The sequence below is a fragment of the Bradyrhizobium retamae genome (assembly GCF_001440415.1).
In the GTDB taxonomy this organism is placed as follows: domain Bacteria; phylum Pseudomonadota; class Alphaproteobacteria; order Rhizobiales; family Xanthobacteraceae; genus Bradyrhizobium; species Bradyrhizobium retamae.
The window spans coordinates 1-56,866 of the sequence record NZ_LLYA01000169.1 but is presented as its reverse complement, the minus strand read 5'-3'; the positions used below and the strand labels follow the sequence as shown (position 1 = coordinate 56,866).

51 protein-coding genes and 1 pseudogene (1 of these 52 cut by a window edge) are annotated in these 56,866 nt (G+C 63.2%); 26 read left to right on the top strand and 26 right to left on the bottom strand.

Features of this window, described 5'->3' with window-relative positions:
• From CQ13_RS25190 to CQ13_RS25165, 6 genes are all read right to left on the bottom strand, one after another.
• Positions 1-1,102, bottom strand: the 5' portion of a protein-coding gene (locus CQ13_RS25190; protein ID WP_057845530.1) for a bifunctional acetate--CoA ligase family protein/GNAT family N-acetyltransferase. Its footprint begins 1,592 nt before the window's first position; the window shows 1,102 of its 2,694 coding nt (coding positions 1-1,102); it begins with the start codon at positions 1,100-1,102; its stop codon lies off the left edge, out of view.
• Positions 1,103-1,200: 98 nt separating this feature from the next.
• A complete protein-coding gene (locus CQ13_RS25185; RefSeq protein ID WP_028346052.1) occupies positions 1,201-1,569 on the bottom strand; it encodes a hypothetical protein in 369 nt (122 codons plus the stop codon).
• A gap of 215 nt (positions 1,570-1,784) precedes the next feature.
• Positions 1,785-2,678, bottom strand: a complete 894-nt coding sequence (locus CQ13_RS25180; protein ID WP_057845529.1) for a CHAD domain-containing protein — start codon at positions 2,676-2,678, stop codon at positions 1,785-1,787.
• Positions 2,679-2,680: 2 nt separating this feature from the next.
• The gene (locus tag CQ13_RS25175; protein WP_082637631.1) at positions 2,681-4,246 is read right to left on the bottom strand and encodes a bifunctional aminoglycoside phosphotransferase/ATP-binding protein; all 1,566 of its coding nucleotides are present in this window, start codon (positions 4,244-4,246) and stop codon (positions 2,681-2,683) included.
• A 2-nt stretch (positions 4,247-4,248) separates the two neighbouring features.
• On the bottom strand, positions 4,249-5,232 hold the full coding sequence (locus tag CQ13_RS25170) for a zinc-dependent alcohol dehydrogenase family protein (RefSeq protein ID WP_057845527.1): 984 nt from the start codon (positions 5,230-5,232) through the stop codon (positions 4,249-4,251).
• A gap of 304 nt (positions 5,233-5,536) precedes the next feature.
• Entirely contained in the window at positions 5,537-6,799 is a 1,263-nt protein-coding gene (locus tag CQ13_RS25165) for an aminotransferase class III-fold pyridoxal phosphate-dependent enzyme (RefSeq protein ID WP_057845526.1), read from the bottom strand.
• Between the two features lie 247 nt (positions 6,800-7,046).
• Here CQ13_RS25165 and CQ13_RS25160 point away from each other — a divergent pair, with 247 nt between their 5' ends.
• Positions 7,047-7,682: a DsbA family protein gene (locus CQ13_RS25160; protein ID WP_057845525.1), complete on the top strand. Its 636-nt coding sequence runs from the start codon at positions 7,047-7,049 to the stop codon at positions 7,680-7,682.
• Positions 7,683-7,795: 113 nt separating this feature from the next.
• A complete protein-coding gene (locus tag CQ13_RS25155) occupies positions 7,796-8,725 on the top strand; it encodes a Bug family tripartite tricarboxylate transporter substrate binding protein (RefSeq protein ID WP_057845524.1) in 930 nt (309 codons plus the stop codon).
• A 5-nt stretch (positions 8,726-8,730) separates the two neighbouring features.
• Here CQ13_RS25155 and CQ13_RS25150 read toward each other — a convergent pair whose 3' ends face one another.
• Positions 8,731-9,021, bottom strand: a complete 291-nt coding sequence (locus CQ13_RS25150; RefSeq protein WP_057845523.1) for a PilZ domain-containing protein — start codon at positions 9,019-9,021, stop codon at positions 8,731-8,733.
• 254 nt (positions 9,022-9,275) lie between these two features.
• Between CQ13_RS25150 and CQ13_RS25145 the strand changes: the two genes are divergently transcribed.
• The 3 genes and pseudogenes from CQ13_RS25145 (at position 9,276) to CQ13_RS25140 (ending at position 10,875) form a co-directional block, all read left to right on the top strand.
• Positions 9,276-10,472, top strand: coding sequence for an acyl-CoA dehydrogenase family protein (locus CQ13_RS25145; RefSeq protein ID WP_057845522.1), 1,197 nt, complete (start codon positions 9,276-9,278; stop codon positions 10,470-10,472).
• Positions 10,473-10,484: 12 nt separating this feature from the next.
• Positions 10,485-10,541: pseudogene (locus CQ13_RS47235) on the top strand (hypothetical protein); the annotation flags it as partial.
• A gap of 10 nt (positions 10,542-10,551) precedes the next feature.
• Positions 10,552-10,875 (top strand): VOC family protein, encoded by a 324-nt coding sequence (locus CQ13_RS25140; protein ID WP_057845521.1) that lies wholly within the window; start codon positions 10,552-10,554, stop codon positions 10,873-10,875.
• A gap of 240 nt (positions 10,876-11,115) precedes the next feature.
• Here CQ13_RS25140 and CQ13_RS25135 read toward each other — a convergent pair whose 3' ends face one another.
• Entirely contained in the window at positions 11,116-11,901 is a 786-nt protein-coding gene (locus tag CQ13_RS25135; RefSeq protein WP_057845520.1) for a Spy/CpxP family protein refolding chaperone, read from the bottom strand.
• Positions 11,902-12,358: 457 nt separating this feature from the next.
• Between CQ13_RS25135 and CQ13_RS25130 the strand changes: the two genes are divergently transcribed.
• The 7 genes from CQ13_RS25130 to CQ13_RS25100 all read left to right on the top strand — a co-directional run bounded on the left by CQ13_RS25130 (position 12,359) and on the right by CQ13_RS25100 (position 19,815).
• Positions 12,359-13,699 carry an ABC transporter substrate-binding protein gene (locus tag CQ13_RS25130; protein WP_057845519.1) on the top strand — a complete coding sequence of 447 codons (1,341 nt, stop codon included), beginning with the start codon at positions 12,359-12,361 and terminating at the stop codon, positions 13,697-13,699.
• A 110-nt stretch (positions 13,700-13,809) separates the two neighbouring features.
• Entirely contained in the window at positions 13,810-14,745 is a 936-nt protein-coding gene (locus CQ13_RS25125) for a carbohydrate ABC transporter permease (RefSeq protein WP_057845518.1), read from the top strand.
• Positions 14,745-15,656, top strand: coding sequence for a carbohydrate ABC transporter permease (locus CQ13_RS25120; protein ID WP_057845517.1), 912 nt, complete (start codon positions 14,745-14,747; stop codon positions 15,654-15,656). Before CQ13_RS25125 ends, CQ13_RS25120 begins: the two co-directional genes overlap by 1 nt.
• Positions 15,657-15,660: 4 nt before the next feature.
• Complete coding sequence (locus tag CQ13_RS25115) at positions 15,661-16,761, top strand: ABC transporter ATP-binding protein (RefSeq protein WP_057845516.1); 1,101 nt, start codon at positions 15,661-15,663, stop codon at positions 16,759-16,761.
• 30 nt (positions 16,762-16,791) lie between these two features.
• Entirely contained in the window at positions 16,792-17,781 is a 990-nt protein-coding gene (locus CQ13_RS25110; protein WP_057845515.1) for a hydroxyacid dehydrogenase, read from the top strand.
• 67 nt (positions 17,782-17,848) lie between these two features.
• Complete coding sequence (locus CQ13_RS25105) at positions 17,849-19,273, top strand: amidase (protein ID WP_057845514.1); 1,425 nt, start codon at positions 17,849-17,851, stop codon at positions 19,271-19,273.
• A gap of 116 nt (positions 19,274-19,389) precedes the next feature.
• The gene (locus CQ13_RS25100) at positions 19,390-19,815 is read left to right on the top strand and encodes a hypothetical protein (protein ID WP_057845513.1); all 426 of its coding nucleotides are present in this window, start codon (positions 19,390-19,392) and stop codon (positions 19,813-19,815) included.
• A 19-nt stretch (positions 19,816-19,834) separates the two neighbouring features.
• Here CQ13_RS25100 and CQ13_RS25095 read toward each other — a convergent pair whose 3' ends face one another.
• A complete protein-coding gene (locus tag CQ13_RS25095; RefSeq protein ID WP_057845535.1) occupies positions 19,835-20,347 on the bottom strand; it encodes a DUF1993 domain-containing protein in 513 nt (170 codons plus the stop codon).
• Positions 20,348-20,641: 294 nt separating this feature from the next.
• On the opposite strand from CQ13_RS25095, the gene CQ13_RS25090 reads away from it, so the two are divergent.
• Both CQ13_RS25090 and CQ13_RS25085 read left to right on the top strand, forming a co-directional pair.
• A complete protein-coding gene (locus CQ13_RS25090; protein ID WP_057845512.1) occupies positions 20,642-21,496 on the top strand; it encodes a DUF2147 domain-containing protein in 855 nt (284 codons plus the stop codon).
• A gap of 145 nt (positions 21,497-21,641) precedes the next feature.
• The gene (locus CQ13_RS25085) at positions 21,642-21,995 is read left to right on the top strand and encodes a hypothetical protein (RefSeq protein WP_057845511.1); all 354 of its coding nucleotides are present in this window, start codon (positions 21,642-21,644) and stop codon (positions 21,993-21,995) included.
• Positions 21,996-22,007: 12 nt separating this feature from the next.
• Here the strand turns inward: CQ13_RS25085 and CQ13_RS25080 are convergent, their stop codons facing one another.
• Both CQ13_RS25080 and CQ13_RS25075 read right to left on the bottom strand, forming a co-directional pair.
• A complete protein-coding gene (locus tag CQ13_RS25080; protein WP_057845510.1) occupies positions 22,008-22,412 on the bottom strand; it encodes a (R)-mandelonitrile lyase in 405 nt (134 codons plus the stop codon).
• Positions 22,413-22,435: 23 nt separating this feature from the next.
• The gene (locus CQ13_RS25075) at positions 22,436-23,134 is read right to left on the bottom strand and encodes a ribonuclease activity regulator RraA (protein ID WP_028346033.1); all 699 of its coding nucleotides are present in this window, start codon (positions 23,132-23,134) and stop codon (positions 22,436-22,438) included.
• A gap of 289 nt (positions 23,135-23,423) precedes the next feature.
• Here CQ13_RS25075 and pxpB point away from each other — a divergent pair, with 289 nt between their 5' ends.
• Genes pxpB through CQ13_RS25060 form a run of 3 tightly spaced genes read left to right on the top strand, consistent with a single transcriptional unit; the run spans position 23,424 to position 26,012 of the window.
• Positions 23,424-24,155, top strand: coding sequence for a 5-oxoprolinase subunit PxpB (gene pxpB / locus CQ13_RS25070; protein WP_057845509.1), 732 nt, complete (start codon positions 23,424-23,426; stop codon positions 24,153-24,155).
• The gene (locus CQ13_RS25065) at positions 24,152-25,207 is read left to right on the top strand and encodes a 5-oxoprolinase subunit C family protein (RefSeq protein ID WP_057845508.1); all 1,056 of its coding nucleotides are present in this window, start codon (positions 24,152-24,154) and stop codon (positions 25,205-25,207) included. The genes pxpB and CQ13_RS25065 overlap by 4 nt, the downstream gene beginning before the upstream one ends.
• A 34-nt stretch (positions 25,208-25,241) precedes the next feature.
• Positions 25,242-26,012, top strand: coding sequence for a LamB/YcsF family protein (locus CQ13_RS25060; protein WP_057845507.1), 771 nt, complete (start codon positions 25,242-25,244; stop codon positions 26,010-26,012).
• A gap of 2 nt (positions 26,013-26,014) precedes the next feature.
• Here the strand turns inward: CQ13_RS25060 and CQ13_RS25055 are convergent, their stop codons facing one another.
• From CQ13_RS25055 to CQ13_RS25035, 5 genes are all read right to left on the bottom strand, one after another.
• A complete protein-coding gene (locus CQ13_RS25055) occupies positions 26,015-26,167 on the bottom strand; it encodes a hypothetical protein (RefSeq protein WP_197427428.1) in 153 nt (50 codons plus the stop codon).
• Between the two features lie 178 nt (positions 26,168-26,345).
• A complete protein-coding gene (locus CQ13_RS25050) occupies positions 26,346-27,947 on the bottom strand; it encodes a sulfite reductase subunit alpha (protein ID WP_057845505.1) in 1,602 nt (533 codons plus the stop codon).
• Positions 27,944-29,728 (bottom strand): NirA family protein, encoded by a 1,785-nt coding sequence (locus tag CQ13_RS25045; protein WP_057845504.1) that lies wholly within the window; start codon positions 29,726-29,728, stop codon positions 27,944-27,946. The genes CQ13_RS25050 and CQ13_RS25045 overlap by 4 nt, the downstream gene beginning before the upstream one ends.
• A 353-nt stretch (positions 29,729-30,081) precedes the next feature.
• Positions 30,082-31,248, bottom strand: a complete 1,167-nt coding sequence (locus CQ13_RS25040) for a CmpA/NrtA family ABC transporter substrate-binding protein (RefSeq protein ID WP_057845503.1) — start codon at positions 31,246-31,248, stop codon at positions 30,082-30,084.
• Positions 31,245-31,835 (bottom strand): ANTAR domain-containing response regulator, encoded by a 591-nt coding sequence (locus CQ13_RS25035; protein WP_028346026.1) that lies wholly within the window; start codon positions 31,833-31,835, stop codon positions 31,245-31,247. The genes CQ13_RS25040 and CQ13_RS25035 overlap by 4 nt, the downstream gene beginning before the upstream one ends.
• 113 nt (positions 31,836-31,948) lie before the next feature.
• Between CQ13_RS25035 and rimO the strand changes: the two genes are divergently transcribed.
• The 3 genes from rimO (at position 31,949) to CQ13_RS25020 (ending at position 35,165) form a co-directional block, all read left to right on the top strand.
• Entirely contained in the window at positions 31,949-33,274 is a 1,326-nt protein-coding gene (rimO, locus tag CQ13_RS25030) for a 30S ribosomal protein S12 methylthiotransferase RimO (protein ID WP_057845534.1), read from the top strand.
• Positions 33,275-33,404: 130 nt separating this feature from the next.
• Entirely contained in the window at positions 33,405-33,695 is a 291-nt protein-coding gene (locus CQ13_RS25025; RefSeq protein ID WP_057845533.1) for a hypothetical protein, read from the top strand.
• A gap of 273 nt (positions 33,696-33,968) precedes the next feature.
• A complete protein-coding gene (locus CQ13_RS25020; RefSeq protein ID WP_057845502.1) occupies positions 33,969-35,165 on the top strand; it encodes an acetylornithine transaminase in 1,197 nt (398 codons plus the stop codon).
• 100 nt (positions 35,166-35,265) lie between these two features.
• Here CQ13_RS25020 and CQ13_RS25015 read toward each other — a convergent pair whose 3' ends face one another.
• From CQ13_RS25015 to pcsA, 3 genes are all read right to left on the bottom strand, one after another.
• A complete protein-coding gene (locus CQ13_RS25015) occupies positions 35,266-36,240 on the bottom strand; it encodes a quinone oxidoreductase family protein (protein WP_057845501.1) in 975 nt (324 codons plus the stop codon).
• Positions 36,241-36,312: 72 nt separating this feature from the next.
• Complete coding sequence (locus CQ13_RS25010; RefSeq protein WP_057845500.1) at positions 36,313-37,053, bottom strand: TerC family protein; 741 nt, start codon at positions 37,051-37,053, stop codon at positions 36,313-36,315.
• Positions 37,050-37,784 (bottom strand): phosphatidylcholine synthase, encoded by a 735-nt coding sequence (gene pcsA / locus CQ13_RS25005; protein ID WP_082637628.1) that lies wholly within the window; start codon positions 37,782-37,784, stop codon positions 37,050-37,052. The genes CQ13_RS25010 and pcsA overlap by 4 nt, the downstream gene beginning before the upstream one ends.
• A gap of 135 nt (positions 37,785-37,919) precedes the next feature.
• Between pcsA and CQ13_RS25000 the strand changes: the two genes are divergently transcribed.
• Complete coding sequence (locus tag CQ13_RS25000) at positions 37,920-39,110, top strand: UbiH/UbiF family hydroxylase (protein WP_057845498.1); 1,191 nt, start codon at positions 37,920-37,922, stop codon at positions 39,108-39,110.
• An 87-nt stretch (positions 39,111-39,197) separates the two neighbouring features.
• On the opposite strand, the gene CQ13_RS24995 is transcribed toward CQ13_RS25000, so the two are convergent.
• Complete coding sequence (locus CQ13_RS24995) at positions 39,198-40,151, bottom strand: AEC family transporter (protein ID WP_057845497.1); 954 nt, start codon at positions 40,149-40,151, stop codon at positions 39,198-39,200.
• 124 nt (positions 40,152-40,275) lie between these two features.
• Between CQ13_RS24995 and hspQ the strand changes: the two genes are divergently transcribed.
• Entirely contained in the window at positions 40,276-40,608 is a 333-nt protein-coding gene (gene hspQ, locus CQ13_RS24990; protein WP_057845496.1) for a heat shock protein HspQ, read from the top strand.
• Between the two features lie 74 nt (positions 40,609-40,682).
• Here hspQ and CQ13_RS24985 read toward each other — a convergent pair whose 3' ends face one another.
• On the bottom strand, positions 40,683-41,495 hold the full coding sequence (locus CQ13_RS24985; RefSeq protein WP_057845495.1) for an invasion associated locus B family protein: 813 nt from the start codon (positions 41,493-41,495) through the stop codon (positions 40,683-40,685).
• A gap of 261 nt (positions 41,496-41,756) precedes the next feature.
• On the opposite strand from CQ13_RS24985, the gene CQ13_RS24980 reads away from it, so the two are divergent.
• The 3 genes from CQ13_RS24980 (at position 41,757) to CQ13_RS24970 (ending at position 46,469) form a co-directional block, all read left to right on the top strand.
• The gene (locus CQ13_RS24980) at positions 41,757-43,583 is read left to right on the top strand and encodes an extracellular solute-binding protein (RefSeq protein WP_057845532.1); all 1,827 of its coding nucleotides are present in this window, start codon (positions 41,757-41,759) and stop codon (positions 43,581-43,583) included.
• 45 nt (positions 43,584-43,628) lie between these two features.
• Positions 43,629-45,134 (top strand): AMP-binding protein, encoded by a 1,506-nt coding sequence (locus CQ13_RS24975; RefSeq protein WP_057845494.1) that lies wholly within the window; start codon positions 43,629-43,631, stop codon positions 45,132-45,134.
• 90 nt (positions 45,135-45,224) lie between these two features.
• Positions 45,225-46,469: a hypothetical protein gene (locus tag CQ13_RS24970; RefSeq protein ID WP_057845493.1), complete on the top strand. Its 1,245-nt coding sequence runs from the start codon at positions 45,225-45,227 to the stop codon at positions 46,467-46,469.
• A 162-nt stretch (positions 46,470-46,631) separates the two neighbouring features.
• On the opposite strand, the gene mfd is transcribed toward CQ13_RS24970, so the two are convergent.
• Together mfd and CQ13_RS24960 are read right to left on the bottom strand one after the other, a co-directional pair.
• On the bottom strand, positions 46,632-50,150 hold the full coding sequence (gene mfd / locus CQ13_RS24965; protein ID WP_057845492.1) for a transcription-repair coupling factor: 3,519 nt from the start codon (positions 50,148-50,150) through the stop codon (positions 46,632-46,634).
• Positions 50,147-50,440 carry a succinate dehydrogenase assembly factor 2 gene (locus tag CQ13_RS24960; protein ID WP_057845491.1) on the bottom strand — a complete coding sequence of 98 codons (294 nt, stop codon included), beginning with the start codon at positions 50,438-50,440 and terminating at the stop codon, positions 50,147-50,149. The genes mfd and CQ13_RS24960 overlap by 4 nt, the downstream gene beginning before the upstream one ends.
• A gap of 276 nt (positions 50,441-50,716) precedes the next feature.
• Between CQ13_RS24960 and recG the strand changes: the two genes are divergently transcribed.
• The gene (gene recG, locus CQ13_RS24955; RefSeq protein WP_057845490.1) at positions 50,717-52,825 is read left to right on the top strand and encodes an ATP-dependent DNA helicase RecG; all 2,109 of its coding nucleotides are present in this window, start codon (positions 50,717-50,719) and stop codon (positions 52,823-52,825) included.
• Here recG and CQ13_RS24950 read toward each other — a convergent pair.
• From CQ13_RS24950 to glmS, 3 genes are all read right to left on the bottom strand, one after another.
• Positions 52,777-53,757, bottom strand: coding sequence for a dihydrodipicolinate synthase family protein (locus CQ13_RS24950; protein WP_057845489.1), 981 nt, complete (start codon positions 53,755-53,757; stop codon positions 52,777-52,779). The genes recG and CQ13_RS24950 overlap by 49 nt on opposite strands.
• A 15-nt stretch (positions 53,758-53,772) precedes the next feature.
• Positions 53,773-54,558, bottom strand: a complete 786-nt coding sequence (locus CQ13_RS24945) for a DUF502 domain-containing protein (protein WP_057845488.1) — start codon at positions 54,556-54,558, stop codon at positions 53,773-53,775.
• 92 nt (positions 54,559-54,650) lie between these two features.
• Complete coding sequence (gene glmS / locus CQ13_RS24940; RefSeq protein ID WP_057845487.1) at positions 54,651-56,477, bottom strand: glutamine--fructose-6-phosphate transaminase (isomerizing); 1,827 nt, start codon at positions 56,475-56,477, stop codon at positions 54,651-54,653.
• Between the last annotated feature and the right edge of the window lie 389 nt (positions 56,478-56,866).

The window sequence follows — 56,866 nt, the reverse complement described above, 5'->3', positions numbered from 1 at the left end:
GCAACGCTTCGAGCGCTGCGGCATAGCGAGCGGGATCGGCATCGCCGACGATATCGACCGGGTTCGATTTCGACCATGTCGGCGGCAAAACAGCGTTTAGCTTCTCGCGGATCCCCGGCGAGAGAGCGGCAGGAATTCCACCGAGCTCGACCAGCCGGTCAACCGCCAGCACGCCGATGCCGCCGCCATTGGTCAGAATTGCAAGCCGCTTTCCGGGCGGCGATTTGATCCGCCCGAGCGTCTCGGCGCAGTCGAACAATTCGCGCAGATCCGATACGCGCAGGATACCGGCGCGTTGAAACGCTGCGTCGTAGACGGCATCAGCCCCGGCCAGCGCTCCGGTGTGGGTTGCAGCGGCCCGCGCGCCTTGCGCCATGCGGCCTGACTTGACGACCACAACCGGCTTTATTCTGGCGGCGGCGCGTGCGGCCGACATGAACTTCCGGGCATCCTTGATCGCCTCGATGTAAAGCAGGATGGCGTGGGTCTTTTCATCCAGCGCGAAGTAATCGAGCAGATCGGCGATATCGACATCGAGCTGGTCACCAATCGAAACAATGCCGGAGAATCCGACGGCCCGCTGTGCCGCCCAATCCACCATGCCGGCGGCAATAGCGCCGGACTGCGAGATGAGCGCCAAATGGCCCGCGGCCGGCATATGTGCGGAAAAGCTCGCATTGAGACTGACGCCCGGCATCATGATGCCAAGGCAATTCGGGCCGATCAGCCGCATGCCGTATTTTTGCGCGGCGCGCTCCGCTGCTTCCGCCAGCGAGCCCGGACCGTGGCCGAGCCCGGCACTGACAATGACGGCGCCGGCCGCGCCGCGCCGACCCGCCTCATCTATCAGGCCGGCGATGGTATGGGCAGGCGCCGTGAGGACAACGAGTTCCGGCGCAAAGGACAGTTTTGCGATGCTGTCTGCTGCCGCGATGCCGTCGATCTCGTGATAGCGCGGATTGACGAGGCCGAATTCGCCCATGAATTGGGCCTTGCGAATATTGTTGAGAATGGCACGGCCTACCGAGCCGTGGCGCGGGCTGGCCCCTACCAGCGCGACGGAGTGCGGCGAAAGCAAATTTTTCAGACGATAGGTGGACATCGTTCTCCAATACCGGCAGGTCGCGGCCTTTGCGAAGCGGCAAGACGGTAACTTACCGCCGTCGGCAGGGGCGATTTCAGGTGCAGGCCACTGGCCAATCAGCTCGAGGAGCGTCCGCTGATCAAGTTCGACGTCGCCGCGATCATCCGCTCGGCGTGCCTGAACAGCCGTTCGGAGTCGCGGCGGAAGAAGTCGAGCTGATGTTGGCCGCATTCCTGGCACATCGTCCTGACGTCCCGTACCGAATGCGCGCTAGCCATCTTCGCGACGAACTCAGTGTACAAGTGCATCTCAGTCTGCGTTCGCTCCAGCATCTCGTCGCTGAGAAACACCAGTTCCTCGAACATTATCTTCTGCGCACCAAGCATGAACTCCAGCACGCCCTGGTTTAGCTTGGTGGCTTCCGCTTCTGCGTTTGCGGCTGCTGGAAAGGAACCGGAAGCAGCCCGTTCAGACAGCTCTGACATGACAATCTCCGATTTCTGAACTTCCACCGAAAGCGATACTGACCGGCTTCGGACCGGACAGTTAGGTGCATCAAACTGGCGTTATTGCGACCGCAGTTACCGCGACTAGGAGGTGAGACAAGGAACTCACGGAGACGAAAGGTCGCATCCCCCCGCCCGCCATGGATCAGCGCAACCAACTGCGCGCGACAATGGGAGCGCTGCGAACGATGACGTCAGCAGGCTCGGGCGTGTTTCAGCTCACGATAAGACGCGATGGCGGCGCCGAGCAGCTCTTCCCTTCGATCGCGATAGCCCGGCGGGGGCACCTTACTCCGTTTGCCGTTCTTGGCCTGCGGCGATCGGCTGGGAAGGCCGGCGAAACGCTTGAGATCGCGGAGGTCGCCCAATGCGCGTTGCATTCGCTTTGCCGGCCGATGGAGGTGAAGCAATTCGCTGCGGCTCTGCAGCGCGACGGTTTCCGTGAGCGCTTCCAGCATGTAGCGGAAACGTTTGACCTTGATCCGCAGCCGGTGACGGCGCGATTCACCCAGCGCCTTCAGGTGGCGTCCCTTGCGGATCAACCGTTCGTGCCAACGGTTGAGTTCGCGAGCGCAATAGACTTGCAGAGCCTCGGTCTCATTCCGCTTGCACCGCGCCAGCCACCCTCCCTGTCTGATCCAGTCAGCGATTGCCGAGATCAGGCGCTGCGTCCGAACGGTGCGCAGACAACGAACCAGGCGGCGGTGATCCCGCGTCTGGCGCTGATCGGCCTGCTTGATGACGTGCTTCGCCCAACCGCGGTAACGCTTGCGGCGCGCATATTCGACGAGGACGTCGCTGTCGCGTGCGGCGCCGAGCGAACCATTCAGCCAAGCGATTTCCTTTTTCACGCGCAGCCATTCCGCATCGACCACGATCGGCGCGAAGAACGCCACAGCGGCGCGCAACCGTGTAATCGCGACGCGAATCTGATGCACCGCCTCGGCATCGCCGGCGCATGCGCTGCTGTGCTGGGCCTCGATAGAAGCGATGCAGTCGAGCGCGATCGTCTGGAATGCGGTTGCACAGTCGAGACTCACCGCAGAGGTGTTGTGCAGGCCGGGTGTACTGGTTGGGCGACCGCGCATCGTCAAGGCTCGTCCGGCACCAAAGGCAGGACCGCCCGGGCGTTGCGCAGCGACTGTTCCGGCGTCCCAGAGGCATCGATCATATGCCATTGTACCGCGCCGAGCGCAAAAGTCTCCTGCTTCAGGGCGACGCTTCGTGTAGCATCGGACGCATCATCCCTGCGCTGCTCGATCCGCGCCAGCCGCGTCGCGAGATCGGTCGTCAGAAAAAGGCCGACGAACCGCGCATTGTGCGTGGCCGCGAGATTCTCGATTTCCTTCCGTTCCGCCTCCTGCAGATAGGCGGCATCGAGCACCACCGAACAGCCCTGGGCCAGCACACGCAGCGCTGCGCTCGAAAGCGCGCCATATACTCGCTCCGTCGTTGCGGATCGATAGGCAGATTCCGGCAGAGCGGTGGTTTCGCTGGTACCGAACAGGCGCTTGCGGATGACATCCGAGCGCACGATGAGTGCGCCGGGTGGCGGCTCGATCAGGCCTGCGAGTCCACGTGCAAGCACCGATTTTCCCGTCCCCGACAACCCGCCGATTGCCACCAGCAACGGCGGCGCGGGCGCAATGAGGCGTCCGGCCAGGTCGAAGTAGCGTTTGGCCTCCTGCCACACTGCATCGCTCTCTCCGGCATGCTCGCTCTTCACGAACAGCACATGCGCGCGGATCGCTGCCCGCATCGACAAGAACAGCGGCAGCAGGCGTAGCCCATCGAAGTCTTCATCCGCGGCTGCGGTAACGTAGCGATTGAACACTGCGTTTGCCGCTGCCGCCTGATTGAAGTGGATCAGATCCATCAGCGTAAACGCGAGATCGTAGAGAATGTCCGTCGTGGCAATGACAGGATCGAATTCGATGGCATCGAACAGCAGCGGCCGGCCGTCGACCAACGTAATATTCGCAAGATGCAGGTCGCCATGGCAACGGCGCACGAATCCCTGCTCGGCGCGCTGTCTGAGCAGCGGCTGCAATGTCGTTGCAGAGGCGCGGCTGGCGGCATCGAGTTGACCGATCGCAACGGAATCAAGTCCGTGTACGTTCTCAAACTTTGCGGTATTGCGGTCGATGATGGGTAGAACGGAGGCAAGCCAGCTTTCGCCGTCGTGGCGCGCTGCCCTGTCGTGGGATCGCAGAACCGCATCGGCCACGGCCGTCGCAAGCGACGGATCGATCGTCTTCGATACAGCGATACGGTCGAGCGACTGCTTTTCATCGAACCGTGTCATTTCGACCGCCCATTCGACCGCGGTGCCCGAGCCGCCGATTTCGAGGGCGCCATCGGAATTGCGCGTGATGGGAACAACACGCCGGTAGAGCTCGGGAGCGTTGCCGGCGTTGACCTTCAGTTCCTCCTCGCAGGCATTCTTGCGCTTCTCCAATGTCGAATAATCGAGGAACGGCAAGCGCACGGCACGCTTGATCTTCAGTGCCCGGTCAGCTCCGAGAAAAACCATGGAGGCGTGGGTATCGATCCGCTTGCCGCCCCCGGCCGCACCGAAACTGGAGCTATCGAGGAAATCGAGCACGTACTGCTGATTGTCAGCGTCGGCTGCGGCAGCATCTGGGGGTAGTCGCATAGTCATGGCTGCAGCACCGCGGCGCCCGTGATCTGCCCGGCGCGCAGCTTCGAGAGGACTTCATTCGCTTCCTGCAACGGAAATACGCTGGTGTGCGTCTTGATGCCAGCTTGCGCCGCGACCTTGAAGAACTCGATCCCGTCGCCCCGCGTCAGGTTGGCAACCGAAAGCAGCCGCCGCTCCTCCCAGAGCATGCGGTAAGGGAACGAGGGAATGTCCGACATGTGAATGCCGGCGCAGACCACGCGCCCGCCTTTGCGCACTGCTTGCAATGCCAGCGGCACCAGGGAGCCGACCGGCGCGTAGATGATAGCTGCGTCGAGCGGCACCGGAGGCTGCTCCTCCGACCCGCCGGCCCAAGCTGCGCCGAGCGATAGTGCAAGGCGCTGCGCCACGACGTCGCCCGCACGAGTGAACGCGTAGACCGATCGCCCCTGCCTGCGAGCCACCTGCGCGATGATGTGGCCGGCCGCACCAAAGCCGAAAATGCCGAGATGTTCTCCATCGCCCGCCATCACCAGCGAGCGCCAGCCGATCAGGCCCGCGCACAGCAAAGGAGCGACAGCGACGTCGTCATCGGCCTCGCCGAGTGGAAAGCAATAGCGCGCGTCCGCGACGAGATGCGTGGCAAATCCGCCGTCGCACGTGTAACCGGTGAAGCGCGGGCGGTCGCAAAGGTTTTCGCGGCCGCTCCGGCAATAGAGACAGTCGCCGCAGGTATGACCGAGCCAGGGAACGCCGACCCTTTCGCCGATCTTTAGAGACGTCACGCCGGCGCCAAGCGCTTCCACCCGACCGACCACCTCGTGGCCGGGAACGATCGGGTAGGCAATATCAGGCAGTTCTCCATCGACGACGTGCAGGTCGGTCCGGCATACGCCGCAGGCGCCAACCTTGACACGCACTTCGCCGGGCCCGGGCACTGGGTCCTCGCGCGGTTCAAACCGCAGCGGCGCGCCGGGCGTTTGCAGGACCATGGCGTGCATTCGTCCGCTATCCTCACGCAAGCATGTGCGGTCTGCCCGCGATGAGCGGGTCATGCCTGATCCCGTCAATCGAACCCGCCCAAGCCTTCCCTAACATGGCTACGTCGGTAGCGCAGTGCCAGCCACGGCGTTCTGCCATTTCTTGTGCGCATGGAACACAATGGCGGGCTAGGCACGCCGGCACATCCCGCTGAAGGAACGACCTACTCGCGCGCGCTCTTGCCGTTTTTCCTAAGACTGCCCCGCTATCGCCGGTCGTAAAGGCCGCGTTGCGGGGCATTTTTATTGACGCCCGCCAATCGATCTATCGATTGGACCTCGCCTCCAATTCTCGCACGGCCTTGAAGCCGTGCGAGGCCGCCTGCAGCGCCTCGCCGATATCGGATGCGCGATGCGCCGAGGATAGGAACATGTTGTGCTGGGGATGAAAGAACGCGCCGTGGCGGAGCGCGACCGAACAGAACACCCTACCCTTGCGTACTTCCGGGTCAGCCTCGAACAGCATCAGCGGCATTTGCGGCGGGCCGCTTTGGCGGATCTCGATGCCGTGCTCGTTCGCCAACGATGCCAATCCCTCGCGCAGCCTCATGCCCATCGCACGAATATGCCCGGGCACATCCGTCTCGCGTGCGATCCGCAGCGTCGCTCGCGCCGCCGCCATCGCCACCGTGCCGCACCAGAACGACCCGGTAACGAATACCTTGGTGGCGGCTTCGCGGAAGCGGTCGTTGCCGGTAACGGCGGCCAGCGCGTAGCCGTTGGCGATCGCCTTGCTCCAGGCGCACAGGTCCGGACGCACGCCGAACGCTTCCCAGCTCCCCTTGGTATCGAGACGCAGGCCGGCCCGCACTTCGTCGATGATCAAAGCGGCGTCGGCCGCATCGCATGCCGCACGCGCGGCTGCCGCGAATTCCTTCGTCGGCAGTTCGAGATCGCGCCCCATGTCGTGGCGGAAAGCCGTCACCAGGACCGCAGCGAGATCCTTGCCCGCTTCCTCGACCGCTGCTCGCAGGCTCTGCACATCATTGTACTCGAAGTGCACCAGATGCGCGCGATCCTCGGCGGTCACGCCGGCAACGCTCGGCGAGCACCATGGCAGCGCGCCGTGATAGCTGCCACGCGCGACGAGCACCTTGCGGCGTCCGGTGCCGGCACGGGCGATCGTCACGCAGCATGTGGTCGCATCGCCGCCGTTCTTCTGAAACATCGCCCAATCGGCATGCGGCAGCATGGCGACGAGATCCTCGGCAAGCTCCACCATGACCTCGCCCGGGCCGTTCAAGCAGTCGCCTTTGGCGGCCTGCGCCTCAGCCGCCGCCTGGACTTCGGGATGCCGGTGGCCAAGCAGGATGGGCCCCCAACTGCACATGAAGTCGATGTATTCGCGCCCGTCGACGTCGCGCACGCGGCAGCCCTCCGCGGAGGCGAAGAACTGCGGATAGCCTTCCGGGAGCCGCGCGGCATTCAGGTGGCCCCAGATGCCGCCGGGAACGACCCGCTTGGCCCGCGCCCGCAACATGGCATCCGCTGTCTGGGTTTCGCTCGACAGCGCCGTGTGCTCGGTCATGACGTTCTCTTGTTGTAATTCGCTGAGCAGAATGAGGCCCGACCGCGAGGATCGACGGCGCGGGCGTCACGCTTGCATCAAACCATCGGTCATGACAGGCGACAACATCCCTTTGCACGGCGCGGCCGCAAATGGCGACGGTTCCCGGCGCGCAATCAATCTGTTCGGGTAGCTTTTGGCTCGCTAAATCAATAAAAGACGCACTCCCGTCGCACGATCGTTTGCCAAACTCGGGTTCGGAGCCACGTTGAACGACTATCGTCCCATCGCCGTTGTCGCGCTCGTTGCATTCGCGTCGCTCGCCTTCGCGGGCTCCGCGTTGGCGCAAAGCGCGATTGCCGCCAATGTCGCCAAACCGGGATCCCTCCCCGAAATCGCCATTGGGTCTGCGAAGGCGCCGGTGACCATCACTGAATATTCTTCGATGAGTTGCCCGCATTGCGCGGCGTTCAGCCAGAATGTGCTTCCGATGCTGCGTTCGAAGTATATCGACACCGGCAAGGTACGCTTCGTGTTCCGCGAATTTCCACTCGACATCAAGGCAGCCGCAGCCTCGATACTGGCGCGCTGCGCCGGCAAGGGCGATTCCGAAAAATACCTTAGCGCAGTCGAGACCCTGTTCAAATTGCAGGAACGCCTGATGGCGCAGACCAAGGATACGCTGATCTATGTCGGTAAACTGCATGGAATGAGCGAGCAGGAAGTCGAGACCTGCGAGAAAGATCAGGCGCAATTCGACAAGCTTACCGCCGACCAACAATACGCTTATAGCGAGTTGAAGGTTACCTCGACGCCGACTTTCTTCCTCAACGGCGTGCGGCTGCAGGGCTCGATGTCGTTCGAGGAGCTGGAAGAACGGCTCAAGCCGCTGCTGAAGAAGTAACGCTCGCCGGCCGTCGCAATAACCCCTTGTCCGGCGTCGCGGCCTCGCCGATGATGGCCCCAACAAACATATTGGGGAGAGCGCCATGGCCACGGCTTTGCGCAACCGCGTGGTTGCTGTCCGGCGTCCTGGCGTCCTCGGCGCAAAACTATCCAAGCAAGCCGGTGCGCGTCGTGGTCGGTTTCCCAGCGGGCGGACCGACCGATGCCATTGCCCGCATCGTGGCGCAGAAGCTCACTGACCATCTCGGCCAACAGTTCTTTGTCGAGAACATCGGCGGCGCCGGCGGCAACACCGCAGCCGGCCAGGTCGCGCGCGTGACGCCGGACGGCTACACCATCATGGTGGTCAGCACCGGATTCGTCGTCAACCCCAGCCTCTACGCCAAGGTGCCATACGATCCGGTCAAGGATTTCGCGCCGGTGACGCTGGTCGCAGTTTCGCCGAATGTCGTCGTGGTCAACCCGCAGGTGCCGGCCAAAACGTTGCCGGAGCTGGTGCAGCTCGTCAGGGACAATCCCGGCAAATACAGCTTTGCTGGCCCCGGCGTCGGATCGACGCCGCATCTGGGTGGCGAGCTGTTTCGATTAGCCTTTAAGCTTGACCTCGTCCACGTCCCGTTCACGGGCGCTGCCCCGGCCATTCAGGCGACCATCGGGGGGCACACGCCGATCGCTTTTACCGCGCTGCCGCCTGCCCTCTCGGCGGTGCAGAGCGGACAATTGCGCGCGCTTGGTGTGGCTTCGACCGAACGGGCCGCAGGCCTGCCTGACGTCCCGACCTTCGCCGAACAGGGCATTAAGGATCAGGAGGCCGACACACTCACCGGGATCGTCGCCCCCGCAGGGACGCCGAAAGAAATCGTCGACCTGCTTCACCGCGAGATCGCCAGGATTGTCGCACAGCCGGACGTGACGCAACGCCTCACGACGCTCGGCTTCAAGGCGATCGCGAATACGCCAGACCAGTTCGGTGCGCGCATCAAGCTGCAGATGGATAAGTGGGGCAAGGTGGTACGCGATGCAAAGCTGCGGATCGAGTAGTGCGCTCAGCGCGTCCCGTTCGACGTTGGCCGATCCATAACCGCGTCCACCATGCTGATGAAGGTCAAGCCGATACGATTCTTCTGGATCCATGCTACCCGGCACTCATGCACGATCGACGAATCCTTTGCCATCACCAGGCGAAAGCGCTGCGGGACGAAGGCCGGATTGTCGACATCGATCGCGGCGCCCTCGCGTGAGATGTTCCGCACTACACAGCGCATCACGGAACCACTCAACGAAACATAGGCAGGCTCCTCGATCTCCGTTCGCGGAAATTTTCGTCGCTCTTCCATCCCCGTTCGTCCCATCCTGATCGATTCCGGCCAAACCGAAAGGCTAGCGCAAAACCTTAAACAAGTCGGACGCGTTCGCCGTATGGATTATTGGGCCCATTGTGCAGAGCGGTACGAAATCCTCCTCGCCGATGCGCAGGCGTGCTCCGCGTCGCTATGGACTTGCCGATCGTGGCGATGGCGCGATAGCTTTATCTACTGATCACTATCTACTGGTCACTGGCACGCGAACGCGACGAACCGGCAGGCTGGCCTTGAATACACCGATCGCAAACTCTGCCGATCTTGCGGGCGACCAGGCGGTGATCGCCCGGGCCGAGGCCATACAGTCTGATGTCGCAGCAGCTTCCGACGACATCGAGGCCGCGCGGCGGCTGCCGCCCACAGTGCTCGACAAGCTGCACGACGCGCAATTATTCCGTCTGTTGCTGCCCCGCTCGACCAACGGGATCGAAACCGATCCCGTGACTTTCTTCCACGTCATCGAAACCATTGCCAAGGCCGATGCTTCCACCGCCTGGTGTCTCAGCCAAGCCGGCGGTTGCGCGATGTCGGCGGCCTATCTCGATCTGCCGGTGGCGCAGGCGATCTTCGGCGATCCGCGCGCCGTATTGGCGTGGGGCCCCGGGCCCAGGGTTCGCGCGGTCGAATGCGACGGCGGCTACCGGGTGACCGGCGTCTGGTCCTTTGCATCCGGCGGCCGGCATGCGACCTGGCTCGGCGCGCATTGCCCGATCTATGCGGCCGACGGTTCGCCCAGATACGACGCCAATGGAGCCCCGCTCGAGCGCACCATGCTGGTACGCGCCGAAGACGTCGAGTGGACCGACATCTGGAACACCGTGGGCCTGCGCGGCACCGCCAGCGACCAGTTCGCGCTCAACGACTTCTTCGTGCGCGCCGACCATTCGATTACGCGTGAGTTCGACCGGGAATGCCGCGAGCGCGGCCCGCTCTACCGCATGAGCAACCACACCTGCTATCAGGTCGGCTTTGCCGGTGTCGCCTGCGGCATCGCCCGCACTGCCCTCGACAACTTCGTCGGTACGATGCGCAACAAGGTACCGCGTGGCGCGAGGATCTCGTTGCGGGATAATGCTGTGGTCCAGTGCAACCTCGCCCAGGCGGAAGTCAATCTCCGCGCCGCGCGGGGCTACGTGCTGCAATCGATGGCCGATACCTGGAAGGATCTCACCGCGGGCGCCACCATCACGGTCGCGCAGCGCATGAACATTCGCATGGCCTCGACCCATGCCATCCACAAGGCGCGCGAGGCGGTCGACTTTGCCTACAACGCCGCTGGCGCGACCGCGATCTTCGAAAACCATCCGCTGGAGCGGCGGTTCCGCGACATCCATACGGTGACCCAGCAGTTGCAAGGCCAGCTCAGGCATTTTGAAACGGTTGGCGCCTGGATGATGGGCGTCGATACGGACCTCAGCTTTGTTTAGGGGAGAGCGACCATGGGCGGACTGCAGCATTACACCATCGAGCCCGCCGATCTCGAGCGGACCAAGGATTTCTATTGCGATGTGCTCGGGCTCGAAAACGGCGATCGCCCTCGATTTCCCCGGCTATTGGCTCTATTCCGGCGGCACGGCCACGGTGCATCTGATGGGCACGCGCAAGCCGCGTGAGGGCATCGTCGTCCGCGGTACCGAGAAGAAGTACGAAGATACCGGCCGGCTTGACCATATCGCCTTTGCCGCCACCGATGTTGAGGGCATGCGCAAACGCCTACAGTCGAAAGGCGTCAAATTCCGCGAGAGCGTCGTGCCGCGCACCGGCGACATCCAGTTCTTTCTCTACGATCCCGATGGCGTCGGCGTGGAGCTGAACTTTCCGAAAACCTGAAGGGCTCGCTTAGCGCCGCCTGCCCTACACGTGATGTCGGGCTGCAACACCACCGGTCAAAGAACCAAGTTCCCGACAACGCCGCAAGTCAGCCATCAGTAAGGCGCGAGTCCGTCAGGGTTTCATCATCATTGCAATGAGATTGGGTGGGGCCGCGCCGCTGCGGCAGAATAGCCGGGTGCCGTGCCTTTCAACCTACCCCAGGGCACACGTACCCGGCTGTTCGTCCGGCCGACCCACCTAGTCGAGCCCGCGCTCGTGGCTCAGGTTGACCATTTCCTGAATGAAGATCGCCTTTTGCTTATCGTTCAGGGTGGCAAATAGCGGCTCGGCGGCATCGGCCACGTTGCGCTGATCGACGGCGCGATCATTGAGAAATTGAGCCTCATTGCGCATCTGCTCGATGATGTCGTCGGGAGGATCGCGTTTGGCGCGCGCAACGCGCAGATTGAGCCGGTCGGCGCCGTTATGACCGAGATAGTGCATCGCACTGTTGAACGCGGCCCAATGCTTCTCCTGCTCCGGCGTGAGATTTAGCTCCTTCTTGATCCGCTCGATATTGGCGTCGCTGTTGGCGACGATCTGTTCGGCCGTCAGCTGCGGCGCGCCGGTCTGGGTGAGGACGGCCGGCTGCTGCGGTTGTTGCTGCTTTGCGGTCTTCGTCGCTTTGGACCCCTTCGAAGGCTTCGCGGTATCACCTTGCTTGGAAGCCTCGCCCTGCTTGGAAGCCTCGCCCTGTTTGGAATCCTTCGCCGCCGGTGCCTGTCCGCTCTTGTTGTTATTGTTGCCCCCGGTCAGGACGCCGGTGACACCGGTGACCACGCCGACGACGCCGCCGATCGCGCCGCCCAGCACGCCTCCGACCGGGCCGGCAGCCTTGTTGCCCTCGCGCGCCCCTTGTTGCACGCCCTGCACCAGCCCTTGCGCGTTCGCGGTCGCACATGTGCCGAGAGCCAGCACGACTACCGCGCCAAGTACGAAACACCAGCGCGACGGCGTCGGCGCAAGCTGCTGAGGACGTGTCATTGTCGGGTCTCCATGGTCCATCGAGAAACCTTGCCACGCGCAATCGCCAAGGCGCGCGAGAATCCTCTTTGCCTAAACTATCGTTTCCGCCCCAAACTCGTCCACCGCTGCGCCGCACGGTTCCCCGGCAGGAAACAGCTTCCGGGCAAAGGCGTTACATGCGCGTTCGATCGACTGCGGCGCAATTGCACACCTGCGCGAGCGCAAAGTGTGCGGCGCAATATCGTCTCGTCGATTATTGACGATGTCGAGGACACGACATCATTGCTCCCGCGGCCCGGAATTTCCACGCAACGTTAGTTCAATGACGGCGGCCGCTGTGTTTTCTCGACAGATGCAAACAATTCTGGTCTGATCCGAGCACAAAATCTCCGCTGGCGGCCGCCTCGATGCGGCTCCCCTCCAGACGGAGAAGAATAATAAGAAGCAAAATCTGGCTCAGCAAAGAGGAAACGCTATGTCACGCAGGAAGCTTTCTCGCCGACAATTCGTTGCTGCGACAGCGCTATCATCCGCAGCGCTCATTACCGCGCCTTATGTGCGCGGCGCCCACGCCGCCGGTAAGCTATCGATCGGTTTCTGGGACCACTGGGTTCCCGGCGCCAACAAGGCCTCGACAGATATCGTCAATGCCTGGGCGGAAAAGGAGAAGGTCGAGGTTCAGATCGACTACATCCCGAGCCAGGGAAACAAGAACCTGCTCACCATCGCAGCCGAAGCACAGGCGAAATCCGGCCACGACATTCTCGCCATGCCAACCTGGTGGCCGCATGCGCAGGCCGAGCTGCTGGAACCCATGAACGACGTCATGGAAGGCCTCATCAAGCAGAACGGCGAACCCAACGGTACCGTGAAATATCTTGGCCAGTCGAAAGGCAAATGGCTCGCGGTGCCCGCGAGCGTCGGCAGCCAGATCAAGGGGCCCTGCTCCCGCATCGACCTGATGAAGCAGCATGCCGGCATCGACGTGCAGGCATTGTATCCCGCAGGTGCCGCGCCGAAGGCCGATAGCTGGACCTTGGACACCTTCCTCAAGGCCGCAGAGGCCTGCCATAAAGGCGGCGTTCCGTTCGGCATCGGACTTGGCGAGACCAGCGACAATGTCGATACGGCCGGCGCGATCTTCCAGTCGTTCGGCGCAGCCCTTGTCGATGAGAAGGGTAACGTCACCGTCAAGACCGACGCGGTGCGCCAGGCACTGGAATTCTACAAGAAGCTGATCTCCTTCCTGCCACCTGACGCCGGCGCCTGGGACGACTCCTCCAACAACAAATGGCTGGTCTCCGGCAGAGGCGCCATGGTCATGAACCCGCCGAGCGCCTGGGCAGTCGCCAAGCGCGACGCACCTCAGGTGGCCGAGCAGTGCTGGACCCACGGCTTCCCGGCCGGTCCGAAGGGCCGCTACGCACCTTACCTCTCCTACTTCTGGGGCACCTGGTCGTTCTCCAAGAACAAGGAAGCGGCCAAGAGCGTGCTCAGGGCGCTTTCGCAAGCGGATGCGATTGAGAAAATGTGTGTGGCGAGCGGAGGCTACGATCTACCTTGCTACGAAAAACTAACCACGCTGAAGGTCTGGCAGGAGGAAGGGCCGCCAAAGGGCACGCTCTATCATTATCCGAACCCGCACAACCACCAGACCCTTTCGATTGCCGCGGCGCCCGCACCGCCGAAGATCGCGCAGCAGATCTATACGCAGGCGACCCTGACGAAGATGTGCCTGCGCTATCACAAGGGCGAAGCGATGGAAAAGGTGCTCGCCTGGGCTGAAGGCGAGTGCGAAGGCTTCATGCGGAGCTGACGGAAGGGATACCCTGGCGGCCTGCCTGATCGCAGGCCGCCATTCGCTATCCACCTTCAATCGTAGGCCAGGCGAAGCCGACAGAAACGTTGTAGGGATGAAAACGCACCATGGTTGACGTCGCATTGCAGCCCAACCGGTCTGCCGCGCAAGCCGCGCGCAAACGCTCCAGCCTGCACAGAATGCTCAAGCGCAAATCGACTGTGGCGTTCCTGATGACGCTGCCGCTGATCCTCCTGATCGCGACTCTCGTGATCTATCCGGCATTCTATGCGCTGCACCTGGCGACCTTGAACAAGTCGATGGAGCGCTTCGTCGGGCTCAGCAATTTCGAATTCCTGTTCAGACGCGAGACGTTCTGGCTCGTCGTCAAGCAATCCTGCATCTTCGCGATCACAGCCGTCATCTTCAAGGCGCTGCTGGGCTTTATCATTGCGCATTTCGTTCACAACATACCGGCCAAGGGCCAACGCAAATGGCGCGGCATGCTGCTGGTGCCGTGGGTGATCCCCCCGGCGATGAGCACACTGGCGTGGCTATGGCTATTTGATCCCTCCTACAGCGCGTTCAACTACACGCTCTCTTTCTTCGACATCGGGCCGATCCCGTGGACCGGCGATCCCATGTGGGCGCGCTTCTCAGTCATTCTCGTCAACATCTGGGTTGGCGCGCCGTTCTTCATGATAATGTATCTGGCGGCGCTGAAATCCGTGCCGGAACAGCTCTACGAGGCGGCCGCCATCGACGGCGCCAATTGGTGGCAGCGCATCTGGTACGTCACGCTGCCGATGATGCGAAACATCATCGCGATTACGACGCTGTTCTCGCTGATCGTGACGTTCGCCAATTTTGACATCGTGCGCATCCTGACCGCCGGCGGCCCGCTCGATCATACCCATATCTTCGCGACGTGGGCGTTCCGCATCGGAATCGAAGGCAGCGATATACCGCTGGGCGCCAGCGTATCCCTCTTCATGGTGCCGATCCTGGCGGTCGCGGCGATCTTCATTTTGCGCGACGTCAACAAACGCGGGAATGAATCCTGATGACAACAGTGACAGTCGACAAGGCGACGCCGACCCGCAAAGTCAAGTACGGCAGCATGAGCCGCGACCGAACCTGGGCGCTGCGCTGGTCCTATTTCTTCCTGGTGATCTTCGCCATTTTCTCGCTGACGCCTCCGATCTACATGCTCATCACGTCGTTGAAGAGCAGCGCGGAGATTTCGGCCGCGACCAATCCGTGGTGGGTGTTCCACCCAACGCTCGAGAACTATGTCGGTCTGCTGACCTCGAACCAGTTTCTGCGCTTCTTCTGGAATTCGGCAATCGTCTCGATCTTCGTCGTTACCATCACCATGCTGATCTCCGTGCCGGCTGCATTCGCGCTGGCACGGATGCGGTTCTGGGGTTCTGCGGTTCTCGCCACTGGTGTCTTCCTGACCTATCTCATTCCCGAGACACTGCTCTTCATTCCGCTCTTCAAGATGTTTGCCGTCATTGGCGATTGGACCGGCATCCAGCTCATCAACAGATGGTATGTGCTGCTGATCCTCTATCCGACCCTGACGGTGCCGTTCTGCACCTGGATCATGATCGGCTACTTCGCTTCGATCCCGAAAGAACTCGATGAGGCCGCCATCATCGATGGCGCGTCCTGGATCCAGACGCTGACGCGGATATTCATTCCGGTTGCCTTTCCCGGCATCATTGCGGCGACCATCTTCGCCTTCACAGTGTCGTGGGCGCAATTCCTCTATCCGCTGGTGTTCACGACGTCGACCGACCAGCTCGTCATGCCGGTCGGCATCATTACCTCGTTGATCAAGGGCGACGTGTTCAACTGGGGGCAGATCATGACCGGCGCCCTGCTCGGCGCAGCGCCGCCGCTCATCATCTACGCGTTCCTGATGGATTATTACATTGCCGGCCTGACCGCCGGTGCGACAAAGGGTTGATCTCATGGCTGACGTGACGCTGCGTAAGGTTGTGAAGCGCTATGACGAGGTCGAGGCGGTGCGCGGCATCGATCTCGACATTGCGGACCATGAGTTCGTGGTGCTCGTCGGACCATCGGGCTGCGGAAAGTCGACGACGCTGCGGATGATCGCCGGCCTGGAAGATATCTCCGACGGCGACATCATGATCGGCGGCGACATCGTCAACGACGTGCCGCCGAAGGATCGCGATATCGCGATGGTGTTTCAGAACTACGCGCTCTATCCGCACATGACGGTTGCGGAGAACATGTCGTTCGGATTGCGGCTGAAGCGCTACCCGAAGGCCGAGATCAAGAGCCGTATCGACGAGGCTGCGCGCATGCTCGACATCGTCGAACTGGTCGACCGCAAGCCGAAGCAATTGTCCGGCGGCCAGCGCCAGCGCGTCGCCATGGGCCGCGCCATCGTGCGTAACCCAAAGGTGTTTCTGTTCGACGAGCCGCTGTCCAACCTCGACGCCAAGCTGCGCGTGCAGATGCGGATCGAGATCAAGAAGGTGCACCAGAAGGTTCGCACCACGACGGTCTACGTGACCCACGACCAGGTGGAGGCAATGACGTTGGCCGACCGCGTGGTGGTGATGAACCATGGCCGGATCGAGCAGATCGGCACGCCGAACGAGCTCTATCACAAGCCGGCGACGAAATTCGTCGCCAGCTTCATCGGTTCGCCGGCGATGAATTTTATCCCGTGCCGGTTGGAGGATCTCGCCGGCAAGTTGCACATCCGGTTGACCGACCGCATCGCCTTCCCGCTGCCGCCGGCCCGCGCTGCCCGATATCAGGGCATTCCGCGCACCGACAAATTGCTGCTGGGGCTGCGGCCCGAGCATATCACCGAGGCTCGGCCGCATCTTGCATCCGGCATGGAGGCCTTCGACACCGTGCTCGACGTCACCGAGCCGATGGGAATGGAGACGCTAATCTATTTTACGCTGGAAGGCTCGCAGGTCTGCGGCCGGGTCAACCCCAATGCCGGCGCGCAGGATGGCGCTCCCCTCCGATTGGCTGTGGACCTCAACAATATGCACCTGCTAAACGAGGTGACCGGCGTCGTCCTTTGACGGCGCAATTGCGTGACCTAAGGGCAGGAAATGACTACCAACAAGAAGAAAATCTTCATTACGGAATCGATGTCGCAGCAGGGAAGAGCGCTGCTTCACGCGCGAGAAGACATCGAACTCGTCGAATTTCCCAACATGATTTCGCAGAAGGATTTCGAAGCCAAGCTGAAGGAGCATGCGCCGGTGCACGGTGTCGCCCTTGGCGCCACCCGCTTCGGCGAGCCCGAGTTGGAAGCCTCGAAAGACATGCTGGTCGTCACCCGGATCGGTGTTGGATTCGACGCCGTCGACGTCCCCGCGCTGAGCCGCCGCAAGGTGCCGCTGATGGTGGCGGGCACCGCCAATTCGCCATCGGTTGCCGAACACGCGCTGTTCATGATGCTCACGCTCGCCAAGCGCGCAACGGAAATGCATTCGCTGGTCAGGGACGACAAATGGGCTGACAGGCTCGGGATGCTGCCCTACGACCTCTTCGGCAAGACCGTCCTGATCGTCGGTTTCGGGCGCATCGGCACGCGCACGGCCAAGCGCTGCCTCGCGATGGAAATGAACGTCCTGGTTTTCGATCCCTATAAGTCCCCCGCCGACATCAAGGCCGCCGGTTGCGAACTGGTCGCCGACCTCAACGCGGCACTGCCGCGCGCCGACTTCGTCAGCATCCATTGCCCCAAGAACCCGGAGACGGTCGGCATGTTCAATGCCGACAGGCTGAAGCGGATGCAGCCGTCAGCCTATCTGATCAACACGGCGCGCGGCGGCATCGTCGACGAGGCCGCGTTGCACGACGCGCTGGTGTCCGGCAAGCTTGCCGGCGCGGGCCTCGACGTTTTCGAGCAGGAGCCGCCGCCGGCCGGTCAGGCGTTGCTCGCCCTGCCGAACGTCATCATGGCGCCGCATGTCGCCGGCGTCACGGTGGAAGCCGTGGACCGGATGAGCGAGCAGACGGCCCGCAACATTCTGAGCGTATTGGACGGCGATCCCTTGCGCCAGAACGTGATCAATCAGGACGTGCTCGGCTAAAATCGTCCGCAGTAAATGGCCCCAGGCATGGCCGGTCTATCGGCCAGCCGGCAAGCGAGGTGTGTGCATGGCCTTCAAGGAATACGGCGATTACGACGCGGTCGGCCTTGCCGAACTGGTTCGGAAGAAGGAGGTCTCGGCCAAGGAATTGCTCGACGAGGCCATCGCCCGTACGGCAAGGGTCGATCCGCAGATCAACGCGGTGGTCGTCAAGCATTACGAGTATGCCGAGCGTCAGATCGAACACGGCCTGCCGGACGGTCCCTTTACCGGCGTGCCATTTCTGCTGAAGGACCTCGACCTCCTGGAAGGCACGCGCACGACGTCAGGCGCCACGGTCCTGAAGGATTTCGTGGCTGACCACACCGGGACGCTGGCGCGGCGTTTCCTTGAGACCGGCGTATCCATCTTCGGCAAGAGCTCCAGTCCCGAATTCGGCCTGATGCCGACGACCGAGTCGCGCCTGTTCGGGCCGACCCGCAATCCCTGGAATCTTGAGCATTCTTCCGGCGGGTCGTCCGGCGGCGCCGCGGCGGCGGTTGCCGCCCGCATCCTGCCCGCCGCGCACGCCAGCGATGGCGGCGGCTCGATCCGCATCCCCGCCTCCGCTTCCGGCGTGTTCGGCCTGAAGCCGACCCGGGCGCGCAATCCGCTCGGTCCTGATCGCGGCGAAGGCTGGGGCGGATTCTCCTGTGGCCATGTCGTGAGCATCAGCGTGCGCGACAGCGCGGTGATGATGGACGCGATTCACGGCCCGGAGTCGTCGAGCCCCTATTTCGCGCCGCCGCCGGAGCGGCCGTTTTCGCAGGAAGTCGGCCGCGACCCGGGCAAGCTCCGTATATCGTTCACCGATAAATCGCCGTATGGCGATGCCATCGATCCGGAAATCGCGGCAGCCGTGCGTGAGATCGCGAGCCTTCTGGCGGGGCTCGGCCATCACGTCGAGGAACAGGCGCCGGCGCTCGCCGCCGATCCGGCCGCGGCCATGACCACTATCGTCGGCGGCAACACCGCACTGACGGTTCGTTTGATCGAGCAGCGGCTCGGGCGGGAGATGACGGATAAGGATCTCGAGATATTGACGCTGGCGCATTCGCGCAACGCGAAGAGGACCTCGGCGACCGACTATGTGGCCGCCCAGCTCGCCGCCTTCCAGATTTCCCGCTCACTGGCGACCTTCTTCGAGGGCTGCGACGTCTTCCTGTGCCCGACGTTATGCGCGCCGCCGCTGCGCATCGGTGAACTCAACACCATGTCAAACGATCTGTCGCACGTTGCCCCGATCCTGCGCCGCTACATGCCCGGCACCTCCATGTTCAACATGTCCGGGCAGCCGGCGATGTCGGTGCCGCTGGCCTGGAACAAGGCCGGATTGCCGCTTGGCATGATGTTTTCGTCCAGGTTCGGCGACGAGGCCACTCTGTTCCGGCTAGCCGGCCAGCTCGAACAGGTCCGGCCCTGGAAGAACAAATTACCGGCGGTGCGCGCTTAGCTACGCCCCAAAAAAGCCACGGATTGACAAAGCCTGGCTTTATTCGGAAGCAAGGAAAGGGCCGTGGGCGGCGACGGATACTGATTCCGCAAACGGCTCGATCCGGAGGCTGAATCGTGACCCAAAGCGACCCGACCGACAACGCCCTGGCGACCATCGCCAGCATTCTTGACCCGCCGGAAAGCCGTCGCGAACCCGAAAAGCCTGCGGTTGCCGCACAGAAGCCGGTGGGACCTCCGCCCATCCCCACGCCTCCTCCGCCCATCGAGGCTCACGGCTACTGCAAGTTCGGTCCCGGTCCGATGACCGCGATCCGTTTCAAATGGACGGTCCGCCTCGACAATGGCGGTTATTACGTCGACGAGACCATCGGAGAGAATTCCACGCCGATCGTCACCGGGCCGATGTCGAGGGAAGCCGCGATCCAGATGGTCGACGATCGCGAAAGCGACGCGCGCCGACGCTTCGAGCAATTGAAGAGCGAGATGGCCGGGCGTAACGCCGCGGCGAATCTGGCCCGCAAGGACAACGGCGAGGCGTAACTTCCGCTATTGTTGACGGCTATTTCGGCGGCCCCAGGAAATCCTTCTTGGCCAGATCGACACCGGCATGGCGCATGATGTCGTAGGCCGTCGTGACATGAAAGAAGAACTGCGGAACGCTGAACGTCAACAGCAACGATTTTCCGGTGAATTTCCGCTGCGTCCCGTTCTTGAACGTGAATGCGACTTCCTTGTCGGCGGCGGCTTCGATCTCGGCACGCGGCAGATCCTGCAGGAAATCGATCGCCTCCGATATCCGCGACTTGAGCTCCGTAATGTCGGGCTCGGCATCCGAAAATTCGTGAGGCGCATGGCCGGCCAGCATCGCGCAGGCAACGACCGCATGCCGATTGGCTTCTGCTACCTGCTGCTTCAGGCTGTACATGGTGGCTGAGAGCCGCATGTTCAGGAGGACAGCGGGATCGATGTTTCGGGCTTCAGGATGGGCGGCGGCCTTGTCGAGAAGACCGGACAGATTTCCGAGATAAGGCACGAACACGCCGACGGAAGCCTCGTAGAGCGAGATGGTCACGATTGCAATTTCTCCGACTGGCACCACGCCGATATCTGGTTTAGATCGGCGCCATCGATTCAGAATGTCATTTAGAATTTATTCCGCCTGGTTCGATCGATGCTCGGTTGGACAAGCCTATTTTCTGAGGAAATTGACCGTCCATTGGGCGCAATTTAGACTGCCGCAGTCGAATTGAACCAAAGCGGCTAGTACACGACTTATAGTTCGAAAGTGATCTGGATCACGTTGAGTGAAGCTATCGCTGCGTAGTAGCTGCGGGAATCCGGATTCCCTGTTCAGGAGGTCGTTATAATGAAGAAGTGCCTCGCTATCGCCGCGCTCTTGCTGGCTGGCACCGTCACCACTGCACAGGCGCAGTACACTTTCGAGTATGGCGGCCGCACCATTACGATCGATCCCGATCGCGGCACCGTTTCCATTCCGGGCGTCTACGACAATACCGGCAAGAAGACCAAACGCGCGCGCGGCGAGGAAGGCGATCTTGATCGTCCGACCAGGAAGGCTCCGCAGCAGGCAAAGACCGCCCCGCAGGCCGCCCCCGAGACTGCGCCAGCGCCGACCGCGCCGGCACCAGCGGAGCAAGCGGCTGCCCCTGCTACTGCGCCGGCACCTGCTGCCCCTGCTCCGGCCGCTCCCGCCGCGGCAACGGCAGCGCCGTCGAGCACGACGGCGGCCGTTGCGCCGACTGACGCCGCCGCGCCTGCGGCGGCAGCGCCCGCTGCTCCCCCAGTGCAACAGAACGCCGCGCCGGCAGTCCCGCCAGCACCAGCTCCCGTTGCCGCGCCGGCGCCACCACCGCAGCAACAAAAACAGGCCGCGGCTCCGGCAGATTCGGCGGCGCCGCCTGCTAACTCACCGCTCGGCGTTTGGCTGACGGAGGAGAAGGAAGGCAAGGTGCGGATCGAACCGTGCGGCCCCAATCTCTGCGGCTACTCCGTCGACAAGAAGTCGAACCAGAACGGCGAGCAGGTCCTGATCAACATGAAGCCCGGCAAGGACAAGTGGAGCGGCCGGATTTTCGATCCGAACACCGGCAGCACCTACGATTCCACGATCGCGCTCAAGGGCACCGACAGTCTGCGCGTTCAGGGCTGCGCCTTCGGCGGCATGTTCTGCGGCGGCCAGACCTGGACCCGCGTCAACTGACTCGTCGCGTCATTTTGGACGACTGTGACACTGTTGGGCAGAGCCTTCTTTGAGGTCTTGCCCCACGTCCGGCGCGTGATGACAGTCACGGTCGTCTTGGAACGGCTGTGGAACTATGGACGTGTCCAAACAACAGGGGCACGCCATGGGAAGTCTTCGCAAATCTGCCGTCGCCGTTTCGCTACTTGCCGTGTTGGCCACCACGACGCCATCCGCAGCCGCAACATTCGACGGCGACTGGAATGTGCAGATCGCCTCGTCGAACGCCGCCTGCAGCAGCGTCGCCTCGGTCTCGATCGGAATCAACAATGGTCAGATCGCCTCCCGCAACGCGGCTGTCACGGCCTCCGGCCGCGTAGCAGAAGCCGGCGCCATCCGCGTGACTCTTGCGAGCGGCATGAAGCGAGCCGTCGGCTCCGGCGTTCTCACGGGCACGTCAGGATCGGGCACATGGCGCGCAGCCCTGTGCTCCGGCACCTGGACCGCGCAGCGGATGTGAAGCGGCAGGAACTCAGCCGACCTTCTCGGAATATTCCGCGTCGGTCACGTGCTCCATCCAGGTCACGTAACTGCCGTCGAGCGCTTCCTGCATGGCGATGTGGGTCATGGCGTTGGTCGGCGAAGCACCATGCCAGTGCTTCTCGCCGGGCGGAATCCAGACGACATCGCCGGGCCGGATTTCCCTGATCGGACCGCCCTTGGCCTGCACCCGCCCGACCCCCGAGATGACGTAGAGCGTCTGACCCAGCGGATGCGTATGCCACGCCGTGCGCGCTCCGGGCTCAAAGGAGACGCGCGTCGAGGCCAGCCGTGCCGGCGCCTCGGTCTGGATGATCGGATCCTGCAGCACCGTGCCGGTGAAATATTCAGTCGGCGCCCGGCGCGTCGGCCGGGAGCCTGCGAGATGGATTTCCATGGAGTTGCCTCTGCCTGTTGAAGTTATTTCTTGGTCGCGGCGTAGCGCGCCTTGGTCTCGGCGTTCATCGGATAGAGGCCGGGCAATGCCGCGCCGTTGTTCACCTCGTTGACGATCCAGGCTTCCATCCGTTCCTGCTCCGGCCCTTCGGCCAGCACGTGGTCGAGCAGGGCCTGCGGGATCAGCACGGCGCCGTCCTGGTCGGCGACGACGATATCGTTCGGGAATACCGCGACCCCGCCGCAGCCGATCGGCTCGCCCCAGCCCACGAAGGTAAGCCCCGCCACGGAAGGCGGCGCGGCGAAGCCGTCGCACCAGACCGGGAGATTGGTGCCGAGCACGCCTTCGACATCGCGCACCACGCCATCGGTGATCAGCGCCGCAACGCCGCGCTTGACCATGCGGGCGCAGAGGATGTCGCCGAAGATGCCGGCATCGGAGACGCCCATGGCATCGACCACCGCGATGCAGCCTTTCGGCATCGCTTCAATCGCGGTGCGGGTCGAAATCGGCGACGACCATGACTCGGGCGTGGCGAGATCCTCGCGCGCGGGTACGAAGCGCAGCGTAAAGGCCGGTCCGACCAACCGCGGCTGCCCCGGCCGCAGCGGCTTGGTGCCGCGCATCCAGACGTTTCGCAGGCCCTTCTTGAGCAGCACGGTGGTGATGGTGGCGGTCGAGACGCCGGACAGGGTTGCGATGGCTTCGGGGGACAGGGACATCTGGAATGCAGGCTCCGGAGGATCGTTGAAAGGTAGCGCATCTTGCGAAGCGCAGACATCGCGTCAAGGGTCGGTGGAAAGAAGCGCGATCATAACATCTTATCGTCGGACTGCAGATTAATTTATTGAACTTACTGGCGGATTTCGCGCGTTGCGAATTCCACTCGCGAGCAAAACACGCTACAGGTTGAGCCCAGCACAAGAGCATGATCCGGAAAAGTGGGTACCGCTTTTTCCGAAGAGGTCATGCTCAAAACCAAAGCCAAAGCTGCGAGACAGTTTAGAGGCCATGGCCGCAACGCTACCCCCGCCCCGCCTGTTGCCGAGCGGCGACAGCGCCATCACGGTGGAATTCAGCCGCAAGATTGACGATGCCGCCAACCGGCGGGTGCTGGCGCTCGACCGTGCGCTGACTGCTGAGCCGATCACCGGCGTCATTGAGACGGTGCCGACCTATCGTTCGCTGCTGGTCCACTACGATCCGGTCCAGATCGGTTTCAAAGAGCTTGGTGAAAGGATTCTTGCGCTCGCGCAGCTCCCGGTACCGGCGATGACAAAAACCCGGCATTGGCGCATTCCGGTGGTCTATGGCGGCGAGCACGGCATCGACCTCGAGGACGTTGCCAAAACCCTCAACACGACGCCCGAGGAGATCGTGGCGCGGCACATCGCCGGCGACTACCGGGTCGCGATGATCGGCTTTACGCCCGGCTGGTCCTATCTCAGCGGGCTTGCGGATTCTCTCCATATGCCGCGGCGCCAGAATCCGCGCTTGCTGACGCCGGCCGGCACCATCTCGATCGGCGGGGTGCAAACCGGCGTGCAGTGTCTCGCCGGCCCGAGCGGCTGGCACCTTCTGGGACGAACGGCCGTTCGCACCTACCAGCTTCATCGCGACCCGATTTTTTTGCTGGAGCCGGGCGACAACGTCACCTTCACGCCCGTCGATGCCAAAACGTTTGCGGAGCAGGATCGCGCCGCCGAAGCCGGCGAATTCATTGCCGAGCAGATCGCCCCATGAACAAGCTCGTCGTTGCATCGATCGGCCCGGCGAGTTCGGTACAGGACGGCGGACGTCCCGGCGCCCAGCGCTACGGACTGGTGCCGAGTGGCGCAATGGATCGGCTGGCGCTGGCGGCCGCCAACACGCTGGTTGGCAATGAGCCATTCACGGCAGCCGTCGAAGTCGGCCCGTTCGGGGCGAAATTTACCGCGCGCGGCGGCGCGGTCCGAGTCGCGCTGACGGGAGCCCCGCGCAACGCCGATATCGCCGGCCGCGCCGTGGCACCGGATACATCCGCAACCATCGCCGATGGCGAGACGCTGACGCTCGGCTTCGCCCGCGGCGGCGCGTTCAGCTATCTCGCGATTGAAGGCGGCATTTCCGGTGAGCCGATGTTCGGCAGCCTGGCCGTCAATGCCCGCGCAGGCCTTGGCAGCCCCTATCCTCGCCCACTGCAGACCGGCGACGAGCTACCGGCGAAGGCCGCAAGCGGCGCGGCGGAACGGCGGATCGAATTGCCGGCGGCAACCGACGCGCCGATCCGCATAGTCTGGGGTCCACAGGACGACGAATTCACTGATGAGACCAAAAGGCTGTTTGTCGACAGCGAGTGGAAGATATCGGCGACCAGTGATCGGATGGGTTACCGGCTTGAAGGCCCTACCCTCAAGCACCTCCACGGCCATAACATCGTCTCCGACGGCACCGTCGACGGCAGCCTGCAGGTGCCCGGTAACGGCCAGCCGATCGTGCTGATGCCGGATCGCGGCACCAGCGGCGGCTATCCCAAGATCGCGACTGTGATTTCGGCCGACCTCGGGCGACTGGCACAGATTCCCGCCGGGCGCGCCTTTCGCTTTCGCGCCGTCAGCATGGCGGAAGCGCAGGCCGAAGCGCGTAAATTTGCGGAACTGTTGCGCACCTTGCCCGAGCGGCTGCGCGCTATCGAAAGCGTTGATCTCAACATCGACGCGCTGCACGATGCCAATGTCGCAGGGCACGCCGTCAGCGCAGTCGATGCCGGAACCTGGCACGCAGTATCTCTGGCCGACGTAGCCGGCCCGGACTGACCACCAATCCACTCATGAGAAGCGGACGGATAACATGACAACCATCGACCTCAATTGCGATCTCGGCGAAGGATTTGGCGCGTGGGAAATGGGCAATGACGCCGCGATGATCGAGCTTGCGACGTCGGTGAACGTCGCCTGCGGCTTTCATGCCGGCGATCCCGACATCATGCGCCGCACCGTCGAACTGGCGAAAGCGCGCGGCGTCTCGGTCGGCGCGCACCCTGGATATCGCGACCTGCACGGCTTCGGTCGGCGGCCGATCCCGGGCCTAAAGTCTTCGGAGATCGAGAACCTCATCGTCTACCAGATCGGCGCGCTGCAGGCGATTGCGACCGCGGCCGGTTACAAGGTTACCCACGTCAAAGCGCATGGCGCGCTCTCCAACGTCGCCTGCGAGGACGATATGACGGCGAAAGCCATCGCCAACGGCATCAAAGCGGTCGATCCGAATCTGATTTTCGTGGTGCTCGCCAATTCCAAGCTTGTGCAGGCCGGCGATGCCGCCAATTTGCCGATGGTGCACGAGGTGTTTGCCGATCGCGCCTATGAGGACAATGGCTCACTGGTGTCGCGCAAGAAGCCCGGCGCCGTGCTGCATGATGCGAAACAAATCGCCGATCGCGTGGTGCGGATGGTGCAGGACGGCGCGGTGGTGTCAGTCACCGGCAAGGTGATCAAGATGCGCACCGACACCGTGTGCATTCATGGCGACACGCCGGGTGCAGTCGACATCGCGCGCGGCGTTCGTCAGGCGTTGAAGGATGCGGGGATTACGGTCGCGCCGTTCAAGACGGCACGTTGATCTCAGAACGGATGGACCGACAGTGTACCGAACACGATGGCGGCAATGAGCGCGAACGCGCTGTAGAGCGCGGCGGTGTGAAAGCCGGTGCCGGCACGGCGTGACACCGAGCGTGCGTAAAGGTGCAGGCGGGCTTCCGCCGATAGTTCGCGCATGATCGATCTCCAACGCAGCATCGAGTGCATATGGAATATCGATCGCGTCCGGATGCAAGATATCCGCAGAAATAGCGATGGGGGCGCTTCGGCGCACTCCGTTTCGAGGGGAAATTTCCCTTCTTTCCGACCAGAGCGAGAATTTTATTCGGGCCGATTTGAGTGGGTTGGAACCGAATTAGTAAACGTCCTGCTGGAACCGACCCTTTTTCTTGAGTTCCCCGACGAAGCTGACGGCCTCGTCGGTGGTTCGGGCACTGAATTGGGCGACGATGTCGACCAGCGCGCGCTCGACGTCCTTGGCCATCCGCTTGGCATCCCCGCAGATGTAGACATGGGCGCCTTCGGCAAGCCAGGTCCATACCTCGCGGCCAACCTCGCGCATGCGGTCCTGTACGTAGAATTTCTTGTTGCCATCGCGCGACCACGCCAGTGACAACCGCGTCAAGAGGCCCGAGGTCTTCATCGCATTGAGTTCGTCGGCATAGAAGAAATCGCAATCGCTGCGCTGATGGCCGAAGAACAGCCAATTCTTGCCGGGTGCGCCGGTGGCGCGGCGATCGAGCAGGAAGGCGCGGAACGGCGCGATACCCGTCCCGGGGCCGACCATGATGATTGGGGTCTTCGGGTCTTGCGGCAGCGCGAAGCCATGGGCCTTCTGTACGTAGACCTTGACCTCGTCGCCGGGACTGATGCGCTCGGCAAGGAATGTCGAGGCCAGTCCCAAACGGCGACGCTTGTTGACCTCGTAACGCACGCAGTCGACCGTTAGCGACAGCTTTCCGGGCGTCGCATTGTGCGACGACGAGATCGAGTAAAGCCGCGGCTGCAACGGCTCCAGCGCTTCGACAAAGGCCTCGGAATGCGGACGGATGCGGGAGAACTTCTGCAAGACCGCCATCACGTCGAGCGTCGCCGCGTCGCCATCGGGATCTTCGCCCTGCGCCAGCGCGCGGGCTTTCTCGCGGAGCGCGCCGCCGGTCAGATACGAGATCAACTCGAACAGTGAATCCGGCGCCGGCGACAGTGAGACGTCGTCGCGCAATACTTCACGCAGCGTCCTTCCCCTCACCTTCGTCGTATGCGATGCGCCCAAGAGCGCGATGATCTGGTCGACGAGGCCGATGTCGTTGCGCGCAAAGATGCCGAACGAATCGCCCACGACATAGTCGAGGCCACACCCGGAGAGATCGAACTCGATATGCCAGGTCTCCTTCTCCGAGCCCTTGCCATTGAGCAGTCGTCGCGACAGGAATTTTGCGTTTGCGGGATTGTCGCGCGAGCGACCGGGTTCGCCTGGAGCCGTCGGCGCAACCGCAGCCGCCGCTGCCGCAGGCGCCGATGACGATGCCGGTGCCTTGTCGATTTCCTCATAAAGCGACTTCAGCATCCGCGCGGTTTCCTTGCCGCCGGGGACGCAGAGGTTGAGCCGCGCTTCGCTCTTGTTCGCGATCGCTTCGGAATAGTTATGGCAGTCATAGCCGCATTGGCCGCAATCCTGCTGCGCCATTGCCGCCATCATCCGCCGCCGCAACGGCCGGCCCTCGGCAAGCTTCATGCGATCGGCGATCGGCATGGTCTGGTCGTGCCACGGCGCTTCGCCGTCATCGCCATCGCCGGCCGCGCCCTGCATGACGGCCGCGCCTTGTTCAGCCGACAACGGCGTCGCATCGGACAGGAGCCCGGCAAAGAACCCGTTTAGCCAGGAGCGCTGCGCTTCCGAGAATGGCGCGTTCGAGGGAATGATCTCGACCTTGGCTGGAGGCGTGATCTGATTCATGAGGACACCTCGGCATCGGCCAGCCTGCGCAGCGTCTCGCCGTCATGGCGGCGCGCAAAGGCCAGGAACGTTTCATCGGGCGATGCGCGATGCGTGAGATAGGCCTTCAGCAGTTTTTCGACCGTCCTCGGCGCATCCTCGGCCTTGACGTCGCGATAGACCTCCTGCCCGATATCGGCGTCGGGTCCGAAGCCGCCGCCGGTGAAGAGATGATAGCCCTCGACGGGATCAACATCCTCGCCAACATCCACTTTCGCGGCGATCAGGCCGATATCGCTGATGTAATGCTGCGCGCAAGAATGATGGCAGCCGGTGACGTGGATGTTGATCGGCGTCTCGATGTTGACGCGTGGCTCGCACCAGTCGCCGATTTCGGCGGCATGGCGCTTGGTATTCGCCGCCGCAAATCGGCAGCCGGCATTGCCGGTGCAGGCGATCAGCCCGGCCCGAATTTGCGAAGCCTCGACCGCGAGACCGATCTTCTTGATCGCGGCGACTGCAAGCCCGACGTTCTCGTCGCGCACGCCAGGGATCAGCAGGTTCTGCCACACCGTCAGGCGGATATCGCCATCGCCGAGGTCCTGCGCGATTTTGGCTAGCCCTCGCATCTGCTCACATGTGATCTTGCCGAGCGGCAGCGACACGCCGATCCAGTTCAGCCCCACCTGTTTCTGCCTGTGCACGCCGATATGCGCCGTGCGGTCCGAGGCCGGCCGCGGCGCAAGCGCTTCGGGCGGCACGCGGGTGAAGGGCTTGCCGAGCCGCTCCTCGACCAGCGCGTGGAATTTTTCGTGCCCCATCCCATCGAGCACATACTTCAGTCGCGCCTTGTTGCGGTTGGTGCGGTCGCCCAGCTCAATGAAGATGCGCACGATGGCATCCGCTACCCTGGTGGCATCGGTGGGCTTCACGATGATGTCGCTATACTTGGCAAAATCCTTGTGACCGGTGATGCCACCGATCCCTAAGCGAAACCAGATGCCGGGCTCGGAGCCAAAGCCGTCGTTCACCTCCACCGCGGTGAATGCGATGTCGTTGGTGTCTTCCAGCACGGCGATCTTGCCGGCGCCGTCGAAGGCGACATTGAACTTGCGCGGCAAGCCATACAGTGAGCGATCGTTGAGGATGTGATAGTGCCACTCGCGGGCAAATTCGCGGGTGTCGATCAGTTCCTGCGGGTCGATCCCCGCCGTCGGCGTGCCCGTGACGTTGCGGATGTTGTCCGCGCCGGTGCCGCGCGAACAGAGACCCAGATCCTGAATGCCCTCGATCAAAGCCACCGCGTGCTTGGGCGGAATTTCGCGCACCTGCAGATTCGCCCGCGTGGTGACGTGGCAGAACGGCCCGCACAGCCGCTCGGCGAGATCGGCAAGTCCCGAAAACTGCCAGTGCTTCAGGATGCCGTTCGGAATCCTGAGGCGGCACATGTAGGAGTCCTGCGCCGGCGCGACGTAGAACAGGCCGTAATAGCGCCAGCGGAAATTATCTGCGGGGTTCGGCGGCGCGTTGTCGAGCGCCTGCTGCTTCAGCCGGGGATAGGCATCGAACGGATGCTCCTCGCGCTTGAACTTCTCCGGATCGGCAAGCTTCTTGCCGGCGGCGATCACCTTGTCCTGCGCCTTGATGTGCGCAGCATCCGGCCCGATCGGTTCGGCATTCGCCTTGGCCGCGCTGCCGCCAAGGCCGCGCCCGACCCGGCTGATCTGCAAGCCCGCCGTGAAGCCTTCCAGGTAGCGCTTCTGCTCGTCGGTAAAGTCGACTGTGATCGGTTCGATTTTCATGCGCGACGAAGCTCCTGCGGCCACGTTTGGTGGCGCCAACGAATGGGATGGACCGCCCAGCAGAATCGGCCAGGCGTGATGCCTGGCTGTGATTCTGGGTATGCGGTCCGACCAGCTTCGTTGCTGCGGAAATCCATCTTGGACGTAGGTCAGCAGGCATCTGCGACGAGCCGACCGCAACGCACCATACAAGTTGCGTGCCAGATGCAGTCGCGACGAAAATCTTGAAATATCAATCTGTTCCGATGATGAGCTCGAAACTATGAAGCCAGCTTCATAGATGCGTTCTGAGCATTCTGCTTAAGAAATAAGCACCGCGTATAGTTGCCTAATATCGCTTCAATCGACTGGGCTTACGGCTTCCAGTGCCCAATTGTGAAAGCCGCCAGATGCCCGGCGATGTCGGCGGGGTCGAACGCGGGGCCGGCAAAGGCGCCGATGGCACCAGGCGCGCCGGGAGCCGCCGCCGGACGTCCCATGGCGGCGTCGTAGAGTTCGGGCCTGAAGACCGTCATGGCGGTCTTCAGCGCATCCGGCCGCATCTCCGTCTGTCCCCAGCGTACCATTTGGGCGTAAAGCCAAGCGGCCTGCGCCGGGTCGGGCCGGCCCGCCCCTTCGCGCCCGACCAGCAGATAGCGGCCGCTCTCGCGCCGCTGGCCATCCGGTGAAATCTTCAGTCGGCCGTCGAGGGTGCGTTGGATCACCTCGGCGCCGACGCCGAGCCGGTCGGGCCGCGCCAGGACATCGGCGGTCTCGGCGCGGTTTCCGGGCTCCTCAATGTATTCGGCGGCGTGGGCAGCCGCTCGGATCAGCGCAGCCAGCGCGTTCGGATTCTTTTCCGACCAGCTTTGCCTGACGGCGAGAACCTTTTCGGCCGCGCGCACCAAAATATCGGAGACGAAATGCAGGATGTGGCCGACGCCGAGATCGACCGCAACCGAGTTCCAGGGCGCGCCGACGCAGAACGCATCGACATGGCCATTGGCGAGGCTGTCCACCATGTAGGGCGGCGGCAGCACCACGAGGCGAACATCCTCGTCGGGATCGACCCCGCCCGCCGCCATCCAGAACCGGAGCTGGTAGTTATGGGTGGAGAACGGAAACGTCATGCCGAACGTCAGCGGTTCCGCGCCGCTCTTGCGCCTGGCGGCAACGACGCGGGCGAGCGCAAGCGCCGTGGCCATGGGATCGAGCGGGTCGCCGTCGATCTCGCTCAGGATCGCGGCGTGCAGCGCCGGCGATACTGTGATCGCGTTGCCATTGAGGCCGAGATTGAATGGCGCAACGATCGGCACCTTGACGTGGCCCAGCCCCAAACTCGAGGCGATCGCTACCGGCGCCAGCAGATGCGCCGCGTCGAACATGCCGATATTGAGCTTGTCGCGGACGTTGGACCACGACACTTCACGCACCAGCGTGACGTCGAGCCCTTCAGCGGCCGTAAAGCCCTTGTCGACCGCGATGATCAGCGCGGCCGCGTCGACCAGGGGAATGAAGCCGATATGCAGCGGTGTCGTCATTTCAGCAGCTCCGACGCGGTCAGGATCGACTGCGCGATCTCGCCGATTTTCTTCTTCTCGCGCATCGCGGTGGAGCGCATCAGCACATAGGCCTCCTCTTCGGTGAGGCCCTTCACCTTCATCAGGATTCCCTTGGCGCGGTCGATCACCTTGCGCTCCTCGAGCGCCGATTTGGTGCGGTCGAGTTCGTCCTGCAGCTTGGAGAAGGCGTTGAAGCGAGAAATGCAGAGGTCGAGGATCGGCTTGATCCGTTCTTTCTTCAGGCCGTCCACGATGTAGGCGGAAACGCCGGCGTCGACGGAGGCCTGGATCGAGGCCGCATCGCTCTGGTCGACGAACATCGCGATCGGCCGCCGTACCGCGCGGCTGACCTGGAACATCTGTTCCAGAACGTCGCGGCTGGGGTTTTCCAGGTCGATCAGGATGACGTCGGGGTCGAGCGCATAGATCCGTGCCAGCAGGCTCTGCATTTCACTGATATGGACGACGCCGGTAAAGCCCGCCTCCCGCAACCCCTCTTCCAGGATCGCGGCCCGGATCGGACTTTCGTCGACAATGACGATTTTCGGCGACGACTCAGCGCTCATCGATCAACTCATACCCCGGCCGGGCATGCATAGCACGTCAGAAGCTGGCGCAAAGCCTTGTAATTATGGGCAATTAGGACTAGCTCGTGCCGATCAATCAGGCAGATGAAAATATGCAACAGGCCGCTGCGCCCAAAGTCAGCTTTGTTTCCCTTGGGTGCCCCAAAGCGCTGGTGGATTCCGAGCGCATTATCACCCGGCTGCGCGCCGAAGGCTACGAACTGGCCCGCAAGCATGACGGCGCCGACATCGTGATCGTCAACACCTGCGGCTTCCTCGACAGCGCCAAGCAGGAATCGCTCGGCGCCATCGGCGAGGCGATGGCTGAGAACGGCAAGGTCATCGTCACCGGCTGCATGGGTGCGGAACCCGAGCAGATCGAGGCGGCCTATCCGGGCGTGCTCTCGATCTCGGGCCCGCAGCAATATGAGAGCGTGCTGGAGGCCGTGCACCGGGCCCTGCCGCCGGTCCATAATCCGCACCTCGATCTGGTGCCGCCGCAGGGCGTCAAGCTGACGCCGCGCCACTACGCCTATTTGAAGATTTCCGAAGGCTGCAACAACCGCTGCAGTTTCTGCATCATCCCAAAACTGCGCGGCGACCTGGAGTCGCGCCCCGCCAACGACGTGCTGCGCGAGGCGGAAAGGCTCGTCGCAGCCGGCGTCAAGGAATTGCTAGTTATCTCGCAAGACACTTCGGCTTATGGCGTCGACGTGAAGTACGCGGAAAGTCCGTGGAAGGACCGCCAGGTCCGCGCCAAATTCTTCGACCTCGCCAAGGAACTCGGCGATCTCGGCGCCTGGGTGCGGCTGCAATATGTCTACCCCTACCCGCATGTCGACGAAGTCATCGGCCTGATGACCGAGGGCAAGATTCTGCCCTATCTCGATATTCCCTTCCAGCATGCGAGCCCGGACGTCCTGAAAGCCATGAAGCGTCCCGCCGCGCAGGAAAAGACGCTGGCGCGGATCAAGAAGTGGCGCGAGGAATGTCCCGAGCTCACGCTGCGCTCCACCTTCATCGTCGGCTTTCCCGGCGAAACCGATTCCGACTTCGCCTATCTGCTCGACTGGCTGGAAGAGGCCGAGATCGATCGTCTCGGCTGCTTCAAATACGAGCCGGTCGCGGGCGCCGCCTCGAATGGGATCGGAAATGCCGTGCCTGATGAGGTGAAGCAGGAGCGCTGGAACGCGCTGATGGCGCGGCAGCAGAAAATTTCCGCGCGCCGTCTGAAGCGCAAGGTCGGCACCAGGCAGCAGATCATCATCGACGAAGTCGGGCCGACAGTCGCTAGAGGCCGTTCAAAGGCTGACGCGCCGCAGATCGACGGCGCCGTCTATCTTTCCAGCCGCCGCCCACTGAAGGTCGGCGAGATCGTCACCGCGAAGATCGAGCGCGCAGATCAGTATGACCTGCACGGCAGCGTCGCGGGTTTTTGATAATCTGATTGCGCGGATGCGCAGGTGACCGAGTACTATCGATCCGTGGCGTGTCGCGTCCAAAACGATCACGCGCTAAATGCGGCAATGCTTAGCAGTAAGCTTCGCAGGTTGGGACGAAATCGACGAAATGAAAGACGCATGGATTCCAGTTATCGCGTCCGCAGCAGTGGCGGTCATTTCACTAGCGGGTGCAATTTACATCAAGACCAAGATTGAAAGGCCGATGATGTCGATGTGGTGGAATAGAATCGCCGCAATCCTAGTCGGTGCTGCAGTCGCCATTGCTGCTGACCATTTCTGGCACCTCGGATGGTATTTCGCGATTCCGTTGGGGGCCATAGCCTATGGCTGCGCTCGCTTCCCGGCATACCGCCGCTATGCCAAGGACACGAAACCTCGCGATCAGATTTCAAACTGAGACACTACCGTAACTTCAGAATAGAACCCGCAGCATTCACGCCGCTTGACACCGCCTGCCATCAGGCTGTATGGGCCAACGCCATGAAACTGAACCGGACCAACCGCCGCGCCTGCCTGCGTCGTCGCTCTGTCGACGATGATGGGTCGCGCCGTGTCCGACGACAACGCTGATTAGCTAGTTCAGCCAAGTTTTCGAGAAGGCCGCACCCTCAAAAGTGCGGCCTTCTTGCGTTTCGGCCTGCCCCTTCCCCAAACCCCTGAGGAGATCGACATGACCCATGCTGCCCATCCGTTCGACGCGCTGATGAACATCACCGCCCGCCCGCAGGCCGTGTTCGTTCGCGGCAAAGGCGCGTATCTGTGGGATGACGCCGGCAAGCGATACCTCGATTTCATGCAGGGTTGGGCCGTCAACTGCCTCGGCCATTCGCCGCCAGTCATCGCCGAAGCGCTTGCTGCACAGGCAAAACTGCTGCTGACGCCAAGCCCCGCCTTCTACAACGGCCCCGGCCTGAAGCTGGCGCAAGCACTTCGCGAGAAGAGCTGCTTCGATCAGGTCTTCTTCGCCAATTCGGGCGCGGAGGCCAATGAAGGCGCCATCAAGCTCGCGCGCAAATACGGCACGAAATACAAGAATGGCGCCTTCGAAATCATCACGTTCGAAGGCGGCTTTCACGGCCGCACGCTCGCGACCATGTCGGCATCGGGCAAGAAAGCGTTCGAGCCACTGTTCGAGCCGAAAGTGTCAGGCTTCCGCAAGGCCAGGCTCAACGATCTCGATTCAGTAAAGGCGCTGATATCGGACAATACGGTCGCGGTGATGCTGGAGCCGATCCAAGGCGAAGCCGGCGTCTGGCCGGCAACCGATGAGTTCATGAAGGCGTTGCGCGCGCTGACGAAAGAGCACGGCCTGCTGCTCATCGTCGACGAGATCCAGACCGGCATGGGCCGAACCGGAAAACTCTTCCACTATGAGCATGCCGGCGTCGAGCCCGACATCATGACGCTCGGCAAGGGTATCGGCGGCGGTGTGCCGCTGGCCGCCTTGCTCGCGACTGAACATGCCTCCTGCTTCGAGCACGGTGACCAGGGCGGTACGTTCAACGGCAATCCGTTGATGTGCGCTGCGGGGCTTGCGGTGCTTGAGGAGGTTTCGAAGCCGGAATTTCTGAAAGCGGCTGCGGATGCCGGCCTGTTTTTGGAAAGCGAGCTGCAGAAACTGTCCGCGCGTCACGGTCTCGGCGAGGTGCGCGGCCGGGGGCTGTTGCTGGCGCTCGATCTGAAACTGCCGATCGGCGCTGCGATCGTGGCCGAGGCGCTGGCGGATGGCGTGCTCATCAACTCGCCGCAGCCCGATGCACTGCGCTTCATGCCGGCGCTCAACGTCACGCGCGAGGAGATATCGCTGATGATCGATTGTCTTGATGCGATTTTGGTGAGGGCGGGAGCTGCGCGGAGGGTGGCGTAACCTCAATCGTCATTGCGAGCGAAGCGAAGCAATCCATCTCAGCGCAAGCGGAGGTATGGATTGCTTCGTCGCTTTGCTCCTCGCAATGACGGATGAGACTCTACGGCCGCAAAATCGCCGCCCCCGTCGTCGCCCGGCTCTCGAGCTCGGTATGTGCCTTCGCCGCGTCCTTCAGCGCATAGGCGTGGTTGATCGGCACGTGAAGCTTGCCGTTGATGACGGCAGCAAACAGCGTGTCGGCGCCTTCGAGCAGCTCCTTGCGGGTGCTGACATAGTCATTGAGCTTGGGCCGGGTGGCAAACAGCGAGCCGTGATTGTTGAGCTCGGCGAGCGGGAATGGCGGCACCGGGCCGGAGGCGTTGCCGAAGCTCACGAACAGGCCGCGGGGCCGCAAGCACGACAGCGAGCCCGGGAAGGTGGTCTTGCCGACGCCGTCATAGACGACGTCGCAGAGCTCGTTGCGGCTGATCTGCTTGACGCGCGCCACGAAGTCTTCCTCGTTGTAAAGGATGACGTGGTCGCAGCCATTGGAGAGCGCGAGATCGGCCTTCGCCTTGGAGCCCACGGTGCCGATCACATGTGCACCTAACGCCTTCGCCCATTGGCAGGCCAACAGACCAATGCCGCCCGCGGCGGCATGGATCAGCACGCGATGGCCAGGCTCGACCTTGAAGGTTTTGTGCAGGAGGTACCAGACGGTCAACCCCTTGAGCATCAGGACCGCGCCCTGCTCATAGGTGATGTGGTCGGGCAGCTTGACCAGCTTGTCCGCCGGGATCACTCGCTCGCCGGCATAGCCGCCGAGCGTAAAATAATAGGCGACGCGATCGCCGGGATGAAAATTGGTGACGCCGGGCCCAACGGCTATGACCTCGCCGGCGGCCTCGTTGCCTGCGATGAACGGCAGCCCCGGCGCCTTATAGAGGCCGGTGCGGAAATAGACGTCGATGAAATTGAGACCGACGGCGTGCTGACGGATGCGCACCTCGCCCGGTCCCGGCGCCGGCACGTCCACATCTTCATACACCAGGGCTTCCGGACCCCCTACCTTGTGCACGCGCACAGCCTTGGTCATGACAGTCTCTCCCTCGGTATTTCCTGGAACGCCAACCTGAAAGGCGAAACGAAAGCCATCGCCGGCTGGATGTCAACTCACCTGCCGGCTCCTGGCGGCCTTCTTGCGGTTACGCCTGGCGAGCACATTGAACATTTCGACCGCCGCCGCGAACAACATGGCAAAATAGATGTAGCCGCGCGGGATATGGAAGTGGAATCCGTCCGCCACCAGCGCCACGCCGATCAGCACCAGGAATGCCAATGCCAGCATCTTGGTGGTCGGGTGATTGGCCACGAACCGGGCCACCGGACCCGACGAGACGTACATGACGACGCATGCGATCACGATGGCGGCGATCATGATCTCCAGATCCTGCGCCATACCGATCGCGGTGATGATCGAGTCCAGCGAGAATACGATGTCGATGATGATGATCTGCACGATCACCCAGAAGAATGCGCTGGCCCTGGGTTCGGCATCGAGCTCGCCATCGCTCGCCTCGACCTCGCCATGAATTTCATGCGTCGCCTTCGCGATCAGGAAGGCGCCGCCGGCGATCAGGATGATGTCCCGCCAGGACAGTTCGACATTTCTTATCGTGATGACGGGCTCCGTCAGGCCGATCAGCCACACCAGCAGGGTGAGCAGCACGATGCGGAACACCAGCGCCAGCAGCAAGCCGATTTGACGCGCGCGTCTGGCCTGCGCCGGAGGAATGCGCGAGACGATCACGGAGATGAAAATGACGTTGTCGATGCCGAGCACGATTTCCAGCGCCGTCAATGTCAACAGCGCCGCCCAGGCTTCCGGGCTCGTCAATAATTCCATCATGCTCTGAACGACTTGATTTGCCGGATCACGGCGTCACTTCCTATTACGTAGGCCGCAATGGCGCAAAGCGCGACGACGATGGGAGCGCTCACGTTGAAATCGCAGATGAGCGTATAGATCGCCAGCACGGCTCCAATGGCCATCAGCCACAGGGTCAGCCAGCGTAGCCGCACCACCCGGATCGGATGCAGCACATGAAACGGGGCGAATGTGAGGGCGATCAGGATTGCGATTCCGAGAGTGGAGAGTATCGGCGGCAGGTGTAGCAAGAACAAATAAAACGCCGCCGCGTTCCACAGCGCCGGAAAGCCGCGAAAGTGATTGTCGGACGCCTTCATGCGCCGGTCCGCGAAATAGAGCGCACCGGAAACCATGATGCCGATGCCGAGCAGCGGCGCCGCCACCGGCAGCAGCAGCCCGCTTGCGGTGATGGCATAGGCCGGAACGAAGACGTAGGTCACGAAATCGACGACGAGATCGAGCACGTCGCCCGACCAGTTCGGTTGCAGCCGCACGACGTCCAGCTTTCGCGCCAGCGGCCCGTCGATGGCATCGATGATCAGGGCCGCGCCAAGCCAGCCGAACATGTTAGCCCAATGTTCGCGGACCGCCTCGAGCATCGCGAGCAGCGCAACGCCCGCGCCCAGTGCCGTGAAAATGTGTACGGCGAACGCGGCGATCCGCATTCGGCTGGTCGCGGGGGCGGAATCTGGCTCTGTGGTCTGGTCCATTGCTCCGGCAGTGCTATCAGGAATCGCCCCGATTTGCATATCGGCGCTTTGCGGCGTTCCGCCGCGCGTTTGAGCGGAAACATTTCGGCCGGTTGATGGCTTGAAAATGCCGGCCCGAGCGTCAATTGTCCCGATATGAATGACGCATCTCAAGTTTATGACGCCGCCGTGATCGGCGGCGGGCCAGCGGGCCTGACCGCAGCCGTCGCGCTGGCCGCTACCGGCGCGAGAACCGCCCTCCTCGCCCGCCGCGCCCCCTATGCCGACAACCGCACCACGGCGCTGTTGGGAGCCTCCACCGAGCTGCTCGAACGCCTTGAGGTCTGGCCGCGCTGCCAAGACAAGGCTGCCGCCTTGCGGACCATGCGCCTTGTCGACGACACCGACCGGCTGATCCGCGCGCCCGAAGTGCGGTTTTCCTCGGACGAGATCGGTCTCGAACAGTTCGGCTACAACATCGACAACCGATCGTTGATGGTTGCGCTCGAAGAGCGCGCCGCCGAGCTTTCCAGTTTGACTCGATTTGACGATGAGGCCGCCGCGATCGACCCGCAGGATGCGACCGTCGCCATCCGCAGCGGCAAGGGCGAGCAGCTTTTCGCGCGGCTCGTGGTCGGCGCAGACGGGCGGCAATCACCGTCCCGCGAGGCGGCCGGCATCAAGACCAGCCGCCGCGACCTTCATCAGTCGGCGCTTACCTTCAACATTTCCCATTCTCGACCGCACAACGGCATCTCCACCGAGTTTCACACCGCGCATGGTCCATGCGTATTCGTGCCCCTGCCCGGCAACCGCTGCAGCGTGGTGTGGGTTTCGGAAACCAGAGAAGCGGAGCGGCTGATCTCGCTTGGCGACGAGGAATTGTCGGAAGCCACGGAAAGACAGTCGCACTCCATTCTCGGCCGCGTCGAGGTGGAAGCCGGGCGCAACCTGTTTCCGCTGACGATCGAGCGTCCCGAGCAATTCGCCAGCCATCGCGTCGCGCTGGTCGGTGAATCCGCCCACGTGGTGCCGCCGATCGGCGCTCAAGGCCTCAACATGGGATTGCGCGATGCGGCCGACATCGCCGATATCGCCGGCAATGCGATCTCGCGCGGCGAGGATCCGGGGTCGCCGGCCGTGCTGGCGCGCTATCAATCCGCGCGTCGTGCCGACGTCGCAAGCCGCTTGATCGCGATCGATGTCGCCAACCGCTCCCTGCTCAGCGATTTCCTGCCCATGCAATCGCTGCGCGCGGCCGGCATGCACCTGCTCGGCTCGTTCGGACCGTTGCGGCGGCTTGCCATGCGCGAGGGGCTGGCGCCGACCTGGAAGCGCGTAAGCTAGCTCCGGACGCCCGCGTGAGGGCTGCGACCTCGCCCAACTCTACTTTGCATGGGGTTGTTTTCGCGATTTTGTATCTCCGCGCCACACTTACGGAAACACCAGCCGCCCGCTCTGGATGAACCACATCACGCTGGTCAGCGTGACCACGGATGCGAAGGTCCCGATCAGGACGGCGACGGACGCCGGCTCGATCCAGGTACTGTTCTGCCGGGCGATCACGAACACGTTCAGCGCCGGCGGCAGCGCGGCCATCAGGACGGCGGTCGCGGCCCAGGGCTGCGCAAACGGGCCGAACAGCAGCATCAGCCCGAACACGATGAGCGGATGGATCAGGAGCTTGATCACGATCACGCCGGGCACTTCCCAGGGCACGCGATCGAACGGGCGCAGCGCCACGGTAACGCCCAGCACGAACAGCGCCGTCGGTGCCGCCGCGTTCTGGAGAAATAGCAAGGTCCTGTCGACGGCGACCGGCACTTGAATGTGCAACGCCGCGACAAGCGCTCCCGCGGCGGCCGACATGATCAGCGGGTTGAGCACGATCTGCCGCGCGGCGATGCCAATGGCGTACAGGAGCGACGGATGCTTGCGATCGCTCAGCGCCATCAGCAGCGGCACGATCGTGAACAGGAAAATGCTGTCGCAGCAGAAGATCAACGCCGTCGGCGCCGCTGCCTTGGCTCCGAGCACCGCCAGCGCCAGCCCGGGGCCCATATAGCCGATATTGCCGTAAGCGCCGGCAAGGCCCGCCATCGTCGCCTTGCGCAGCGACAGCTCGCCGATGATGCGGCCTGCCACCATGGCAAGCACGAAGGCGCTCACGGTCGCCAGCGTGGTCGCGATCAGAAATGGCGGGTTGTTCAGTTCGGAAAATGGCGTCTCCGACATGATGCGGAATAGCAAGGCCGGCAGCGAGACGTAGAGCAGAAAGAAGTTCATCCAGGAGAGGCCCGACTCCGGCAGCCCCTTGGCCTTACCGCAGGCAAAGCCGATGAAGATCAGGCCAAAATAGGGAAGCGCGAGGTTGAGGATGTCGACCATCTCGTAAAGCGTCTTTTCGTCAGTGATTTTGGGGAGATGGCGCCGGATATGGCCACCACGCGTAAAGGTTAATTCGTCCTATTGCCCCTAGCATCGGCCACAATCATGGTCTATTCGACGGGGCATGATCAAAGCGCGCACCGCCAAATTTCAGATCGGGCAGATCGTCCGCCACCGGGTGTTTTCATTCCGTGGCGTGATTTTCGATATCGATCCGGAATTCAACAATACCGAGGAATGGTGGTTGTCGATCCCAGAGGAGGTTCGGCCTGCCAAGGATCAGCCGTTCTATCACCTGCTCGCGGAAAACTCGGAGTCCGAATACGTCGCCTACGTCTCCGAGCAAAATCTGCTGCCGGACGATTCCGGCGAGCCGATCCGGCACTCGCAGGTGGCCGAGATCTTCGTGAAGGACAAGTCCGGCGGCTACCGCCCGCGCAACCCGTCGCTGAACTAGTAGACTAGCAATCTCTGCCCAACGAAAAAGGCGCCCTGGTCGGGCGCCTTTTGTTTTGTCGAATGGCGCGGCTGTTACTTCGCTGCCGGATTTGCAGTGGCGCCGCCCGGCTGGGCGCCCTCCAGCTTCTTGCGTTGCTCCTCAGCACGCTTCTGCAGCTCTTCCTGCAGTTTCTTCTGGTTTTCCTCGAACTGCTTCGGATCGGTCGGCGGACCGTCAAAGGCCTTGGCGAATTCACCGGCGAGCGGCAGCGGCAGCGTCAGCGGCGCGCCGTTGGAATTGATCGCCTGAACAACCAGATTCTGGCCCTTCTTCAAGTTGGCGATCAGCTCGGGGGTTGCTTCGTAGTCCGACATGCAGCCGTTCTGGAAGCAGATTACATAGGGGCCCTGCTGCGGCGGATTGTTATCAATGATGATCCGGGTTCCGTGCACGAGCTGCATGCCGAGCGGTAAGGTCACGCGAAGGAGCTTCTTCGGCTCGCCTTCCGGCTCGATGATGACGGCGGCGATGACGGGTTGGCCCGACTCGATGCGGCCGTCCTTGCCGGTGAAGCAAACCTGCTTGGCGCCGGCTTCCTGACCCTTGAGGCAGAACTTGGTCCAGGGCGCGTAGATTAGCTGGACCTGCTGCTCCTGGGGCGGGGGGGCGGCGCCGGGAGCGCCAGCCGGAGGGGCTTGTGCCGCGGGAGCGCCGGCGGGACCCTTGGGAGCAGCCTTCGGAGGCGCTTTCGGAGCGGCAGGCGCCGGGGCAGCCTTCGGGGCCCCGGGCGCTGGCTGCTGAGCTTGCACGCCCGACGCAATCAACGTTGCCGACAATGCCGAGGCCGCCAACAGGGCGATCTGCCCACGCGGCCGAATCGACGCGGCGAAGATACGGAAATTCATTGCGGAAAACCCTTTCTGAACCGGAGCGCCCGAAACCGCTACAGGCACCGACACCAAGCCGCGCTGGGGCGGCTGTCTCGTTGGCAATTGAGGCGGTTACGTGACAGGCGTTCCCGCGGTCATCAACTGCCCGCCTTCAATACAGCGGCAGACGAAAAGATCAATGCCGACAAGCATCTTTGGCGTTCCCCGCAGGCCGAGGCCGAAGCCTATGGTAAAGCTTTCTTCGTGCGCATTTTCGAATCAGATACCTGCCCGTCCATGACCCGCTTCGGTCGTATCCGCCTGCGTGTGCTCGCGGGCATTGCCCTGGCGCTGGCTGTGACGCCGCTCGCGCCAGTCCACGAAACCAGAGCGGCCGAAAGCCCCGCGCTGGCGATGCACGGCGCGCCTGCTCTTCCCGCCGGTTTCACGCATATGCCCTACGTCAATCCCGAAGCGCCGAAGGGCGGACGGCTGGTCTGGGGCGCCCTGGGAACTTTCGACAGCGTCAACCCCCTGATCGTCCGCGGCCTCGCGGTTCAGCAGATCAGGGGCTTCGTGGTCGAGAGCCTGATGGCGCGCAGCAACGATGAGGCTTTCACGCTCTATGGCTTGCTGGCCAAAACCGTCGAGACCGACGACGCGCGCAGCTACGTCTCGTTCCACCTCGACCCGAGGGCGCGCTTCGCCGACGGCAAGCCGGTCACAGCAGAGGACGTCCTGTTTTCGTGGGCCTTGCTGCGCGACAAGGGGCGCCCCAATCACCGCCAGTATTATTCCAAAGTCGTAAAGGCCGAAGCGCCCGATCCGCTCACCGTGCGGTTCGATTTCGGCGGTGGCAACGACCGCGAATTGCCGCTGATCCTCGGTCTAATGCCTGTCTTGCCGAAGCATGCGGTCGATCCGGCAACGTTCGAGGAAACCACGATGACCGGACCGGTCGGTTCCGGCCCCTATCGCGTCGCCGCCGTTAAGCCCGGCGCCAGCGTCACCCTGACCCGCAATCCCGACTACTGGGGCCGTGATCTGCCGGTGAATCGGGGCTTGTGGAACTTCGACGAGATCAGGATCGACTTCTACCGCGAATCCAACGGCCAGTTCGAGGCATTCAAGCGCAGCCTCTATGACTTTCGCGCCGAGCACGAGCCGCTCCGCTGGCATGAAGGTTACGATTTTCCGGCCGCCCGCAACGGCGAAGTGATCCGCGATACCATCAAGACCGGAATGCCGCAGCCCTCGGAATTCCTGGTGTTCAACACGCGGCGTCCGGTGTTTTCAGACGTCCGCGTGCGGCAGGCCCTGACGCTGCTGTTCGATTTCGAGTGGATCAACCGCAATTACTTTTTCGGGCTCTATGCGCGCGCGGCAGGCTTCTTCGCAGGGTCCGAACTATCCGCCTACGCCCGCCCGGCCGACGAGCGCGAGCGCGAACTCTTGAAGCCGTTCGCGGCACGGATCCGGCCGGATATTCTCGATGGTACGTACCGCCTGCCCGTCACCGACGGATCTGGCCGCGATCGCACGACGTTGCGCAGCGCGCTCAAGTTGCTGTCGGAAGCCGGCTACGATCTCGATGGCGCCGTGCTGCGGCAGCGTTCGTCCCGGACGCCGCTCACCTTCGAAATCCTGGTGACGACGCGCGACCAGGAGCGGATTGCGCTTTCCTATCAGCGCGACCTCAAGCGCGCCGGCATCGAGGCCAGCGTCCGCGCGATCGACCCCGTGCAATTCGACCAGCGCCGGCTGGGGTACGAGTTCGATATGCTGCAGAACCGCTGGGACCAGTCGCTATCCCCCGGCAACGAGCAGTCCTTCTACTGGGGCAGCCAGGCCGCCGACATTCCCGGCACCCGGAATTACATGGGGGCCAAGGAGCCCGCGATCGACGCCATGATCGCTGCCCTGCTCGAGGCGCGCGAACGCCCGCCTTTCGTCTCCGCGGTGCGGGCCCTCGATCGCGTCCTGATGTCGGGCTTCTACGCAATTCCAGTGTTTAACGTGCAGGAGCAATGGATTGCGCGGTGGAATCGGATAGAACAACCTACAGCGAACGCGTTGACGGGCTATCTGCCGGAAACCTGGTGGCAGAAGCCGGAAATGAAGTGAACTCGCCAAGCGATCCAACCTCCGTGACAGAGCCGAAGTAACGCCGTGACCCAGCCCACCGCTTCGCCAACGCTCGATACGTTGTTCAAACGGAACCTGGCACGGCAGCCGGACGCGCTGGCGCTGGTCGATCCCCCCAACAAGCAGCGCATCACCGGCCAGCCGCCGAAGCGTCTTACCTTCGCGCAGGCCGACCGTATGATCTCGTCGCTGGCCGCGCACTTCATCGAATCCGGCTTGCCGTCCAATTCCGTGATCGCGGTTCAATTGCCGAACACCATCGAATTCGCGCTCACCGTGCTCGCCGCCTTCCGCGCCGGCCTGGTCGTCGCGGTGCTGCCGCTGCTCTGGCGGCAGTCGGAATTGACCATGGCGCTCAACCGCACCGCCGCGCGGGCGATCGTGACCTCGAGCAAGGTCGACGGCGTGATCTACTCGGATATCGCTATGAACGCTGCCGCCGAAGCGTTCTCGATCCGCCATGTCTGCGGCTTCGGCGGCGACCTGCCCGAAGGCATGGCCTCGCTCGACAACGCCATCTTCCGGGAATCCCCGACCACGCGCGCCGTGGTCCAGGACGGCCGCAAGGCGGCGCTGATTTCCTTCGATGTCACCTCGGACGGTTTCCGGCCGATCCCGCGCGCCCATCTCGGCCTGATTGCGGGCGGCCTTGCCATGTCGCTCGAAAGCGACGTGCCGCAGGGCGCAACGATCCTATCGGCGTTCTCGCCGATGTCATTTGCCGGCCTCGCCTCGTCGCTGGCGATCTGGCTGCTGTCGGGCGGAACACTGGTGTTGCACCATCCTTTCGACGACGAGGTGCTGGAACAGCAGATCATCGAGCAGGCCTGCGACACGCTGATCGCACCTGCCCAACTGGCGCTGCGGCTGGACGAACTGGACCTCGGCGCGCGGATGCCGAGCCTGCGCAACGTCATCGGCCTATGGCGGACCCCGGAGCAGGTCGGCTCCAGCGCGTGCTGGGTCGCGCAACAGGTGACGCTGACGGATGTCTATCTATTCGGCGAGGCCGGATTGTTCGGCGCGCGCCGGATCGCGGAGGACGGCTCGCCGGCCCTGATCAAGCCGGGTCCCCACGGTGCGCCGCGCGATCTGCCGGGATCGTCGATCGCGGGCGAGATATTGCTGACCCCGCGCGGCACGTTGGGACTGCGCGGACCGATGGTGCCGGTCGCGGCCTATGCGCCGCCTCCACCGCCGAGCGATTCCCTGATCGCGGCGCCGCCGCGCGATTACGTCGATACGGATTACGCGGCGCGGCTCGACCGCGTGACCGGCGCGGTCAATATCACCGCGCCGCCGTCCGGCGTGATGGCTGTCGGCGGCTACCGATTCCTGGCGCAGGAGCTCCAGGAGTGGGCGCGCCGGCTCGGTCAGGGCGCGCTGCTGACCGCGCTGCCGGACCGCCTCAGCGGCCATCGGCTCGCCGGCCGTGCGCTCGACAATGCCCGCGCCCGAGACGCGCTGACAGAACTTGGACTTAACCCGTTGATGGTTGAAGCATTTAGGGATCGGAGCAACGCCGCCTGAGAGGCCGCTGGCGGGCGCCCGTTGACGCCGCATTAAGCGCGGCAAACTAGGATCGCAGCTTCCTATTGCGCACCTGGTCCGAGTTCTCAGATGTCCCAGCAAGGTCCGATCCTCGTCGTATCGACCGCGAAACGGCCGTCCTTTGCCGCCATGCTCGATGTTGCGAGACTGTTTCCGGTGGTCGAGAGTGGCTGGGCGGATGCGGCGCGCGCGGTCGAGCAGGTGCAACCGGCCGCCGTGCTGGCCGAAACCTCCGGTACCAATGCAGCCGGACTGGCGGAGCTGGCCGTGCGGGTCGCGGCGCGACAGCCCTATCTGCCGCTGATCGCGATCGACCCGCAGAACCCTGTTCCGGACAACGTCATTCCCTTTTTTCAGAGCCAAGTCCCACACGCCCAACAAGGCGGCTCCGACCGGCTGGCTGCCCGCCTGCGTGCCGCGCTGCGCGTGCGGTCATTGCATGCGACTGTGATGCGCCGGCTGGTGCCGGCAGCGCCAATGGCGTTGTCGCATATCGATCCGGCGCGCGACGCTACCGTGCTGCTGATCGGCCGCGGCGGCGCCTATCCGGCGCTGTCGGTCGCGCTTGGCGAGCGCACCGGCGTGGTCGGCGCGCTTTCGATCGAGGCGGCAGCGAAGCATCTCAACGCCAGGGACATCGACGGTGTCGTGCTCGGCGAAGGATTCAGCCTGCGCGTGGTCGATGCCTTCCTCACCGTGCTGACCGAGGACGCCCGCTTCCGCAATCTTCCCGTCGTCGTGGCGGCGGGCGATCTGGTGCCGGCCTATGATTTGCCGAACCTCGAGATCGTCTCCGGCGACGCTGTCGAAGTGGCAGCGATTGGGCTCCCGCTGATCCGCCAGCACGCCTTCGAAGCGCATCTGAGCCGCACGCTGAAGGCCATCGACGCCGATGGCCTGATCGACGCGCGGACCGGTCTGCTTACCCAGGAAGCCTTCGAGCGCGACTTTGCCAGCGCCATCTACCAGACGCAGCAACGCGGCGGCGGATTGTCGGTGGCGCGCTTTGCGTTCGATCCCGAACACCCCCGCGCGCAATTCGATGGCGCGCGGATCATCAGCCGCCTGATGCGACAGATGGATTTCGGCGCCGCCCAGGACGACGGCTCGGTTGTCGTGGTCTTCGCCGAGGCCGACCTGAAGTCGGCTCACGCCATCGCGCGGCGGCTGTCGAGCGTGATGCGCCATACCAGCCACGGCCAGCGCGACGCACGGTCGGAGCCAACCGTGACGGTCGCAACGCTGCTGCCGAACGATTCCGCGAAATCGCTGCGGTCACGGCTGCAGGAAGACGCGCAACGGGCAGCGTCATAGGTGGGCAAAGGCGCGCTTCGCGCCGTGCCCACCATCTATCCACAATGCTGTTGTGAATGGTGGGCACGCGGAGCCTGTCATCGGGCGCGCATTCGCGCGACCCGTGGGCTTTGCCCGGCCTACGGTTCCTCGCAATTGACGGGAGAAGCCAGGCCGAATCTCCTACGCCGCCTTCTTGCTCTCCGCGAGATTGGCGAGCTGCCGCAAGATCTCGGTCGTACCCATCAACCGCTCCTCAGGCGTCTTCCATTGCTGCAGGAACACCACCTTCATATCCGGCCGCACCTTCGCGGCCTGGCCGTGCTGACGGATAAAGGCGACGAGGCGATCCGGCTGGGCAAAGCTGTTGTCGCGGAACGAGATCACGGCGCCCTTCGGACCCGCATCGACTTTCTCGACATTGGCGCGGCGGCAGTAGGCCTTGATGGCCGCGACCTTGAAGAGATAGCGGACCTCGTCCGGCAGCACGCCGAAACGATCGCGCATCTCGGCGGCAAAATTGTCGATCTCCTCGTCGGTATCGAGATCGGCGAGCCGACGATACAGCGACAGCCGCACCGAAAGATCGTTGACGTAATCCTCGGGGATTAGCACCGGCATGCCGATGGTGATCTGCGGCGACCAGCGGTCTGCGGCGGGCTCGGCCACGCCGGCCTTGAGGTTGAGGATCGCCTCCTCCAGCATCGATTGATAGAGCTCGAAGCCAACTTCCTTGATGTGACCGGATTGTTCTTCGCCGAGCAGATTGCCGGCGCCGCGGATGTCGAGGTCGTGAGATGCGAGCTGAAAGCCCGCGCCCAGCGTTTCCAGCGACTGCAGCACCTTCAACCGCCGCTCGGCCTGTGCGGTAATTTTCTGCTGCGCTGGCAACGTGAACAGCGCGTAGGCGCGGAGCTTCGAGCGCCCGACCCGCCCGCGCAACTGATAGAGTTGCGCCAGCCCGAACATATCCGCGCGGTGCACGATCAGCGTATTGGCGTTCGGAATGTCGAGGCCGGACTCGATGATGGTGGTCGAAAGCAGGATGTCGTATTTGCCGTCATAGAAGGCCGATATGATGTCCTCGATTACGGTCGGCGGCATCTGGCCGTGCGCAACCGCGACCTTCATTTCCGGCACGTTCTTGTCGAGGAAGTCCTTGACGCCGGCAAGGTCCTCGATCCGCGGCACGACGTAGAACGCCTGCCCGCCGCGGTAGCGTTCGCGCAGTAAGGCCTCGCGGATCATCAGGGGATCGTGCGGCGCCACGAAGGTGCGCACCGCGAGGCGATCGACCGGGGGCGAGGCGATAATCGAAAGGTCGCGCACGCCGGTCAGCGCAAGCTGCAGCGTCCGCGGGATTGGCGTCGCGCTCAGCGTCAAGACATGCACCTGCGCCCGCAACTGCTTCAGCTTTTCCTTGTGGCTGACGCCAAAGTGCTGCTCCTCGTCGACAATCAACAGGCCCAGATCGCGGAACTTGATCGACTTGCCGAGCAGCGCATGGGTGCCGACCACGATGTCGACATTGCCTTCGGCCAGCCCCTTCTTGACCTGCGTCAGCTCCTTGGCCGGGACTAGGCGGGAGGCCTGCGCGACATTGACTGGGAAACCTCTGAAGCGTTCGGCAAAATTCTTGCTGTGCTGGCGGGCAAGCAGCGTGGTCGGCACGACGACGGCGACCTGCTTGCCTTCGAGCGCGACCGCGAATGCCGCGCGCAACGCCACCTCCGTCTTGCCGAAGCCGACATCGCCGCAGATCAGCCGGTCCATGGGACGGCCGGTTTCAAGGTCTTTCAGCGTGGATGTGATGGCGCCAAGCTGATCCTCGGTCTCCTCATAGGGGAAACGCGCACAGAATTCGTCATAGACATGCGGCTGCACCGGCATTTTCGGCGCTTCGTGCAGTTGCCGCTCGGCTGCGATCTTGATGAGTTCGCCGGCGATCTCGCGGATCCGGTTCTTCAGCTTGGCCTTGCGCGCCTGCCAACCGCCGCCACCCAGCCGGTCCAATTCGACATTGGCGTGATCGGAGCCATAGCGCGACAGCAACTCGATATTCTCGACCGGCAGGAACAGCTTTGTTTCAGCGGCATAATGCAGTTCGAGACAGTCATGCGGCGCGCCGCCCACCTCGATCGTCTGCAAGCCGACAAAGCGCCCGATGCCGTGCTCGACATGCACCACGAGATCGCCGGTCGAAAGGCTCGTGACTTCCGAGATGAAATTGTCGAGCTTGCGGCTTGATTTGCGCTGCCGCACCAGGCGGTCGCCGAGGATGTCCTGCTCGCTGATGACGGCGAATTCGTCGGTCTCGAAACCGCTCTCCATGCCGACCACCGCCAGCATGGCCTCGTTGCGCGGCGTCGCCTGCACGGTACGCCAGGCGTTGACGGTGGTGATATTGGCGAGCTTGTGGTCCCGCAGCATGCTGCCCATGCGGTCGCGCGAGCCTTCGCTCCACAGCGCGATCACCACTTTCTTGCGCTGCGCCTGCAATGCAAGCACATGCGCCACGACGGCTTCGAAGACGTTGACGGAAGTGTCGGCCCGCTCGGGCGTGAAATTGCGGCCCTGCCTCGCGCCGGCGTCGAACACGTCCCCGGCCCCTTCCGGCACCGCAAACGGCGTCAGCCGCGCCACCGCAGCTTCGCTCAGCCGCGTCGTCCACTCCGTTTCCGTCAAGTAGAGCCGGTCCGGCGGCAACGGCTTGTAGATCGCGCCTGACCCCGGATGTTCCAACGCCTCGCGCCTGGCCTCGTAATAGTCCGCGATCTGCTTGAAGCGTTCGCGTGCGGCGTCCTCGCCTTGCGGTTCGATCGCGATCGGCGCATCGTCGAGGTAATCGAACAGCGTATCCATCCGCTCCTGGAACAGCGGCAGCCAGTGCTCCATGCCAGGATGGCGGCGGCCCTCACTGACGGCCTCATAGAGCGGATCGTCGCGCTCGGGCGCGCCGAAGGCTGCGACATAGCCCATGCGAAAGCGGCGGATGGTTTCAGTGACGAGCTGGAATTCAGAGATCGGCACCAGGTCGAGCCCGCGCATGTCGAGCAGCGTGCGCTGGGTTTCCGCATCGAAGGTGCGGATCGATTCGAGGGAGTCGCCGAAGAAGTCGAACCGCACCGGCTGGTCGAGCCCGGCCGGAAACAGATCGAGGATGCCGCCGCGCACGGCGTACTCGCCGGGCTCGCGCACGGTCGAGGAGCGGTTGTAGCCATTGTGCTCCAGCCAGGCGACGATCGAATCCATCGGTACGACATGACCGGGCGCGACCGACAGCGCCTGCGCCGCCACAACTTCGCGCGCGGGCACGCGCTGTACGATGGCGTTGACGGTCGTCAGCACGATCAGCGGTTTGTCGCTGCCCTGCAGGCGCGACAGCCGCGCCAGTGTCGTCAGCCGCTGCGCCAGGACACCGCCGTGCGGCGACACCCGGTCATAGGGCTGGCAGTCCCAGGCCGGAAACTGCATCACCGGCAAATCAGGGGCGAAGAATTCCAGCGCCCGCGCCAGTTGTTGCATGCGCGGACCGTCGCGGCAGACCACGGCAAGGCTGACCGCCGGCGGTTTCGGCTTGGCTGCGACCGCACGCGCGAGGTCGGAGACGACGAGCCCCTCCGCGCCCTCGGCGACATTGGCAAAGGTCAGCGCGCGGCCGGGAGCCAGCAGCGCGGCGGGCGATTTGACAGGTGCCTTCATGCGTCGTGGTCCACGGCGCGAAACGCCTTGATACGATCGAACAGCGCGGTCGTCGCATACTCCGGATCGAGCGGCTTGTCGCCGGTCAGCGCTGCATAGAGGTCGGGATCGGGGACCTCGATCAGGCGCTCCAGTTCGGTCAACTCGTCATCGCGCATGCCCGATATCTCGGCATCCGCAAAGCGCCCGAGGATGAGGTCCATCTCACGGGTGCCCCGATGCCAGCAGCGAAATAAAAGCCGCTTGCGGCGGTCATCGAGGCCACCGCTCGATCGTGTCGTACCCGTCATTTTCACTGGTCCCATCCGAACGCCAAAAGCCCGGACGTGCCGGGCCGGCTTGATATAGCGGTCGAGATGACGAATGTCAGCCCCAACAGTTCCGTGAATTACAACTACGGTGTCATTGCCGGGCTTGACCCGGCAATCCATCATCTCTTGAAGAGTGATGGATGCGCGGTCCCGTCTCCGCCAAGGCTTCGCCGGACCACGAGGGCGCCCGGCCGCCGAAGCCTTGGCGAAGGCGGTAAGCCCGCGCATGACGCGCTATGTGCGACGAGAGACCTGATGCGCCCCACCCTGCTCAATCCCTTGTTTGCGCCGGTCACGAGCCTGCCTGGCGTCGGGCCGAAACAGGACAAGCTGTTGCGCTATCTGCTCGACCGCGATGAGACCCCGCGGCTGGTCGATCTCTTGCTGCACCTGCCGGCCAGCGTGATCGACCGCCGCGCGCGGCCGAAAATCCGCGAGGCGGTACCGGGAACCGTGGTGACGCTGGAAGTCACCATCGACCGCCACCGGCCGCCCCCGCCCCGCAATGCCCGCGCGCCCTACCTCGTCTATGCTTCTGATGATACCGGCGACGTGGTGCTGACGTTTTTCCGCGCCAAGCCCGGCTACGTCGAAAAGCTGCTGCCGGTCGGCGAGAAGCGCTACGTGTCCGGCACGCTGCAGATGTATGACGGCATCCCGCAGATCGTGCATCCCGACCGCGTCGTCGACGAAGCCGGCTTTGCAAAACTCAGCGGTATCGACCCGGTCTATCCTCTCACTGAAGGTCTCGCACTGGGTTCGCTGCGCCGGGCCATCGCGCAGGCGCTGCAGAAGTTGCCGGAACTGCCCGAATGGATCAGCCCGGAAGTGATCCGCCGCTGCAACTTTCCGCCGATTCGCCAAGCGCTCACCCGCGTGCATGTGCCGGTCGAGCTCACGGACATTTTGCCTGACGGCCCGTTCTGGTCGCGGCTCGCCTTCGACGAGCTGCTCGCCGGCCAACTGGCACTGGCGCTGGTGCGCGCGCAATTGCGGCGTCCGGCCGGCGACCGCAATGCCGGCGATGGTCACCTGCGCCACAAGATCATCGATGCGCTGCCCTACGCGCTCACCGCCTCGCAGCGCGCGGCGGTCGCGGCCATCACCGAAGATTTGCTCCAGCCGGTGCGGATGTTGCGGCTGCTGCAGGGCGATGTCGGATCGGGCAAGACGGTGGTGGCGCTGCTCGCCGCGGCTGCGGTCACCGAGGTCGGCAAGCAGGCCGCGCTAATGGCGCCGACCGAAATCCTCGCGCGCCAGCATATCAAGACGATCGCGCCGCTGGCCGAGCGCGCAGGTCTTCGTGTGGCGATCCTGACCGGCCGCGAAAAAGGCAAGGAGCGGCGTGAAATTCTGGCGCGGCTCGAAGCCGGCGAGATCGACTTTCTGGTCGGCACCCATGCGCTGATCCAGGACGACGTGATCTTCAAGGCGCTGGCGCTGGCGGTGGTCGACGAACAGCATCGCTTCGGCGTACGCGAACGGCTCGCGCTCACCAACAAGGGCGAGGCCGTCGACGTGCTGGTCTTGAGCGCAACACCGATCCCCCGCACGCTGGTACTCACTTATTTCGGCGATATGGACGTCTCCGAGTTGCGGGAAAAACCGGCTGGCCGCCAGCCGATCGACACCCGCGCCGTTCCCGCCAGCCGCCTCGATGAAGTGGTCGATGCCGTCGGCCGCGCGCTGAAATCAGGCAAGCTGGTCTACTGGATCTGTCCGCTGGTCGAAGAATCCGAGGCCGAGGGCACTGAACATCTCACCAACGCCACCGAGCGTTTCGAGCGGCTGCGGAAACGTTTCGGCGACCGCGTCGGGCTGGTGCATGGGCAGATGAAGGGCCCGGATAAGGATCGCGTGATGGCGCAGTTTGCCGCCCACGAGATCGGGCTCCTGGTCGCCACCACCGTGGTCGAGGTCGGCGTCGACATTCCCGCGGCTACCATCATGGTGATCGAAAACGCCGAGCGTTTCGGGCTCGCGCAATTGCACCAGCTCCGCGGCCGGATCGGCCGCGGATCGGAGTCCTCGACCTGCCTGTTGCTCTACAAGGAGCCGCTCGGTGAGATGTCGGCGGCGCGGCTGAAGGTGATCCGGGAGACCACCGACGGCTTCAGGATTGCGGAGGAGGATCTCAAACTGCGCGGCGAAGGCGACGTGCTCGGCATCCGCCAGAGCGGCCTGCCCGGCTATCGCATTGCCCGCTCCGACGTGCACGGTCAACTCATCACGCAGGCGCGCGACGAAGCGCTGCGCATCATGAAGGACAATCCGAAGCTCAAGGGCGAGCGCGGTGAAGCGCTGCGCTGTCTGCTCTATCTGTATGAGCGCGATGAAGCGGTGCCGCTGATCGGCGCTGGATAATTCGCAACCGTGGCAACGCGAAGCCGGTAGTGCTCGGCGCCGTCGACGATCTTGTCGAGCAGCGCATCCAGAGCCCAGAATTTCTCGCGGATATCGAAGGTGACGGCGCGGCTGTCGGTGCAGGAGAACGTGCCGAGGCGCTGGTGATAGAGCTTGGCAAGCTTCGGGTAGCCCATCGGTTCGGCCATGGCCGACAGCGCGAGGTAGACGGAAAGTTCGTCCGCTAGCGCCGGATGATAGGCATGCTCGGTCATCAGCCACCTGTAGAGATCGGGATGAAAGTTCGTGAATACGCCGGTGAAGCCGCGTGAGCCGGCTTTCATTGCCTCAAAGGCAATCGCCGCATTGGCATTGACGATGGAAAGCGGCGTGCCCCGGGTCAGCGTCACGCGGCGCTTCACCGTTTCGAGGTCGCAGGACACATCCTTGAGGATGACGAAGCGGCCGGTGTTGGCGCAGAACTTTAGTTCATCATCGGTGAGCAGGCGGCGATAGGGCGCCGGGCATTCGTAAAGACCTAGCGGAATTTGCTTCGGCAGCCGATCGAGCAGCCAAGTCAGATCGTCGATGAACTTGCTGCCGCCTTCCTGCTTGGCGTCGAGCCGGTTGGTGACGAGCACCATGCCGTCGACACCGGTCGCGGCAATCGCGGTCAGCTCGGCAAGTTGGTCGTCCAGGCTCTCGCTGATGTGACCGGACGCGATCACCGGGACTTGGCCGGCTGCGGCTTTCTTGACGAAAGCGGCGAGCGCAACCCGTTCGTCGAGAGTGAGAAACTGCATCTCGCTGGACTGGCAGACCGCAAACAGCGCGTCCGAACCATTGTCGATGTACCATTCCACCAGCCGGCCGAGGCCGGGATAGTCGATCTGGCCGCTTTCGGTAAACGGCGTGATCATCACCGGAATGATGCCTTCGATCTTCTTCGTCATGATGTCGGCGCCGCCCTACTCCACCTTCGCCTTCGCGGGAGCCGGCTTCAGACCCGCGGCCGAATTGGCCACGCGCGCCGCGTTCGCCATGCCGGCCAGCGCGCCGTTGCGCTTCTGTTGATCGGAGCCGGGCTGCACCACGCCGGCCGACATGATCAGCGTCGCGGCGTCCTCGGTCGTCATGTCGACTTCGATGATCTTGCTCTTCGGCACGTAGAAAAAGAAACCCGTGGTCGGGTTCGGCGCGCAGGGCAGGAACACCGAGATGTGCTCTTCCTGGTCGGGAAGCTGGCTGGCGATGTTCACGCTCGGCGGCTGCGAGATCAAGACGATCGACCACATGCCCGGCGAGGGAAATTCAACCAGGCCGACCTTGCGAAAGCTCGACCCCTTGCCCGAGAACAGCGTCTCGAACACCTGCTTCAGGCCGCGATAGATCGCGCGCACCACGGGCATGCGCCCGAGCAGCCGCTCGCCGAGGTCGACCAGCGTCCGCCCGATCAAATTGGCGGTAAGGAAGCCCAACAGTGTCAGCGCAACCACCGCGACGATCAGCCCCGAGCCGGGCAGCCCGAATGGCAGATAGGTTTCCGGCCGGTAGGCCGTGGGCACGAACGGCCGGACGATACTGTCGACCCAGTTCACGAACCACCAGGTCAGGTAGAGCGTGATCGCGACCGGCCCTGCGACAATCAGTCCGGTCAGAAAATAGTTCCGGAAACGGGCCATTAGCCCGGGAGGGTGAGCCTCTGGGAGAGGTTCATCCAGGGGCGCGGTCGGGGGCAGCTCTTCGCGGTTCATTCGGGTTCCAGGTCGGGGCGCAGCGGGCCTTATGCCAGCTAAGCCATCCTAGCAGGTTTTTGAAGGGCCAGCGTGACAGCCGATAGTCTTGACTATTCGACGGTTACCGATTTGGCGAGATTTCGCGGCTGATCCACGTCGGTGCCCATCACCACGGCTGTATGATAAGCCAGAAGCTGCACCGGGATGGCATAGACCATCGGGGTGAATGCCGACGCCATGTCGGGCAGCACGATGGTAACAAGGGAATCGACGGTGGCCTCCGCTGCGCCCTTGGCATCGGTCATCAGGATGATGTTGCCGCCGCGGGCTGCGACTTCCTGCATATTGGAGACCGTCTTCTCGAACACCCGGTCGAACGGCGCGATCACCACCACCGGCATGTTCTCGTCGATCAGCGCGATCGGCCCGTGCTTGAGTTCGCCGGCGGCATAGCCCTCGGCATGGATGTAGGAAATTTCCTTCAGCTTCAGCGCGCCTTCCAGCGCCATCGGGTAGCTGGTGCCGCGGCCGAGATAGAGCACGTCCTTCGATTTCGAGATGTCGCGCGCCAGCTTTTCGATCTGCGGTTCCAACGTCAGCGCCGCCGCCATCAGCCGCGGAATCTCGACGAGGCCGTGGACGAGCTTGGTCTCGTCTTCGTCAGACAATTCGCCGCGCGCCTTGCCGGCGGCGACTGCGAGCGAGGCCAGCACCATCAACTGGCAGGTGAAGGCCTTGGTCGACGCGACACCGATCTCGGGACCGGCGAGCGTCTGCAGCACGGTTTCGCTTTCGCGCGCAATCGTCGACGTCGGGACGTTCACCACCGACAGGGTGTGAACGCCCTCAGCCTTGGCGTAGCGCAGCGCGGCCAGCGTGTCAGCGGTCTCGCCGGATTGCGAAATGAAAATCGCGAGATCGCCCTTGCGCAAGGGCGCCTCGCGGTAGCGGAATTCGGAGGCGATATCGATTTCGACCGGAATGCGCGCCAGCCGCTCGAACCAGTATTTGGCGACATAGCCGGCATAGTTCGCAGTGCCGCAGGCCGTGATCGAAATGCGCTGGATGTCCTTGAAGTCGAACGGCAGCTTGACCGGCAACATGACGCGCTCGCTCGCCATGTCGATGTAGCGCGCCAGCGTGTGGCCGACCACTTCCGGCTGCTCGTGAATTTCCTTGGCCATGAAGTGGCGGTAGTTCGCCTTGTCGACCAGCGAGGTCGAGGCGCTGTGCTTGACCGCATCCCGATGAACGATTGCGTTGGTCTTGTCGTAGATGACAGCGCCCTTGCGCGTCAGCACCACCCAATCGCCGTCTTCGAGGTAGCTGATCGTATCGGTGAACGGCCCGAGCGCGATCGCATCCGACCCCAGATACATTTCGCCGTCGCCGTGACCGATCGCCAGCGGCGGGCCGTTGCGGGCGCCGATCATCAGATCGTCGTCGCCCGCGAAGATGAATCCGAGCGCAAACGCACCGCGCAGTTCCGACAGCGCCGCCCTCACCGCTTCGACCGGCTTGATGCCCCTCTGCAGCAGGCTATCGACCAGATGCAGAACGATCTCGGTGTCGGTTTCGGTCTTGAAGACCGCGCCCTTCTTCTCCAGCGCTTCGCGCAGCTCGCGAAAGTTCTCGATGATGCCGTTGTGAACGACGGCGACGCGATCCGTGGCGTGCGGGTGCGCATTGTTCTCGGTCGGCTTGCCGTGCGTTGCCCAGCGGGTGTGCCCGATCCCGGTGTGCCCCTTGAGCGGTTCCGCATCTAGCCGCTTCTCGAGGTTCTTCAGCTTGCCCTCGGCGCGGCGGCGCTCAAGGTGATCGCCTTCCAGCGTGGCGACGCCCGCGGAATCATAGCCGCGATATTCAAGCCGTTTGAGTGAGTCCACCAGAAGCTCCGCGACCGGAGCTTTCCCAAGAATGCCGACAATGCCGCACATGCGGTTCAATTTCCCCAAATCGACGAATGCGTCGCAACCCGCGAGTGTCTTAATGGCAATGGCAGGCCGACAGATACTCAATAATTGTTGCGCATTGCGACAGTCTTAAGCGTAAAGCTTAACGGCCGCCACCCGCGATTACCCTGTCACATCCGCCTGGCCGAAGGAATATGAGTCCGCGATCTCGCGGCATGATCTGCCCGAGGCTTGGCCTTGGTTCCCCCCGAGGAGGGAGCAGGGAATGCCGGGCGCTTGCTGCACCCGCGGTCTCGTGTGCAATAAGCGCTAAGAGATGCGCACACGAGCAGACAGGTACAGCCGAGGCACTCCGGCATTCCCTGCGCAATGGCTTTACGGCTTACTTCGTGCTCTTGTGTCCGCAAGATCTG

What these genes read in the sequence shown, in the direction of transcription:
- CQ13_RS25170 (WP_057845527.1), bottom strand. Translation starts at nt 5,232, where the DNA reads ATGCACGCCATGGTCCTGCAAACGCCCGGCGCGCCGCTGCGGTTTGAA.
- CQ13_RS25080 (WP_057845510.1), bottom strand. Translation starts at nt 22,412, where the DNA reads ATGGAAATCCATCTCGCAGGCTCCCGGCCGACGCGCCGGGCGCCGACT.
- CQ13_RS25125 (WP_057845518.1), top strand. Translation starts at nt 13,810, where the DNA reads ATGGTTGACGTCGCATTGCAGCCCAACCGGTCTGCCGCGCAAGCCGCG.
- CQ13_RS24980 (WP_057845532.1), top strand. Translation starts at nt 41,757, where the DNA reads ATGACCCGCTTCGGTCGTATCCGCCTGCGTGTGCTCGCGGGCATTGCC.
- CQ13_RS24950 (WP_057845489.1), bottom strand. Translation starts at nt 53,757, where the DNA reads ATGACGAAGAAGATCGAAGGCATCATTCCGGTGATGATCACGCCGTTT.
- CQ13_RS24970 (WP_057845493.1), top strand. Translation starts at nt 45,225, where the DNA reads ATGTCCCAGCAAGGTCCGATCCTCGTCGTATCGACCGCGAAACGGCCG.
- CQ13_RS25055 (WP_197427428.1), bottom strand. Translation starts at nt 26,167, where the DNA reads ATGCGCGAACTATCGGCGGAAGCCCGCCTGCACCTTTACGCACGCTCG.
- CQ13_RS25065 (WP_057845508.1), top strand. Translation starts at nt 24,152, where the DNA reads ATGAACAAGCTCGTCGTTGCATCGATCGGCCCGGCGAGTTCGGTACAG.
- CQ13_RS25045 (WP_057845504.1), bottom strand. Translation starts at nt 29,728, where the DNA reads ATGAAAATCGAACCGATCACAGTCGACTTTACCGACGAGCAGAAGCGC.
- glmS (WP_057845487.1), bottom strand. Translation starts at nt 56,477, where the DNA reads ATGTGCGGCATTGTCGGCATTCTTGGGAAAGCTCCGGTCGCGGAGCTT.
- CQ13_RS25180 (WP_057845529.1), bottom strand. Translation starts at nt 2,678, where the DNA reads ATGCGCGGTCGCCCAACCAGTACACCCGGCCTGCACAACACCTCTGCG.
- CQ13_RS24995 (WP_057845497.1), bottom strand. Translation starts at nt 40,151, where the DNA reads ATGGTCGACATCCTCAACCTCGCGCTTCCCTATTTTGGCCTGATCTTC.
- CQ13_RS25015 (WP_057845501.1), bottom strand. Translation starts at nt 36,240, where the DNA reads ATGACCAAGGCTGTGCGCGTGCACAAGGTAGGGGGTCCGGAAGCCCTG.
- CQ13_RS25175 (WP_082637631.1), bottom strand. Translation starts at nt 4,246, where the DNA reads ATGCGACTACCCCCAGATGCTGCCGCAGCCGACGCTGACAATCAGCAG.
- CQ13_RS25050 (WP_057845505.1), bottom strand. Translation starts at nt 27,947, where the DNA reads ATGAATCAGATCACGCCTCCAGCCAAGGTCGAGATCATTCCCTCGAAC.
- CQ13_RS25130 (WP_057845519.1), top strand. Translation starts at nt 12,359, where the DNA reads ATGTCACGCAGGAAGCTTTCTCGCCGACAATTCGTTGCTGCGACAGCG.
- CQ13_RS25085 (WP_057845511.1), top strand. Translation starts at nt 21,642, where the DNA reads ATGGGAAGTCTTCGCAAATCTGCCGTCGCCGTTTCGCTACTTGCCGTG.
- CQ13_RS25010 (WP_057845500.1), bottom strand. Translation starts at nt 37,053, where the DNA reads ATGATGGAATTATTGACGAGCCCGGAAGCCTGGGCGGCGCTGTTGACA.
- CQ13_RS24960 (WP_057845491.1), bottom strand. Translation starts at nt 50,440, where the DNA reads ATGACGGGTACGACACGATCGAGCGGTGGCCTCGATGACCGCCGCAAG.
- recG (WP_057845490.1), top strand. Translation starts at nt 50,717, where the DNA reads ATGCGCCCCACCCTGCTCAATCCCTTGTTTGCGCCGGTCACGAGCCTG.
- CQ13_RS25110 (WP_057845515.1), top strand. Translation starts at nt 16,792, where the DNA reads ATGACTACCAACAAGAAGAAAATCTTCATTACGGAATCGATGTCGCAG.
- CQ13_RS24985 (WP_057845495.1), bottom strand. Translation starts at nt 41,495, where the DNA reads ATGAATTTCCGTATCTTCGCCGCGTCGATTCGGCCGCGTGGGCAGATC.
- CQ13_RS25025 (WP_057845533.1), top strand. Translation starts at nt 33,405, where the DNA reads ATGAAAGACGCATGGATTCCAGTTATCGCGTCCGCAGCAGTGGCGGTC.
- CQ13_RS25075 (WP_028346033.1), bottom strand. Translation starts at nt 23,134, where the DNA reads ATGTCCCTGTCCCCCGAAGCCATCGCAACCCTGTCCGGCGTCTCGACC.
- pcsA (WP_082637628.1), bottom strand. Translation starts at nt 37,784, where the DNA reads ATGGACCAGACCACAGAGCCAGATTCCGCCCCCGCGACCAGCCGAATG.
- CQ13_RS25090 (WP_057845512.1), top strand. Translation starts at nt 20,642, where the DNA reads ATGAAGAAGTGCCTCGCTATCGCCGCGCTCTTGCTGGCTGGCACCGTC.
- CQ13_RS25000 (WP_057845498.1), top strand. Translation starts at nt 37,920, where the DNA reads ATGAATGACGCATCTCAAGTTTATGACGCCGCCGTGATCGGCGGCGGG.
- CQ13_RS25120 (WP_057845517.1), top strand. Translation starts at nt 14,745, where the DNA reads ATGACAACAGTGACAGTCGACAAGGCGACGCCGACCCGCAAAGTCAAG.
- mfd (WP_057845492.1), bottom strand. Translation starts at nt 50,150, where the DNA reads ATGAAGGCACCTGTCAAATCGCCCGCCGCGCTGCTGGCTCCCGGCCGC.
- CQ13_RS25105 (WP_057845514.1), top strand. Translation starts at nt 17,849, where the DNA reads ATGGCCTTCAAGGAATACGGCGATTACGACGCGGTCGGCCTTGCCGAA.
- CQ13_RS25140 (WP_057845521.1), top strand. Translation starts at nt 10,552, where the DNA reads ATGTGCTCGGGCTCGAAAACGGCGATCGCCCTCGATTTCCCCGGCTAT.
- hspQ (WP_057845496.1), top strand. Translation starts at nt 40,276, where the DNA reads ATGATCAAAGCGCGCACCGCCAAATTTCAGATCGGGCAGATCGTCCGC.
- CQ13_RS25035 (WP_028346026.1), bottom strand. Translation starts at nt 31,835, where the DNA reads ATGAGCGCTGAGTCGTCGCCGAAAATCGTCATTGTCGACGAAAGTCCG.
- CQ13_RS25165 (WP_057845526.1), bottom strand. Translation starts at nt 6,799, where the DNA reads ATGACCGAGCACACGGCGCTGTCGAGCGAAACCCAGACAGCGGATGCC.
- rimO (WP_057845534.1), top strand. Translation starts at nt 31,949, where the DNA reads ATGCAACAGGCCGCTGCGCCCAAAGTCAGCTTTGTTTCCCTTGGGTGC.
- pxpB (WP_057845509.1), top strand. Translation starts at nt 23,424, where the DNA reads ATGGCCGCAACGCTACCCCCGCCCCGCCTGTTGCCGAGCGGCGACAGC.
- CQ13_RS25060 (WP_057845507.1), top strand. Translation starts at nt 25,242, where the DNA reads ATGACAACCATCGACCTCAATTGCGATCTCGGCGAAGGATTTGGCGCG.
- CQ13_RS25185 (WP_028346052.1), bottom strand. Translation starts at nt 1,569, where the DNA reads ATGTCAGAGCTGTCTGAACGGGCTGCTTCCGGTTCCTTTCCAGCAGCC.
- CQ13_RS24945 (WP_057845488.1), bottom strand. Translation starts at nt 54,558, where the DNA reads ATGAACCGCGAAGAGCTGCCCCCGACCGCGCCCCTGGATGAACCTCTC.
- CQ13_RS25150 (WP_057845523.1), bottom strand. Translation starts at nt 9,021, where the DNA reads ATGGAAGAGCGACGAAAATTTCCGCGAACGGAGATCGAGGAGCCTGCC.
- CQ13_RS25135 (WP_057845520.1), bottom strand. Translation starts at nt 11,901, where the DNA reads ATGACACGTCCTCAGCAGCTTGCGCCGACGCCGTCGCGCTGGTGTTTC.
- CQ13_RS25115 (WP_057845516.1), top strand. Translation starts at nt 15,661, where the DNA reads ATGGCTGACGTGACGCTGCGTAAGGTTGTGAAGCGCTATGACGAGGTC.
- CQ13_RS25040 (WP_057845503.1), bottom strand. Translation starts at nt 31,248, where the DNA reads ATGACGACACCGCTGCATATCGGCTTCATTCCCCTGGTCGACGCGGCC.
- CQ13_RS25020 (WP_057845502.1), top strand. Translation starts at nt 33,969, where the DNA reads ATGACCCATGCTGCCCATCCGTTCGACGCGCTGATGAACATCACCGCC.